At 61.7% G+C, this 56746-nt stretch carries 51 protein-coding genes, 1 tRNA gene and 2 pseudogenes (2 of these 54 cut by a window edge); 25 read left to right on the top strand and 29 right to left on the bottom strand.

Features of this window, described 5'->3' with window-relative positions; genetic code table 11:
- The 3 genes in view from nagZ to NPS58_RS01875 are tightly spaced (at most 46 nt apart) and all read right to left on the bottom strand, a layout consistent with a single transcriptional unit that may run on beyond the window.
- On the bottom strand, positions 1–207 hold the beginning of the coding sequence (nagZ, locus tag NPS58_RS01885) for a beta-N-acetylhexosaminidase (protein WP_274115336.1). The gene continues 792 nt to the left of window position 1, outside the view; the window shows 207 of its 999 coding nt (coding positions 1–207); it begins with the start codon at positions 205–207; its stop codon lies beyond the left edge, outside the window.
- Between the two features lie 22 nt (positions 208–229).
- Positions 230–754, bottom strand: a complete 525-nt coding sequence (locus NPS58_RS01880) for a L,D-transpeptidase (protein ID WP_274113102.1) — start codon at positions 752–754, stop codon at positions 230–232.
- Between the two features lie 46 nt (positions 755–800).
- Positions 801–1514: a TetR/AcrR family transcriptional regulator gene (locus NPS58_RS01875; protein WP_274113100.1), complete on the bottom strand. Its 714-nt coding sequence runs from the start codon at positions 1512–1514 to the stop codon at positions 801–803.
- A 231-nt stretch (positions 1515–1745) separates the two neighbouring features.
- Here NPS58_RS01875 and lexA point away from each other — a divergent pair, with 231 nt between their 5' ends.
- The gene (gene lexA / locus NPS58_RS01870; RefSeq protein ID WP_274113098.1) at positions 1746–2354 is read left to right on the top strand and encodes a transcriptional repressor LexA; all 609 of its coding nucleotides are present in this window, start codon (positions 1746–1748) and stop codon (positions 2352–2354) included.
- 11 nt (positions 2355–2365) lie between these two features.
- Positions 2366–2848, top strand: coding sequence for an SOS-induced cell division inhibitor SulA (gene sulA / locus NPS58_RS01865; RefSeq protein WP_274113096.1), 483 nt, complete (start codon positions 2366–2368; stop codon positions 2846–2848).
- 65 nt (positions 2849–2913) lie between these two features.
- Here sulA and NPS58_RS01860 read toward each other — a convergent pair whose 3' ends face one another.
- The 7 genes from NPS58_RS01860 to NPS58_RS01830 form a co-directional block, all read right to left on the bottom strand.
- Positions 2914–3147: a hypothetical protein gene (locus NPS58_RS01860; RefSeq protein ID WP_010226971.1), complete on the bottom strand. Its 234-nt coding sequence runs from the start codon at positions 3145–3147 to the stop codon at positions 2914–2916.
- Between the two features lie 50 nt (positions 3148–3197).
- Positions 3198–3719, bottom strand: a complete 522-nt coding sequence (locus tag NPS58_RS01855) for a DUF6586 family protein (RefSeq protein WP_274113093.1) — start codon at positions 3717–3719, stop codon at positions 3198–3200.
- A 123-nt stretch (positions 3720–3842) separates the two neighbouring features.
- Entirely contained in the window at positions 3843–6455 is a 2613-nt protein-coding gene (gene topA / locus NPS58_RS01850; protein WP_274113091.1) for a type I DNA topoisomerase, read from the bottom strand.
- 100 nt (positions 6456–6555) lie between these two features.
- On the bottom strand, positions 6556–6807 hold the full coding sequence (locus NPS58_RS01845) for a DUF1653 domain-containing protein (RefSeq protein ID WP_028945923.1): 252 nt from the start codon (positions 6805–6807) through the stop codon (positions 6556–6558).
- Between the two features lie 80 nt (positions 6808–6887).
- On the bottom strand, positions 6888–8063 hold the full coding sequence (gene fadA, locus NPS58_RS01840) for an acetyl-CoA C-acyltransferase FadA (protein ID WP_028945922.1): 1176 nt from the start codon (positions 8061–8063) through the stop codon (positions 6888–6890).
- A 29-nt stretch (positions 8064–8092) separates the two neighbouring features.
- On the bottom strand, positions 8093–10240 hold the full coding sequence (gene fadB / locus NPS58_RS01835; RefSeq protein ID WP_274113090.1) for a fatty acid oxidation complex subunit alpha FadB: 2148 nt from the start codon (positions 10238–10240) through the stop codon (positions 8093–8095).
- Between the two features lie 494 nt (positions 10241–10734).
- A complete protein-coding gene (locus NPS58_RS01830) occupies positions 10735–11172 on the bottom strand; it encodes a hypothetical protein (protein ID WP_274113089.1) in 438 nt (145 codons plus the stop codon).
- Between the two features lie 109 nt (positions 11173–11281).
- On the opposite strand from NPS58_RS01830, the gene NPS58_RS01825 reads away from it, so the two are divergent.
- A complete protein-coding gene (locus tag NPS58_RS01825; RefSeq protein WP_274113088.1) occupies positions 11282–11725 on the top strand; it encodes a universal stress protein in 444 nt (147 codons plus the stop codon).
- A 38-nt stretch (positions 11726–11763) separates the two neighbouring features.
- Here the strand turns inward: NPS58_RS01825 and NPS58_RS01820 are convergent, their stop codons facing one another.
- Positions 11764–13683, bottom strand: coding sequence for an ATP-binding cassette domain-containing protein (locus NPS58_RS01820; RefSeq protein WP_274113087.1), 1920 nt, complete (start codon positions 13681–13683; stop codon positions 11764–11766).
- Positions 13684–13904: 221 nt separating this feature from the next.
- Here NPS58_RS01820 and NPS58_RS01815 point away from each other — a divergent pair, with 221 nt between their 5' ends.
- A complete protein-coding gene (locus NPS58_RS01815; RefSeq protein ID WP_274113086.1) occupies positions 13905–15833 on the top strand; it encodes a transglycosylase SLT domain-containing protein in 1929 nt (642 codons plus the stop codon).
- A gap of 63 nt (positions 15834–15896) precedes the next feature.
- On the opposite strand, the gene NPS58_RS01810 is transcribed toward NPS58_RS01815, so the two are convergent.
- Positions 15897–16700, bottom strand: a complete 804-nt coding sequence (locus NPS58_RS01810) for an MOSC domain-containing protein (RefSeq protein WP_274113085.1) — start codon at positions 16698–16700, stop codon at positions 15897–15899.
- A 45-nt stretch (positions 16701–16745) separates the two neighbouring features.
- Positions 16746–17681, bottom strand: coding sequence for a chemotaxis protein CheV (locus NPS58_RS01805; protein WP_274113084.1), 936 nt, complete (start codon positions 17679–17681; stop codon positions 16746–16748).
- 345 nt (positions 17682–18026) lie between these two features.
- On the opposite strand from NPS58_RS01805, the gene NPS58_RS01800 reads away from it, so the two are divergent.
- The 3 genes from NPS58_RS01800 to NPS58_RS01790 all read left to right on the top strand — a co-directional run bounded on the left by NPS58_RS01800 (position 18027) and on the right by NPS58_RS01790 (position 20519).
- On the top strand, positions 18027–18527 hold the full coding sequence (locus NPS58_RS01800) for a histidine kinase (RefSeq protein ID WP_425313012.1): 501 nt from the start codon (positions 18027–18029) through the stop codon (positions 18525–18527).
- 445 nt (positions 18528–18972) lie between these two features.
- Positions 18973–19863 carry a sensor histidine kinase gene (locus NPS58_RS01795; protein ID WP_274113082.1) on the top strand — a complete coding sequence of 297 codons (891 nt, stop codon included), beginning with the start codon at positions 18973–18975 and terminating at the stop codon, positions 19861–19863.
- A complete protein-coding gene (locus NPS58_RS01790) occupies positions 19860–20519 on the top strand; it encodes a response regulator (RefSeq protein WP_274113081.1) in 660 nt (219 codons plus the stop codon). The genes NPS58_RS01795 and NPS58_RS01790 overlap by 4 nt, the downstream gene beginning before the upstream one ends.
- On the opposite strand, the gene yegS is transcribed toward NPS58_RS01790, so the two are convergent.
- Positions 20503–21402 (bottom strand): lipid kinase YegS, encoded by a 900-nt coding sequence (gene yegS, locus NPS58_RS01785; protein WP_274113080.1) that lies wholly within the window; start codon positions 21400–21402, stop codon positions 20503–20505. The two genes, NPS58_RS01790 and yegS, sit on opposite strands and share 17 nt — an antisense overlap.
- A gap of 267 nt (positions 21403–21669) precedes the next feature.
- On the opposite strand from yegS, the gene NPS58_RS01780 reads away from it, so the two are divergent.
- Together NPS58_RS01780 and NPS58_RS01775 are read left to right on the top strand one after the other, a co-directional pair.
- Entirely contained in the window at positions 21670–23124 is a 1455-nt protein-coding gene (locus NPS58_RS01780; protein WP_274113079.1) for a mannose-1-phosphate guanylyltransferase/mannose-6-phosphate isomerase, read from the top strand.
- Between the two features lie 62 nt (positions 23125–23186).
- Positions 23187–24434 (top strand): glycosyltransferase family 4 protein, encoded by a 1248-nt coding sequence (locus NPS58_RS01775; protein ID WP_274113078.1) that lies wholly within the window; start codon positions 23187–23189, stop codon positions 24432–24434.
- Here the strand turns inward: NPS58_RS01775 and glp are convergent.
- Together glp and moaB are read right to left on the bottom strand one after the other, a co-directional pair.
- Complete coding sequence (gene glp, locus NPS58_RS01770) at positions 24423–25610, bottom strand: gephyrin-like molybdotransferase Glp (RefSeq protein ID WP_274115335.1); 1188 nt, start codon at positions 25608–25610, stop codon at positions 24423–24425. The two genes, NPS58_RS01775 and glp, sit on opposite strands and share 12 nt — an antisense overlap.
- A gap of 22 nt (positions 25611–25632) precedes the next feature.
- On the bottom strand, positions 25633–26172 hold the full coding sequence (moaB, locus tag NPS58_RS01765) for a molybdenum cofactor biosynthesis protein B (RefSeq protein WP_274113077.1): 540 nt from the start codon (positions 26170–26172) through the stop codon (positions 25633–25635).
- A gap of 175 nt (positions 26173–26347) precedes the next feature.
- On the opposite strand from moaB, the gene NPS58_RS01760 reads away from it, so the two are divergent.
- The 3 genes from NPS58_RS01760 to NPS58_RS01750 all read left to right on the top strand — a co-directional run bounded on the left by NPS58_RS01760 (position 26348) and on the right by NPS58_RS01750 (position 27220).
- Complete coding sequence (locus NPS58_RS01760) at positions 26348–26569, top strand: YgdI/YgdR family lipoprotein (protein ID WP_028945906.1); 222 nt, start codon at positions 26348–26350, stop codon at positions 26567–26569.
- 65 nt (positions 26570–26634) lie between these two features.
- Positions 26635–26711, top strand: a tRNA-Pro gene (locus NPS58_RS01755).
- Positions 26712–26845: 134 nt separating this feature from the next.
- The gene (locus tag NPS58_RS01750) at positions 26846–27220 is read left to right on the top strand and encodes a glycine zipper domain-containing protein (protein ID WP_274113076.1); all 375 of its coding nucleotides are present in this window, start codon (positions 26846–26848) and stop codon (positions 27218–27220) included.
- Between the two features lie 126 nt (positions 27221–27346).
- On the opposite strand, the gene mqo is transcribed toward NPS58_RS01750, so the two are convergent.
- From mqo to NPS58_RS01735, 4 genes and pseudogenes are all read right to left on the bottom strand, one after another.
- Positions 27347–28945 carry a malate dehydrogenase (quinone) gene (gene mqo, locus NPS58_RS01745; protein ID WP_274113075.1) on the bottom strand — a complete coding sequence of 533 codons (1599 nt, stop codon included), beginning with the start codon at positions 28943–28945 and terminating at the stop codon, positions 27347–27349.
- A gap of 386 nt (positions 28946–29331) precedes the next feature.
- Positions 29332–30036 carry a methyl-accepting chemotaxis protein gene (locus tag NPS58_RS29500; RefSeq protein WP_425313044.1) on the bottom strand — a complete coding sequence of 235 codons (705 nt, stop codon included), beginning with the start codon at positions 30034–30036 and terminating at the stop codon, positions 29332–29334.
- A gap of 228 nt (positions 30037–30264) precedes the next feature.
- Positions 30265–30375, bottom strand: a pseudogene (locus NPS58_RS29495) (hypothetical protein); the annotation flags it as partial.
- Between the two features lie 785 nt (positions 30376–31160).
- Complete coding sequence (locus NPS58_RS01735; protein WP_274115334.1) at positions 31161–32933, bottom strand: ABC transporter transmembrane domain-containing protein; 1773 nt, start codon at positions 32931–32933, stop codon at positions 31161–31163.
- A gap of 283 nt (positions 32934–33216) precedes the next feature.
- Here NPS58_RS01735 and NPS58_RS01730 point away from each other — a divergent pair, with 283 nt between their 5' ends.
- On the top strand, positions 33217–33393 hold the full coding sequence (locus tag NPS58_RS01730) for a PA1571 family protein (RefSeq protein WP_274113072.1): 177 nt from the start codon (positions 33217–33219) through the stop codon (positions 33391–33393).
- 53 nt (positions 33394–33446) lie between these two features.
- Here the strand turns inward: NPS58_RS01730 and pdxB are convergent, their stop codons facing one another.
- Complete coding sequence (gene pdxB / locus NPS58_RS01725; protein ID WP_274113070.1) at positions 33447–34589, bottom strand: 4-phosphoerythronate dehydrogenase PdxB; 1143 nt, start codon at positions 34587–34589, stop codon at positions 33447–33449.
- A gap of 154 nt (positions 34590–34743) precedes the next feature.
- Here pdxB and NPS58_RS01720 point away from each other — a divergent pair, with 154 nt between their 5' ends.
- A complete protein-coding gene (locus tag NPS58_RS01720) occupies positions 34744–36141 on the top strand; it encodes an MATE family efflux transporter (RefSeq protein WP_425313011.1) in 1398 nt (465 codons plus the stop codon).
- Here the strand turns inward: NPS58_RS01720 and tusA are convergent.
- Positions 36138–36380 carry a sulfurtransferase TusA gene (gene tusA, locus NPS58_RS01715; protein ID WP_274113066.1) on the bottom strand — a complete coding sequence of 81 codons (243 nt, stop codon included), beginning with the start codon at positions 36378–36380 and terminating at the stop codon, positions 36138–36140. The genes NPS58_RS01720 and tusA overlap by 4 nt on opposite strands.
- A 104-nt stretch (positions 36381–36484) precedes the next feature.
- A complete protein-coding gene (gene rlmM, locus NPS58_RS01710; RefSeq protein WP_274113064.1) occupies positions 36485–37549 on the bottom strand; it encodes a 23S rRNA (cytidine(2498)-2'-O)-methyltransferase RlmM in 1065 nt (354 codons plus the stop codon).
- Between the two features lie 253 nt (positions 37550–37802).
- On the opposite strand from rlmM, the gene acnA reads away from it, so the two are divergent.
- The 3 genes from acnA (at position 37803) to NPS58_RS01695 (ending at position 43109) form a co-directional block, all read left to right on the top strand.
- Positions 37803–40544, top strand: a complete 2742-nt coding sequence (gene acnA / locus NPS58_RS01705) for an aconitate hydratase AcnA (protein WP_274113062.1) — start codon at positions 37803–37805, stop codon at positions 40542–40544.
- A 150-nt stretch (positions 40545–40694) separates the two neighbouring features.
- Entirely contained in the window at positions 40695–41468 is a 774-nt protein-coding gene (locus NPS58_RS01700; RefSeq protein ID WP_274113060.1) for a CPBP family intramembrane glutamic endopeptidase, read from the top strand.
- Positions 41469–41543: 75 nt separating this feature from the next.
- Positions 41544–43109, top strand: coding sequence for a methyl-accepting chemotaxis protein (locus NPS58_RS01695; RefSeq protein ID WP_274113058.1), 1566 nt, complete (start codon positions 41544–41546; stop codon positions 43107–43109).
- A gap of 40 nt (positions 43110–43149) precedes the next feature.
- On the opposite strand, the gene NPS58_RS01690 is transcribed toward NPS58_RS01695, so the two are convergent.
- The 4 genes from NPS58_RS01690 to NPS58_RS01675 form a co-directional block, all read right to left on the bottom strand.
- Positions 43150–44037 (bottom strand): pseudouridine synthase, encoded by an 888-nt coding sequence (locus NPS58_RS01690; RefSeq protein WP_274113056.1) that lies wholly within the window; start codon positions 44035–44037, stop codon positions 43150–43152.
- A gap of 50 nt (positions 44038–44087) precedes the next feature.
- The gene (locus NPS58_RS01685) at positions 44088–44399 is read right to left on the bottom strand and encodes a transcriptional regulator (protein ID WP_274113054.1); all 312 of its coding nucleotides are present in this window, start codon (positions 44397–44399) and stop codon (positions 44088–44090) included.
- 92 nt (positions 44400–44491) lie between these two features.
- Positions 44492–44923, bottom strand: coding sequence for a D-Ala-D-Ala carboxypeptidase family metallohydrolase (locus tag NPS58_RS01680; RefSeq protein WP_274113052.1), 432 nt, complete (start codon positions 44921–44923; stop codon positions 44492–44494).
- Between the two features lie 94 nt (positions 44924–45017).
- Positions 45018–45254, bottom strand: coding sequence for a glutaredoxin family protein (locus NPS58_RS01675; protein WP_274113050.1), 237 nt, complete (start codon positions 45252–45254; stop codon positions 45018–45020).
- Between the two features lie 177 nt (positions 45255–45431).
- Here NPS58_RS01675 and NPS58_RS01670 point away from each other — a divergent pair, with 177 nt between their 5' ends.
- Positions 45432–47390, top strand: coding sequence for a monovalent cation:proton antiporter family protein (locus NPS58_RS01670; protein ID WP_274113048.1), 1959 nt, complete (start codon positions 45432–45434; stop codon positions 47388–47390).
- 6 nt (positions 47391–47396) lie between these two features.
- Here the strand turns inward: NPS58_RS01670 and NPS58_RS01665 are convergent, their stop codons facing one another.
- Complete coding sequence (locus NPS58_RS01665) at positions 47397–48605, bottom strand: ammonium transporter (protein ID WP_274113046.1); 1209 nt, start codon at positions 48603–48605, stop codon at positions 47397–47399.
- A gap of 301 nt (positions 48606–48906) precedes the next feature.
- Between NPS58_RS01665 and NPS58_RS01660 the strand changes: the two genes are divergently transcribed.
- From NPS58_RS01660 to NPS58_RS01635, 6 genes and pseudogenes are all read left to right on the top strand, one after another.
- Complete coding sequence (locus NPS58_RS01660) at positions 48907–49221, top strand: DUF883 family protein (RefSeq protein ID WP_274113044.1); 315 nt, start codon at positions 48907–48909, stop codon at positions 49219–49221.
- Between the two features lie 10 nt (positions 49222–49231).
- Entirely contained in the window at positions 49232–49609 is a 378-nt protein-coding gene (locus tag NPS58_RS01655) for a phage holin family protein (RefSeq protein WP_274113042.1), read from the top strand.
- The gene (locus NPS58_RS01650) at positions 49606–49938 is read left to right on the top strand and encodes a hypothetical protein (protein ID WP_274113040.1); all 333 of its coding nucleotides are present in this window, start codon (positions 49606–49608) and stop codon (positions 49936–49938) included. The genes NPS58_RS01655 and NPS58_RS01650 overlap by 4 nt, the downstream gene beginning before the upstream one ends.
- A 78-nt stretch (positions 49939–50016) precedes the next feature.
- Positions 50017–51348, top strand: coding sequence for a deoxyguanosinetriphosphate triphosphohydrolase (locus NPS58_RS01645; protein WP_274113038.1), 1332 nt, complete (start codon positions 50017–50019; stop codon positions 51346–51348).
- 303 nt (positions 51349–51651) lie between these two features.
- Positions 51652–52275, top strand: a pseudogene (locus NPS58_RS01640) (response regulator).
- An 8-nt stretch (positions 52276–52283) separates the two neighbouring features.
- Positions 52284–55934, top strand: a complete 3651-nt coding sequence (locus NPS58_RS01635; protein ID WP_274113036.1) for a transporter substrate-binding domain-containing protein — start codon at positions 52284–52286, stop codon at positions 55932–55934.
- Positions 55935–55974: 40 nt separating this feature from the next.
- Here NPS58_RS01635 and NPS58_RS01630 read toward each other — a convergent pair whose 3' ends face one another.
- A complete protein-coding gene (locus tag NPS58_RS01630; protein ID WP_274113034.1) occupies positions 55975–56319 on the bottom strand; it encodes a YggL family protein in 345 nt (114 codons plus the stop codon).
- 203 nt (positions 56320–56522) lie between these two features.
- Between NPS58_RS01630 and dacB the strand changes: the two genes are divergently transcribed.
- Positions 56523–56746, top strand: partial view of a D-alanyl-D-alanine carboxypeptidase/D-alanyl-D-alanine endopeptidase gene (dacB, locus tag NPS58_RS01625; protein WP_274113033.1) — the 5' end (the start) only. It continues 1243 nt past the right edge of the window; the window shows 224 of its 1467 coding nt (coding positions 1–224); it begins with the start codon at positions 56523–56525; its stop codon lies beyond the right edge, outside the window.

Below are 56746 nucleotides of genomic sequence, written 5' to 3'. Positions count from 1 at the left end.
CTGGACCCGACCGCCCTCCTGGTCCACCGCCAGGATCAGGTCGGGACGCAGGGCGCGGATCGAAGCGCTGAGCTCACGCACCTGGCGAGGGCAGTCGATGTTGCGAGCAAAGATGATCAGGCCGGCCACTTCAGGCTGGCGCAGAAGCTGGCGATCTTCGGCGGTTAACCAGGTACCGGCGATGTCCACCATCAAGGAGCCTTGCAGGCTGGCACTCATAAATGATCCTTCAATTCAGGGGCGCATCGGCCCATTGGGGGCATGCGGCTTCGTCGATCCGCACCGGGCAATGCAGCGGTACGTGTTCGAACAGGTATAAAAGGTCGGCATTGCGCAAGCGCACACAGCCATGGGACAACGGCACGCCCATTGGTTCGCTGTCGGGTGTGCCGTGCAGGTAAATATAACGACGGAAGGTGTCGACCGGCCCCAAGCGATTGACCCCTGGCTCGCAGCCGCTGAGCCAGAGGATCCGGGAGAGGATCCAGTCGCGCCCCGGGTGTTGTGCGTGCAGGGCGGGCGTCCAGGTCTCGCCGGTCCAGCGTCGCCCACGCAACACCGCGCCTTGCGGTAGACCTGCGCCGATTTTCGCCCGCACCTGATGCAGGCCACGCGGCGTACAGCCTGAACCGTTGCGCTCCCCCGCACCGTTCAGCGCGGTGGAGACCGGCAGGCGCAGGCACAACTGCCCCCGGGAAAACCCGTAGAGGCATTGATCGGCGAGGGAAATGTGCAGGGAATCGAGACTGTGCATAGGGCGCTAGCTTAGCCGATGCGGCTCGCGGCGCCCAGCCGTTGAATCAGGCCTTGGCGGCGACCGGCACGCTGGAAGATTTGCTGCGCGGGCGCAGCTGTGCAGCGGCCATTGCCTCATCGGTCACACCCGTGTCGGCACGCATGCCGGCAGCGAGGAACGGCACCATCAGGCGCATGACTTGTTCGATCGAGGTATTGATGCCGAAGTCGGTTTCGGCAATGGCCCGCAGGGCCTTGATCCCGGACATGCTGAAAGCAGCGGCGCCCAGCATGAAGTGCACGCGCCAGAACAGCTCGATGGGAGGAATGCGCGGCGCTGCCTCGTTGACCAGCAGCATGTAGCGGCGGAACACCTTGCCGTACATGTCTTCGAGGTAGCGACGCAGGTGCCCCTGGCTCTGACTGAAGGCCAGCCCCAGCAGGCGCATGAAAATGGACAGGTCGTTGCCGCTGCGAGGCTGCACCACCAGCGCCTGCTCGACCAGCATCTCAAGCAACTCTTCAAGGCTTGGCTTGTGCTCAGGACGCGCCTGGCGACGCTCCAGCTCACGCTCGAGGCTGGTACAGAACGGGCCCAGGAAACGCGAGAAGACTGCCTGGATCAGCGCCTTCTTCGAACCGAAATGGTAGTTCACCGCCGCCAGGTTGACGCCGGCCTTGCTGGTGATCAGCCGCAATGAGGTTTCGGCAAAACCTTTTTCCGCGAACAACTGCTCGGCAGCATCGAGAATGCGTTCAACGGTTTCCGACTGGGCCATGACTACTCCGCCTGACAAACACTTGTTTGAAACATACGTTTCAAAGCGGTGATTTGTCAAGCCTGCACAGCCGTTTTGCGGCCACACGGTCACGTATTAAATCACACCCTCAATCGACAAGCTTCCCACTGCTGGAATGTGCACCCCAGCCTTTCTTGCAGCTTGGCGCTTGCAGCTTGCCATCTACTGTATATAATTCCAGTCACTGTATAAAAAGACAGAGCGATCAACATGCTAAAACTGACGCCACGCCAAGCTGAGATTCTGGCTTTTATCAAGCGCTGCCTGGAAGACAACGGCTTCCCGCCCACCCGCGCGGAAATCGCGCAGGAGCTGGGCTTCAAGTCGCCCAATGCCGCCGAGGAGCACCTCAAGGCCCTGGCCCGCAAGGGCGCGATCGAAATGACCCCGGGTGCCTCCCGCGGCATCCGCATCCCCGGCCTTGAATCCAAGCCCGAAGACAGCGGCCTGCCGATCATTGGTCGGGTCGCTGCCGGCGCGCCCATTCTCGCCCAGCAACATATCGAAGAGTCCTGCAACATCAACCCGGCCTTCTTCCATCCCCGGGCCGACTACCTGTTACGCGTTCACGGCATGAGCATGAAGGACGTCGGCATCGTCGATGGCGACCTGCTCGCTGTACACACATGCCGCGAAGCCCGTAATGGCCAGATCGTGGTCGCCCGTCTGGGCGATGAAGTCACGGTCAAGCGCTTCAAGCGCGAAGGCAACAAAGTCTGGCTGATTGCCGAAAACCCTGAGTTCGCCCCCATCGAAGTCAACCTGAAAGATCAGGAGCTGGTAATCGAGGGCTTGAGTGTCGGCGTCATTCGCCGATAAAAGGAGGCGTCATGCAGTTCCCCCATGCACCACAGCAAGCACAATTGCCCCTGTTCGAAGCGTTCCTGGCCCAGCCGGTTCTGCCCGGACTGAAAGCCACCAAGCCAGCCCCACATGCGGGCACGGCGCAGGTTTTCAGCGAACTGTCCTTTCGTGGCGCATTGGGTAGCTGCCAGAACCTGCTGGCCCCCATGCTGCGTGAACTGAGCGAGTTGAGCGAGGAGCAGGACGCCCGCTGGCTGACCCTGATCGCCCCGCCAGCCATCCTCACCCACGCCTGGCTACGCGACGCAGGCCTCAATCGCGAACGCATCCTGCTGCTGCAGCCGCGCGGCAACCAAAGCGCCCTGCAACTGGCCTGCGATGCCCTGCGACTGGGCCGCAGCCATACGGTTGTCAGCTGGTTGAGCACCGTCAGCAGCAGCGCTCGCCAACAACTGAGCAACGCCGCCCGTACCGGAGACGCACAAAGCCTGAACATCCGCCTTGGGTGATGTTCAGGCTTGTTTCAAATGGGATTCGCCAGGCTTCCTCAGGACGAGGAAGCCATGCAGGACGATCAATGCAGGACGCGCGGCCCTTCGTCTCGCTCGATTTCGCCTTCTACCAGTTTGCCAGCCATCTGCACGCCGACGCTGAGCATGGCCTTTGCCACTTCAACGTGTTGACCCTGCAGGAAAGCCTTGGCGTCCTCGGAGAAATCCAGGGTTACCAGGGAGCCTTCGTCCTCGGCGCGGCGCAGCTCGATCCGGCCATCAGGCAACTCGACAATTTCTAGAAAGGACGTTGGCATAAGGGGCTGTTCTCCACGAAAGGCCACTATTGTATCAGCGACTGCCCCGATCAGCACTCACTCAAGCCCTCGCGAAAACGAACGGTGAGGCCCTTGAGATTCTGCCTCCAACTCTCCAGCTCTTCCCTCGACAGCGGCACTACCTCGGGCTCATCCAGGCTCACAGCCTGGATCAGCGGTTGGGTTACATCGGTTTTTGGCGCTTTTTTCGCGACCGGCGGTCGGAACAAATCGGCATAAGCTGCTAGCAGTTGCGCCAGCCAGGTTTCCCGCTGCTCTGCCAGCTCTACCAGCTCGGCCATTTCCGGAATGGCCACTGCCTCAAGCACTTCACGCGTCAACAGCAGTTCAGCGCGTGGCGCCCCTGCCTGGGGCAAACGATAGAACCCGGCAATCTCATGGCAAAGCCCCAGCAGCGCGCCATACAGATGGAACAGCGCGGATTCGCGCTCGGCCTGAATCAGCGCCTGGGCGTTCATGGCCCGGCTTTCCTGCGCCTTGCCCAAGGCCTCAAGGGCGAGGCCCGCGAAATAGATCTTCTGATTGGTACGGGTATAGAGTTCCTGGGCCATCTGGGTGCCCTCCGATAGGCTGCAAGGCGGTCAGTCAATTTACACTACTGAAAAGCATCGCGGGGCAAGCCCGCTCCTCCTGTGGGAGCGGTCTTGCCCCGCGGTCAGATGAATGCAGCGTGATCAGCGCTTATCTTCGACCTTCCAGGCATTGCCGTCGTAGAAAGCACGCCAGCCCGTCGGTTTGCCTTCGACCTCGGTCTGCACGTACTGCTCCTTGGTCTTGCGGCTGTAGCGGATCACCGCCGGGCGACCGTCCGGATCCTTTTTCGGCGCTTCGCAGAGGAAGTGGTACTTCGGATCGATCTCATCCTTGTGTGGAATGATCTCGATCACCAGTGGCGCACGGGTCTCTCGGTTTTTCGGGAACTGGCTGGCCGCCAGGAACAGGCCCGAAGCACCGTCACGCAACACGTAGGTGTCGTTGACCTTCTCGCACTTGAGCTCCGGCATCTTCACCGCATCCATCTTGGGCGGCGCCGCCTCGCCGCTCTTGAGCAGCTTGCGGGTGTTCTTGCATTCGGCATTGGTGCAACCGAAGAACTTGCCGAAGCGGCCGGTCTTGAGCTGCATTTCGCTACCGCACTTGTCGCACTCCAGGCTCGGCCCTTCGTAACCCTTGATGCGGTAGTTCCCTTCTTCGATCTCGTAGCCGGTGCAATCAGGGTTGTTACCGCAGATATGCAGCTTGCGCTTCTCGTCGAGCAGGTAGGCATCCATGGCGGTGGAGCAGATCGGGCAACGGTGCTTGTTGAGCAACACGCGCGATTCCGACTCGCCCTCGTCATCGGCTGCAATTTCATCACCCGGAACCAGGTTGACCGTGGCCTTGCAGCGTTCCTTGGGTGGCAGGCTGTAGCCCGAGCAACCCAGGAACACGCCCGTGGACGCAGTACGGATCATCATCGGCCGACCGCAATCCTTGCACGGAATGTTGGTCAGCGTCGGCTGGTTGGCACGCATGCCCTTCTCGGCATCCTCGGCCAGCTTCAGCTTGTTGCTGAAATCGCCGTAGAACTCGTCCAATACGTTCTTCCAGTCACGTTCGCCCTGGGCCACATCGTCGAGGTTCTCTTCCATGCCGGCGGTGAAGCCGTAGTCCATGAGATTGGAGAAACTCTCCGACAGGCGCTCGGTGACGATGTCGCCCATCTTCTCGGAATAGAAACGACGGTTGTGCAAGGTCACATAGCCGCGGTCCTGAATGGTCGAGATGATTGCCGCGTAGGTGGAAGGACGGCCAATACCGCGCTTTTCCATTTCCTTGACCAGGCTGGCCTCGGAGTAGCGTGCCGGCGGCTTGGTGAAGTGCTGGCTCGGATCGATCTGGATCAGCTTGAGCACTTCGCCCTGGCTCATCTCGGGCAGCACGTCGTCATCGCCCGGCTTGCTCTGTTGCGGCAGCACGCGGGTGTAACCGTCGAACTTGAGGATACGGCCCTTGGCGCGCAGCTCGAAGTCGCCAGCGGTGACACTGACGGTGGTCGACAGGTACTGCGCCGGCGGCATCTGGCAGGCCAGGAACTGGCGCCAGATCAGCTCGTACAGACGCTCTGCATCACGCTCCATGCCGCTGAGCTTGGTCGGATGCGTGTTCACGTCCGAAGGGCGGATAGCTTCGTGAGCTTCCTGGGCGCCCTCTTTGCTGCCGTAGACAATCGGCGCCTCGGGCAGGTACTTCTTGCCGAATTCGCTCTCGATGTAGCTGCGGGCCATTTCTACCGCATCGACAGAAAGGTTGGTCGAGTCGGTACGCATATAGGTGATGTAGCCAGCTTCGTACAGACGCTGGGCCATCATCATGGTTTTCTTCACCCCGAAGCCCAGGCGATTGCTCGCCGCCTGCTGCAGAGTGGAGGTGATGAAAGGCGCCGAAGGCTTGCTGCTGGTCGGACGGTCTTCGCGCTTGGCAACGGTATAGCTGGAGGCCTTGAGCTTCTCCAGGGCCGCCATGGCCTGGGCTTCGTTCAACGGCTTGAAGGCCTCGCCCTTCTCGCGAGCCACTTCGAAGCGCACCTTGGCGTCCTTGGCGGTCCCGAGGTCGGCATGCACTTCCCAGTATTCTTCCGGGATGAAGGCGCGGATTTCGCGCTCACGCTCGACCACCAGCTTCACCGCAACCGACTGCACGCGGCCAGCAGACAGGCCACGGGCGATCTTCTGCCACAACAGCGGCGAGACCATGTAGCCGACCACGCGATCGAGGAAACGACGCGCCTGCTGGGCGTTGACCCGGTCGATATCCAGCTCGCCTGGCTGCGAGAAGGCTTCCTGGATGGCCTTCTTGGTGATTTCGTTGAACACCACACGCTTGTAGCGGCTGTCGTCACCCCCGATGGCTTCGCGCAGGTGCCAGGCAATGGCTTCCCCCTCGCGATCCAAGTCGGTTGCGAGATAGATGGTGTCGGCATCCTTGGCCAGGCGACGCAGTTCGTCAATGACCTTTTCCTTGCCTGGGAGGATCTCGTACTTGGCTTTCCAGCCGTGGTCCGGATCGACCCCCATGCGCGCAACCAGCTGCTTGCGCGCCTTCTCTTTCGGCGACAGGGCCGGCGCCTCGCCTGCGGCTGCCTTGCCGCGCTTGGCGGCAGGCTCCTTGCTGGCGCTGGCCGAACCGCTGGTGGGCAGGTCTCGGATATGGCCGATACTCGACTTCACCACGTACTGGCTGCCCAGGTACTTGTTGATGGTCTTGGCCTTAGCCGGGGATTCCACAATGACCAGCGATTTGCCCATGGATCGGAAAATTCCTGAATACTGAAAATAAAAACACGGCAGGTACCTGACGCGGCACCGCTATATATAGTGGCAACACAGTGAGGTCAAGCGCGGGGCTTTATCCGCCCTCGGCATCGGGCCGCGAAAACAGCTCGGGTTCAGCCTTGACCAAAGCAAAGCGCGGCACTTGCTCGCCGTCAACCTCGACCGACTCCAGAAACATCGAAAGTGGTCGTACCCACAGCCCGAACTCGCCATACAGGGCCTGGTAGAACACCACCCACTCCTCGGTCTCGGAATGGCGCGCAGTGCCGAACACACGATACTCAGGCCCCTTGTAATGCCGGTATACGCCTGGTTGTATCTGCATGTTGCTCACCCTCTTGAAAAAAATATCCCGCAAAAAACAAAAACCGGGGCACAAGGCCCCGGCTTCCTTCCGCGAAGCGCTTAGACGCGTTCGAAGACGGTGGTGATGCCCTGACCCAGGCCGACGCACATGGTCGAGACGCCGAAGGTCCCGCCATTCTGCTTCATGACGTTGAGCAGAGTGCCGGAAATCCGCGCACCAGAGCAACCGAAAGGATGACCCAGGGCGATGGCGCCGCCGTGCAGGTTAACCTTCTCATCCATCTTGTCGAGCACTTTCAGATCTTTCAGCACTGGCAGGGCCTGTGCCGCGAAGGCTTCGTTGAGCTCGAAGAAGTCGATGTCGGCGATGGTCAGGCCAGCGCGCTTGAGCGCCTTCTGGGTCGCCGGCACCGGGCCGTAGCCCATGATGGCCGGGTCGACACCGGCCACCGCCATGGAACGGATCACGGCCAGCGGCTGGATGCCCAGGTCCTGGGCGCGCTGGGCCGACATCACGATCATGCAAGAGGCGCCGTCGGTGATCTGCGAGGACGTACCGGCAGTCACGGTACCGCCTTTAGGGTTGAAGGCAGGCTTCAACGCCGCGAGGCTTTCCAGGGTGGTGTCCGGGCGAATGGTTTCGTCGTAGTCGAACGTCTTCAGGAAACCGTTCTCGTCGTAACCCTGCATCGGGATGATTTCATCCTTGAACTTGCCTTCGACCGTCGCCTTGTGGGCGAGCTGGTGCGAACGCAGGCCGAACAGGTCCTGTTGCTCACGGCTGATGCCGTGCATCTTGCCCAGCATCTCGGCGGTCAGGCCCATCATGCCCGACGCCTTGGCGGCGTACAGCGACATGTGCGGGTTCGGATCGACACCGTGCATCATGCTGACGTGGCCCATGTGCTCGACACCACCGACAACGAACACATCGCCGTTGCCAGTCATGATCGCCTGTGCCGCGGTGTGCAGGGCGCTCATGGACGAGCCGCACAGACGGCTGACGGTCTGGCCGGCAGCAGTGTGAGGGATCTGGGTCATCAGCGAGGCCATGCGGGCGATGTTCCAGCCCTGCTCCAGGGTCTGGTTCACACAGCCCCAGATCACGTCCTCGACTTCGTTGGGGTCGACCTTGGTGTTGCGCTCCAGCACCTTGCTGATCAGGTGCGCAGACATGTCTTCGGCGCGGGTGTTGCGGTGCATGCCACCCTTGGAGCGGCCCATCGGCGTGCGACCGAAATCGACAATCACCACGTCTCTTGGATTCAGGCTCATATATTCTCTCGCTCTCTATCGTTGGGCGCTTAACCGAAGAAGCTCTGGCCGTTCTTGGCCATTTCACGCAGCTTCGCGGTGGGGTGGTACAGCGGACCCAGATCGGCGTACTTGTCTGCCAGGGCAACGAATTCGGCCACACCGATCGAGTCGATGTAGCGCAGTGCGCCGCCACGGAAGGGAGGGAAACCGATGCCGTAGACCAGACCCATGTCGGCTTCAGCGGCGGTTTCGACGATACCGTCTTCCAGGCAACGAACGGTTTCAAGGCACAGCGGGACCATCATCCAGTTGATGATGTCTTCGTCACTGACTTCACGCTGTTCGTAGACGACCGGCTTGAGCACTTCGAGTACCGAAGCGTCGGCGACTTTCTTCGGCTTGCCGCGCTTGTCGGTCTCGTAGGCGTAGAAGCCCTTGCCGTTTTTCTGGCCCAGGCGGTTGGCTTCGTAGAGTGCATCGACGGCCGAGCGACGGTCGTCTTTCATGCGGTCCGGGAAGCCTTCGGCCATCACGTCACGGCCGTGGTGGCCGGTGTCGATACCGACAACGTCCATCAGGTAGGCCGGGCCCATCGGCCAGCCGAATTTTTCCATGACCTTGTCGATGCGCACGAAATCGACGCCAGCGCTGACCAGCTTGGCGAAACCGCCAAAGTACGGGAACAGCACACGGTTGACCAGGAAGCCCGGGCAGTCGTTGACCACGATCGGGTTCTTGCCCATTTTCTTGGCGTAGGCAACGGTGGTGGCAACGGCTACGTCGCTGGACTTCTCACCACGGATGACTTCCACCAGCGGCATCATGTGCACCGGGTTGAAGAAGTGCATGCCGACGAAGTTTTCCGGACGCTTGAGGGCCTTGGCCAGCAGGTTGATGGAGATGGTCGAGGTGTTGGAAGCCAGGATGGCGTCTTCCTTCACCTGGCCTTCCACTTCTGCCAGCACCGCTTGCTTGACCTTCGGGTTCTCGACCACGGCTTCGACGACGATGTCGACATTGGCGAAGTCGCCATACGACAGGGTCGGGCGAATCGCATTCAGCGCTTCAGCCATTTTGGCTGGAGTCAGGCGACCTTTTTCAACGCGCTTGCCGAGCAGCTTGGAGGCCTCGTTCAGACCCAGCTGGATGGCTTCCTCGCGGATATCCTTCATCAGGATCGGAGTGCCCTTGACCGCCGACTGGTAGGCGATACCGCCACCCATGATGCCGGCGCCGAGTACGGCGGCCTGCTTCACATCGTGAGCGATTTCGTCATGTGCCTTGGCCTTGCGCTTGAGCTCCTGGTCATTGAGGAACAGGCCGATCAGGCTCTCGGCAACCGAGGTCTTGGCCAGCTTCACGAAACCTGCGGCTTCGATTTCCAGCGCCTTGTCGCGACCGAAGTTGGCCGCTTTCTGGATGCTCTTGATCGCTTCGACCGGTGCCGGGTAGTTAGGACCGGCCTGGCCTGCCACGAAACCTTTGGCGGTTTCGAAGGACATCATCTGTTCGATGGCGTTGAGCTTGAGTTTTTCCAGCTTAGGCTGACGCTTGGCCTTGTAGTCGAACTCGCCGCTGATGGCGCGCTTGACCAGGTCCAGGGCCGCTGCCTGCAGCAGCTCAGGGGCAACCACTGCATCGACGGCACCTACCTTCAGGGCGTCTTCAGCACGGTTTTCCTTACCGGCGGCAATCCACTCGATGGCGTTGTCGGCACCGATGATGCGCGGCAGGCGTACGGTACCGCCGAAGCCTGGGTAGATACCCAGTTTGACTTCCGGCAGGCCGATCTTGGCGCTGGTGGACATTACGCGGTAGTCGGCAGCCAGGCACATTTCCAGGCCGCCGCCCAGGGCGATGCCGTTGATCGCGGCTACGGTCGGCACGGCCAGGTCTTCGAAATCGCTGAAAATCCGGTTGGCTTCCAGGTTGCCGGCGACCAGTTCGGCCTCGGGCAGCTTGAAGTTATCGACAAACTCGGTGATGTCCGCGCCGACGATGAACACGTCTTTGCCACTGCTGACAATCACGCCCTTGATAGAGGCGTCGGCCTTGATGGTGTCTACGGCCTGACGCAATTCGCTCAGGGTTAGACGGTTGAACTTGTTGACGGACTCACCCTTGAGGTCGAACTTCAATTCGACGATGCCGCTTTCAAGAGCCTTAACCGTGATGGCTTTACCTTCGTAAATCATCAACTGATCTCCACGATATGGAAGCTGAACTGTACACGCCGATCGCTGGTGAAAAACCCGGCCGGCCCAAGGCCGTTGTTTGCCGAATCCTTGCGCCAGGCACACCCGTCAGCGCGATAGTCGGGATTCTGTAAGAGCATTCTGACAATACAAACGCTCAATTCATACGCCCGTTTGATTTGGGTACGCACACATTCAACGAAAAAATCGCTGTTGTCAAATACCCAAAAGCAGCTTGAAAACGCGACTTTGCGGTCATTATTCACTGTTCGTAAGCAAACACCGGCTTCGGTGATCTGGCCGTATTCATCACGACGATAATGGTCAAAGGCTTACACCTGCGTGAGCAGGATAGACATGCGCCGACGCGCACAACGGAGAGATTCAAAAAAGCGGCAGGTAGCGCGAGGCCCGCTACACTGGGAGGAAGTCAACTACACCGGCCTGCCTGGCCCGTCTGCCCGATGCGTAATCGGGCTTTTTATTGAGCGCGGTCAGGCGAGGGCTTTCAATACATCGGCAATATCCTGCAATACAGCCGTTTCACCTCGTTCACCCCAGTACAGGGCAACCATTTGTGTACCGGCCTCGACCTTGTAGACGCTGTCGGGCAGGCGCGCGAACTGCGCCATCAAGGCAGGATCGCTGCAGGGTTCGCGCCATTGGTTCAGCCAGGTACCCGGCGTGGTCTGCCAATAGCTCCAGCTGTCCGCTCTGCCCTGGCGGCGAGGCCGCACGTACTGCGCGCAAGGGCTGGGAGGCTCCTTGGGCAGCCAGTGTGGCCACTGCTGAGGCGCCAGCTGCATGTTCAAGCCCATGCGTCGGGCCTCCATGCGCAGGGCCATTCGGCCACTCTGGTTGCGCGAAGGGCGCAACCAGGCCAGAGGACTCAAAATCAGCGCAAGGATTGACACCACTAGCCAGACCGTCATATCTGTTGTTCCCATAAAGCTTTGCAAATGAGCTGGTTAGCCGGGGTTTGAAGCGATCAGCCTGAAACCGACCATACTTGAACTAATGCAACTGTCAGGAGAGCTACTCATGCCCTACGAACATATTCTGGTTGCCGTCGACCTGACCGAAGAATGCGACCCGGTCATCAAGCGCGCCCGTGAGCTGGCTACACCCGCGGGCACCAAGGTATCCCTGGTGCACATTGTCGAACCGATGGCCATGGCCTTTGGTGGCGATGTCCCCATGGACCTCTCGCAGCTGCAACAGCAACAGTTCGACCAGGCCAAGGAGCGCATGGACCGCCTGTTCACCAAGTACCCTGAAATCAATCGCGGCGACTCGCACCTGACCTACGGCCAGCCTCGCCAGGAAATCCACCAGTTGGCCAAGGACCAGAGTTGCGACCTGATCGTGGTGGGCAGCCATGGCCGTCACGGCCTGGCCCTGCTGCTGGGCTCCACGGCCAACGACGTCCTGCACGGCGCACCATGCGATGTGCTGGCCGTACGCCTGCAGAAAAAAGCCGAGTAACGCAAAAGGCCCGACGCACGATCGTCGGGCCTCTCTCTTCAGCTGTCCAGTTCGGCCCAGCGCTCCACCAGGACATCCAGCTCAGCCTGCATCTGCTCCAGACGTGCCAGTACGGCACTGGTCTGGTCGATTGGGCGCTGGTAGAAGGCCGGATCGGAAATCTCTTCCTGCACCGCAGCCATCTTCTGCTCCAGGGCGTCGATCTGACCAGGCAAGGCTTCCAGCTCACGCTGCAGCTTGTAGCTGAGCTTCTTCTTTGGCGCCTCGGCGACCGGCGCAACGACCGGAGCCGGCGCTACGGCTTCGACCACCGCGGTGTTCAGTTCCGACTTGCCTGACTTGCTCTCGGTGACACCGAGCAACTTCGGCGAACCACCCTGGCGAATCCAGTCCTGATAGCCACCGACGTACTCGCGTACCTTGCCCTCGCCTTCAAAGACCAGGGTGCTGGTGACCACGTTGTCCAGGAACGCCCGGTCGTGGCTGACCATCAGCACGGTGCCCTTGAATGCCGACAACACCTCTTCGAGCAACTCGAGGGTTTCTACGTCCAGGTCGTTGGTCGGTTCGTCGAGCACCAGCAGGTTGGCAGGCTTGCTGAACAGTTTGGCCAGCAACAACCGTGCACGTTCACCGCCAGACAGCGCCTTGACCGGCGTACGCGCACGCTGCGGACTGAACAGGAAGTCGCCCAGGTAGCTCAACACGTGACGGTTCTGCCCGTCGATCTCGATGAAGTCGCGACCTTCGGAAAGGTTGTCGATCACGGTCTTTTCCAGGTCCAGCTGATGGCGCAACTGGTCGAAGTAAGCCACCTCCAGACGGGTACCGGCTTCAATCTTGCCGCTGGTGGGCTCAAGGCCGCCGAGCATCAGCTTGAGCAAGGTGGTCTTGCCGGTACCGTTGGCGCCGAGCAGGCCGATACGGTCCTCGCGCTGCAGGACCATGGAGAAATCCTTGACCAGTTGCGGGCCGCCCGGGTGGCTGAAGCTGACATTCTCCAGCACCATCACCTGCTTGCCGGACTTCTCGGCAACGTCGAGCTGGATGTTGGCCTTGCCGGTACGCTCGCGACGTTCGCTGCGTTCTACACGCAGTGCCTTGAGTGCGCGTACGCGGCCTTCATTGCGGGTACGCCGGGCCTTGATGCCCTGGCGAATCCACACTTCTTCCTGGGCCAGCTTCTTGTCGAACAGGGCGTTGGCGGTTTCTTCGGCCGCCAGCATGGCTTCCTTGTGCACCAGGAAGCTGGCGTAGTCACCGTTCCAGTCGATCAGGCCGCCGCGGTCCAGTTCGAGGATGCGCGTGGCCAGGTTCTGCAGGAAGGAACGGTCGTGGGTGATGAACAGCACGGCGCCGCCAAAACCACTGAGGGCTTCTTCAAGCCAGGCGATGGCACCGATGTCCAGGTGGTTGGTCGGTTCGTCGAGCAGCAGCAGGTCGGGCTCGGACACCAGTGCCTGGGCCAGCAACACGCGGCGACGCCAGCCACCGGACAGCTCGGCCAGGGTTTTGTCGGCCGGCAGTTGCAAGCGGCTCAGGGTGCTGTCGACCAACTGCTGCAGGCGCCAGCCGTCACGCGCTTCCAGGTCGTGCTGGACGTGCATGAGTTTTTCCAGGTCGGCATCGCTGTGGATGTTCTGGCTCAGGTGGTGGTATTCGGCCAGCAAGGCGCCGACACCGTCGAGGCCTTCAGCCACCACATCGAACACCGTACGGCCATCGGCCACCGGCAGCTCCTGCGGCAGCTCGCCGATCTTGAGCCCAGGGGCACGCCAGACATCACCGTCATCAGGCTTCTGGTCACCCTTGACCAGGCGCAGCATGCTCGATTTGCCAGTACCGTTACGGCCGATGATGCACACCCGCTCACCACGGGCGATCTGCCAGGACACCTTGTCCAACAACGGCATGGCGCCGAACGCAAGGGACACATCGCTTAATTTGAGCAGGGTCATGATCTTCTCCAAAAACAGGGCGCGCATTCTACCCGACTTGGGCCGGCTTCACATTAAGCAGGCGCTCCTACAGACTATTCCGACGACAGACTGCCCGATTACAACTCGATACAAGCACAATGCTTTCATCCGCCGTTGGCAAACGGCTAAGCTTAAGCAACGTAATCCCAACAGTGCTGGCTTCGCCGTCACTTTTCATGGTCAAACTGCCCGGAAGTCTCATGCGCAGCCGCCTGTTCAGCCTAGTTTCCTGCCTGCTTCTCTCGGCCTCCGCGGCCAGCGTCGCCCAGGCCACCGACATCACCGTACAACGCCAATACTATGACGAGGCCAAGCGTGCCCTGGCCAAGGGCGACAAGGGCCCGTACCTGCGCTATGCCCAGGCGCTGCGCGACTACCCATTGACGCCCTACCTCGCCTACGACGAGCTGACCGCACGCCTTAAAAGCGCCAGCAATGAAGAGATCGAGAAATTCCTCGCCGCCCACGGCGACCTGCCCCAGTCCAACTGGATGAAATTGCGCTGGCTGCGCTGGCTGGCCGAACGTGGCGACTGGGCGACCTTCAACCGCTACTACGATCCCAAGTTGAATTTCACCGAGCTCGACTGCCTCAATGGCCAATACCAACTGAGCCACGGCCAGCGGGCCGAAGGTTTTGCCACCGCCGAAAAACTCTGGCTGGTGGGCAAGTCGCAACCCGCTGCCTGCGATGCCCTGTTCAATCGCTGGGCGGCCGAAGGCCAGCTCACCGAGCAGAAGCGCTGGGAGCGCATCAAGCTGGCCGCCCAGGCCCGCAACTATGCGCTGGCCAACACCCTGAACAAGGACCTCACCACCCTTGCCCCTCAAGGCCGCCTGCTGGTAGACGTGGCGCAAAAGCCACAACTGCTCAATCAGCCTGGGCGCTTCGTGCCGGTCAACGAGGCGATGTCCGACGTGGTCAGCCTGGGCCTGCGACGCCTGGCCCGCCAGGATCCGGAGCGGGCCATGAGCCTGCTGGACGACTACGCCAACCGCATGCATTTTTCCCGCGATGAAAAAGTCGCCATCGCCCGGGAAATCGGCCTGACTCTGGCCCGCCGCTATGACCCGCGCGCCCTCGACCTGATGACCCGCTACGACCCAGAGCTGCGCGACAACACCGTCACCGAATGGCGACTGCGCCTGTTGCTGCGCCTGGGCCGCTGGGAAGAAGCCTACGAGCTGACCAAGCGCCTGCCCCAGGACCTGGCCAGCAGTAACCGCTGGCGCTACTGGCAGGCTCGCAGCCTGGAGCTGGCCCAGCCGAAGAACCCGCAGGTTCCGATGTTGTACAAGACGGTCGCTCGCGAGCGCGACTTCTACGGTTTCCTCGCCGCCGACCGCGCGCAAACCCCATACCAGCTGAACAACAAGCCACTGGTGCTGAGCCAGGCCTTGATGAACAAGGTGCGTAATACCCCGGGAATCCGTCGCGCCCTGGAGTTCCACGCCCGCGGCCAGATCGTCGATGGCCGACGCGAGTGGTACTACGTCAGCCGTCACTTCAACCGCGATGAAATGGTCGCCCAGGCCAAGCTTGCCTACGACATGCGCTGGTACTTCCCGGCCATCCGCACGATCAGCCAGGCGCAGTACTGGGACGACCTGGATATCCGCTTCCCGATGGCCCATCGGGACACGCTGGTCCGCGAAGCCAAGGTACGTGGCCTGCATTCGAGCTGGGTGTTCGCCATTACTCGCCAGGAAAGCGCCTTCATGGAAGATGCTCGCTCCAGCGTCGGGGCCAGCGGCCTCATGCAACTGATGCCGGCCACCGCCAAGGAGACCGCGCGCAAGTTCAGCATCCCGCTGGCGTCACCGGCGCAGGTGTTCAACCCGGACAAGAACATCCAGCTGGGGGCGGCCTACCTGAGCCAGGTGCACAGCCAGTTCAACGGCAACCGGGTACTGGCATCGGCGGCCTACAATGCCGGCCCAGGGCGCGTGCGCCAATGGTTGCGCGGCGCCGACCACCTGAGCTTCGATGTGTGGGTCGAGTCGATTCCGTTCGATGAAACCCGCCAATACGTGCAAAACGTGTTGTCGTACTCGGTGATCTACGGGCAGAAGCTCAATTCGCCACAGCCGCTGGTGGACTGGCATGAGCGCTATTTCGATGATCAGTGAGTGAATGAAGCCTCGTGGGGCAAGCCCGCTCCTAACAGCAGGAGCGGGCTTGCCCCACGATCGTTATTCCAGCACCGTTACTGTCATCCCTACTTCCAGTACCCCGCTACCATCAGCCACCAGGTTCTGCCCGAACAGTACATCCCCTTCCTTCTGCCGGTACGTCTTGAGCGTGGCCAAGGGTTCGCGGTCGGCACTGCGCTCGCCAGTCTGCGGGTCGATGGTGGTCAGGATGCAGCGCTCACACGGTTTGAGCACACGAAACTCCATTTCGCCGATACGAATGCGCTTCCAGCCGTCTTCGGCAAAGGCTTCGCCCCCCTCCACCACCAGGTTGGGACGAAAGCGCAGCATCTCCACCGGTCGACCGACCCGCTGCGCCAGGTCATCGAGCGATGCCTGGCCGATCAGCAACAGGGGAAAACCGTCGGCAAAGGCCACCCGATCACTGTTGAGGCCATAGCCATTGGGCAAATAGCGGGCACGCTGCTCAGGCACATGGACCAGGCGCACCTCCTTGCCAATGAATTCACTGAGCCACTGCGCCGCTTCGTCACCGGCATCCGGCACGCGCAACGTATCGCGCCAGATCAGGACACCACGCAGATTGCTATCGCTTTCGGGCACCGGCACATGCAACGACGTACGCCCTGCAGCGTCCAGGATCAGCCCGCCGTCTTCGGCACAGGTCGCCGACAGCTGGCTCATCTGCGGATAGGCGCGCTGGGTCAGGAAGCGTCCGTTGTCGCGCTCCACCAACATCCAGCGACGGTCTGCGTTCAACCCCAGCATGTCCAGCGAGGAAGAGTGCAGCGCCTGGGCGCGTGCGGACTTGAGCGGGTAGCGGTACAGAGCACTCAGACGCATTTCTAGCTGCCTTGCTTGAGGGTCGGAGGCCTAGCTTATACCGACTCAGACCGTCACTTCATCCAGCATCAGGCGCTGGCGTACGACGTCGACCAACTTGTCGGGCTGGAACTTGGACAGGAAGTTGTCGCAGCCGACCTTTTTCACCATCGACTCGTTGAAGCTGCCGGACAGCGACGTGTGCAGCACCACGTACAACGAACGCAGGCGTGCATCGTTGCGGATCTCGGTGGTCAGGCGATAGCCGTCCATTTCCGGCATCTCGGCATCGGTGAAGACCATCAGCAGCTTTTCGCAAACATTCTCGCCAGCATCTGCCCAGCCCTTGAGCATGCGCAGCGCCTTGAGGCCATCGCTGGCCACATGCATCTTCACGCCCAGCTGGGACAAGGTATCGCGCAACTGCGCCAAGGCCACAGAAGAGTCATCCACCAGCAGCACCTCACGACCACGGGCACGAGCCATCAGCGGATCCTCGAGCTTTTCACGCGAGACCCTGGCGTTGTACGGCACGATCTCAGCCAGTACTTTTTCGACGTCGATGATCTCCACCAACTGGTCGTCGACCTTGCTGATTGCCGTCAGATAATGCTGGCGACCGGCACTGGAAGGGGGTGGCATGATGGCCTCCCAGTTCATGTTGACGATACGATCGACCCCACCTACCAGGAACGCCTGCACGGAGCGGTTGTACTCGGTGACGATGATGGTGCTGCCTGGGCCGGGCGTGATCGGGCGCATGCCGATGGCCTGCGAAAGATCGATCACCGGCAGGGTCTGCCCGCGCAGGTTGACCACGCCGCAGACGAATGGGTGGCGTTGCGGCATCAAGGTCAGCTTGGGCATTTGCAGCACTTCCTGGACCTTGAACACGTTGATCGCGAACAACTGCCGGCCGGCCAGGCGAAACATCAGGATTTCCAGGCGGTTCTCACCTACCAGCTGCGTTCTTTGGTCTACCGTGTCGAGAATGCCAGCCATTGAAGAACCCCCAGTCGTGTTCGAAGAAATGAATTCAATGGCCCTGTATCGGCCAGATCGCACGCAGCTTGACCCCTGAAGAAAATGCGCGGCCAATCATTGATGTCATTTTAACATCATGCTTTACTGCGCTCACTCCCTTCCTGTCGCGATTGCCTCCAAAGGGTCGCGATCAAAACACCCCATCAGGGAAACCCCTAGTGACAATCGGGTGAGACCTGATGTTCGCGATATCCATTAGCCATTAATGTGACGCCATTCTCATTGCATGAACGGAGTCAGGCTTTTGTCAGCGATCGCCTCATTGTTGCCAATCCTTGCTCCAGCCCTGTGTGCTGGAGCCAAATGATGACTATCGACTCACTGATCAGCAGCGCCCTGCAGGATTTCCTGGTGGATGCCCAGGTCCTGCTGACCAAGGCCGAAGAGTGCCTGCAGCACCTGGAGCTGATCGACAACGACCCGGATGCCTGCCACTGCCTGAACGACACCCTCGCGATCCTGGTCTCCCGCGCCCAGGCGCTGGGACTGGTGGAGGTGGCTGGCTACTGCCAGCAACTGCAGCAGTTGCTTGAGTCGGCACAGGCACCGATCCACCTGCCCGAAGGTGCACTCACGGCCATACAGGACTGTTTGACGTTGCTGGCCTGGCAATTGGAGTTGGTCGATCCGCGCACCGGTCGCCTCAACCTGGACACCGAGGAGCAAGTGGTGCTGCTCGACAACCTGGCGACTGCCCTGCACCCGTCTCAAGCCTGCGCGCCCTGCACCTTGAGCATGAGCCCCTGCGAGCACCCTGCCCAGGTACCCAAAATGGCAATGGGGCGCTCAACTACGGGCAACTAAGCAACCTTAGTAAACTATTTGCCCAACTCAGTTCATGGTATTGAGCGCCATATACTAAGGTGGAACTTTGCCTACACACCGATCACTTGTTCGCGCTCGCGAAACTGCTGATCTAATTCATCTTGTAATAGTTTTTTTGCGCTTCCAGCTGATGGCAAAGTGCTAGGCCAGTGCGCGCGCCGGAACCTCTCTACCCGCCCGTAAAACCTGATGATTCAGACAGTTATAGGAGTCCGCGACCATTTGTATTTGAAGTGATACCATGCACACCGCAGGATGACTTTTACACTTGGGTTGACCGATATTTCGATTCCTTCATTTGTCACACGCCTTTCATCAACGCGCCCGACAACGACCGTCAACTATTATTGAAGGCAATACGGCAACGCCTCTAGCTTGACCATTGCAAGACTTCGATAGCGAAATTTCAGTGGCTTCATTTTCTATGCTCACAAGCCTCAAGACACTCACGCACTGGCGTCCCGGGGCCGCCCTGTTGCGCTGGTCGACCGCGCTTCTGTGCCTGGCCTCGATCATTGCCAACCTGGCGCTGTACCTGAGCGGCCAACCGATGCCTGCCAGCGTGATGGCCCTGCACCTGGTGGCGATGTTGAGCATCGGCTGCCACCTGCGCCACTGGGCACGCACGATTGCCATGCGCCCAGCCGAACTTGCCGATCGCCTGCTCAAAGTCCAGGAAAACGAGCGCCAGCGCCTGAGCCGCGAGCTTCACGACGAAATCGGTCAACTGCTGACTGCAGCAAAACTCCAGGTCAGCTGGCTGCAACGTCGCGCGCCGAACGAGTTGCAGGCGCAATGCAGCACCCTGCTCAGCACACTGGATGACACCCTGGCCAACGTGCGCGACGTTGCAGCCATACTCAACCCGCGCCAGCTTGCCAGCCTGGGGCTGGAGGCCAGTCTGCGCGCGCATTTGCTGCGAACCCTGGAGAACACCGACGTCAACTGGAGCCTGGAGTGCCGCCAGCGCCTGGGTGGCGTACCCGAGGAGATGGCCATCGCGGCCTTCCGCATCACCCAGGAAGCGGTAACCAACATGCTGCGCCATGCCCGCGCCGGCAACCTGCTAGTACGCATCCAACGCCTGCCTGAAGGATTGTCATTGACGATCGACGATGACGGCCAGGGGTTCTTGCCCGCCAGCAACCCAGCCGACGAAGGGCAACGGGGCATGGCCGGCATGGCCGAACGCGCCACCTTGCTCGGTGGCAACCTGTCGGTCAGCAGCCAACCTGGCCAAGGCACCCGGATCCATGCCTTGTTTCCCTGGCCGCCGCGCACCCTCGAACGCGCCAAGACAAGTACCGCCCCATGACCTGTAAATTGCTGCTGGTGGACGACCACTCACTGATTCGCGCCGGAGTCCGCGCCCTGGTGTCGGACATCCCCGGGTACACCGTGATTGGCGAAGGCGACGATGGCAGCCAGGTCGTCGAGCTGGTCGAGCAACTGGACCCGGATATCGTCCTGCTGGACATTTCCATGCGCTCGACCAGCGGCTTGCAAGCCCTCGGCTGCCTGCGCGCCAGCGGCTGTCGCAGCAAGGTGCTGATCCTGTCGATGCACACCGACCCCGAACTGATCATGCAGGCCCTGGAAAGCGGCGCCCATGGCTACCTGCTCAAGGACACCACGGCCACCGAACTGGAACAGGCATTGGCGGCGCTGCGCAGCAACGAGCGTTACCTGAGCCCTGCGATTGCCCACACCGTAATCAACCAGGCCCTGCTGCGAGCCCAGACCGGCAAGCCGCCCGCCACCGAAAACCACAACCTGACGGCCCGCCAGCTGGAAATCCTGCGCCTGATCGTGCGCGGCAAGTCCACCCGAGAAATCGCCCAAGGGCTGGGCTTGAGCATCAAGACCGTCGAAACCCACCGCTCACAGATCATGAAACGCCTGCAGATCTATGACGTGGCAGGTCTTGTGCTGTTCGCCGTACGCGAGCAGATCATCAGCCTCGACGACTGAGCAGCGGCGATCCGACCGGCAGGTGCACCCGCAACGCCGCTGCCAGCACCTCGAAGCGCAGGCTGTCCCCTTGCAACGGCTCTCCGTCCAGGTTGATGTCCAGGCCTTGCGAGCATTTGATCTCGACCCACGGCAGACGCGCCCGCACCAACATGTTTTCAAGGCCCAGTCCATCGCTGAGCAAGCTACGCAAGGCGCCCACCACTTCCTGTGGCGCCGGCAGAATACTGATGTCCAGTAACCCGTCATCCACCAGTGCCTCGGGGCACAGCACATGCCCACCCCCTGCCTGGCGGCCGTTGCCGATTCCCAGCGCCAACAGGTCTCCGCGCCATTTGAAATCCGGGCCGTGCAGCTCCACCGAGGCCGCACTGAGCTCGCTGAAGCGGGACAAGCCCGTGAACAGGTAGGCTGCCGCGCCTAATACCTTCTTCAGGTCTTCAGAGGTATTGGCCGTTACCTGGCTGCCAAAGCCGCCAGTGGCCATATTGAGAAATACCTGCTCGCCGACCTGCCCCAGGTCGATGGCCGTGGCGGGCACCTCCAGCAGTGCCAACGCCTGATCGGGTTCCAGCGGTATGCCGGCGGCGCGCGCAAAATCATTGGCCGTGCCTAGCGGCAGAAGCACCAGGCTGGCCTGGGTACGGGCCCGGGCCATGGCCTCGGCGACGTCACGCAAGGTGCCATCGCCGCCGCCAGCCACCAGATGACCGTACCCGGCTGCCAGGGCCTCCTCGACCAAACGCGCGGCATCACCGCCCTCCCAGGTCACTCGCACATCCAACTGCCAACCGCGTTCACGCATGGCGACAACGGCCGCCCGCACCTGCTCGTTCATGGCTTGCTTGCCATGCAGGATCATCAAAGCCTTGCGCTGCGCCATAGTGTCTCCCACTTAATCAAGTCCCTCGAGCGCATTTGGACCTGCGCAAATGAGCGAATGCTGCACACCTTGCGGTCGATGTAACGGATAATTCCCAGGCACCTCTTCATACAAAATTGTAAGTATGGCCATTTGGACCCAGCACTCGACAAATAATTGGCCATACTTAATACAAACAACAAGAGTGACATTTTATTGACACTCCTTTCCGTTTCCTAATACCCATCCTGCACTGTAGCTCCAGTGCACTGACTTCAAGGCCGTAGAATGAGCGCTCTGATTCCCTGCATCATCGCTGGTGGCGCCGGCACCCGGCTTTGGCCCGTTTCCCGCGAAGCCATGCCCAAGCCCTTCATGCGCCTGCCCGATGGCCAGAGCCTGCTGCAAAAAACCTTTTCGCGCGCTGGCAAACTGTCCGGCATTGAGCGCGTGCTGACCGTGACCCACCGTGACGTGTACTTCCGTACGCTGGATGAATACCGCCAGGTGAACCAGACCGGCCTGGACCTGGACTTTATCCTCGAGCCGTTCGGGCGCAATACGGCGCCCGCCATTGCCGCCGCAGCCCTGCACTGCGCGCACCTGCATGGCGAAGACGCCCAATTGCTGGTACTGCCAGCCGACCACCTGATTACCGACACCGCTGCCTTCGAGCGCGCCGTCAGCGAGGCTCGCACACTGGCGGCGCAAGGTTGGCTGACAACGTTCGGCCTGGTTCCCGACCGTGCAGAAACCGGTTTTGGCTACATCGAAAAAGGCCAGCCGCTGACCGGGAATGGCTACAGGGTCGCGCACTTTGTCGAAAAGCCCGATGCCACCCGCGCCCAAGCGTATCTGCAGGGGGGCCAGCATCTGTGGAATGCCGGCATGTTCTGCATGCGCGTGGACGCGATCCTCGCCGAGCTTGAGCAGCACGCCCCCGAACTGCTGGCTGCCGTCAATCGGTGCATACAACACAGCCCATGCAAGCAGGGCCTGGGCGAGCAGCAACTGGAGCTCGACGCGACAATGTTCGACAAGGTCCCCGACATTTCCATCGACTACGCCGTGATGGAAACCTCTCAGCGGGTCGCCGTATTGCCAGCGCAGCTTGGCTGGAGCGATATCGGCTGCTGGCAGGCCGTACGCGAGCTTCAGGCAGCCGACCCCCAGGGCAACCGCTGCAACGGCGAAACCGTGCTGCACGACGTGTCCAACTGCTACATCGACTCGCCGCGCCGCCTGGTAGGCGGCGTCGGCCTGGACAACCTGATCATCATCGATACACCTGACGCCCTGCTGGTTGCCGATGCCTCGCGCAGCCAGGAGGTCAAGGTGATTGCCCAGCAGTTGAAGCGCCAGGGCCACACGGCCTATCGCCTGCACCGTACGGTCGATCGCCCGTGGGGCACCTACACGGTGCTCGAGGAAGGCCCGCGCTTCAAGATCAAGCGCATCGTGGTCCGCCCGCAAGCGTCACTCTCACTGCAAAAGCACCATCACCGCAGCGAACACTGGATTGTGGTCAGCGGCACTGCCCGGGTGACCAACGGTGAACAGGAGTTCCAGCTCGACACCAACGAATCGACCTTCATCAAGCCGGGGCGGGTACATCGCCTGACCAACCCCGGCGTGATCGACCTGGTCATGATCGAAGTACAAAGTGGCGAATACCTGGGTGAGGACGACATCGTGCGCTTTACTGATAGCTACGGACGCGCCCGGGAGCCAGCCATCAGCTGAGACCCTGGGCGCGTCCTTGTTGTCTGCATGTCGTCACCGCCCGGCACTAGAGGAAAGGGGTCATGCGCGTACTCTGGACACTGCCCTACCTGCCCTGGCCGACCACCAGCGGCGGCAAATCCCGGCAATATCACTTGCTGCGCAGCCTGGCGCAGCGCGGCCACCAGATCACCTTGCTGGTGCAGTCGAAAATCCCTCCCAGCGAAGCTGCGCGCCAGGCGCTCGAGCCACTGCTCGAACGCCTGATCGTGTTGCCCAGGCGGCCCTTGCACAGCCCGCTGAATGTCCTCGCGGCGCTGTATGTCGGTTATCCCATGCGGGCCAGTGTCAACGGCCTTGCGCCGCACCTGCGTCACTGCTTCGAACACCTGCTGGACGAACACTGGGATGTGATCCAGATCGAACACAGCTACAGCTTCCAACCCTTCGAAAAAGCCCTGCAAGCCCGCGGCCTGCCCTTCGTACTCAGCGAACACACCATCGAATCAACGGCAGGCGATGCCTGTCACGACCGCCTGCCGCTGTGGCTGCGCCCCTTCAATGCCTTCGACCGCTGGCGCTATCGGCACTGGGAACGCCGAGTGCTGAGCCAGGCCGATGAAGTGGTCGCGGTAAGCCCTATCGATGCCGAACACATCAGCCACCTGACCAGCAACCCGGCATCGCTGGTGATCAACGGCGTCGACTGCACGCACTTTCGCGACATTCACCCCTCACCGCACAGTCAGCGGCTGCTATTTGTCGGTAACTTCGAGCACGGTGCCAGCCTTGAAGCCATCGAATGGGCGCTGGAAGACATCCTGCCGCAGGTCTGGCAGAGCAACCCGGCGGTGCGCCTGGCCGTGGTGGGGTATGGGCTGCCAGAGAGCTGGAAGTCGCGCTGGACCGATCCGCGAATCGAATGGGTGGGTTATCTGCCCGACCTGCGCGAGCTGCAACGGCACTCGGCGATTTTCTTCGCCCCGCTTCGCTATGGCGGCGGTTCGAAAATCAAGGTACTGGAAGCCATGGCCGCAGGCTTGCCGGTCGTCACCACACTCAAGGGAGTGTCCGGGTTGCAAGTAGCGCTGGGCGAGCACTACCTGGGCAGCGATGACCCCGATCAACTGGCCCTGCTGATCACCCAATTGCTCAACCAGCCCTGGCGCATGCGCCAACTGTCGGAGGCGGCGCGCCAGTTCGTCAACGACCGCCATGACTGGAGCATTGCCGCTGCCCAGCTCGAGAACGTCCATGCGCGCCTGAGCCAGCGCGCGCCGGCATGTGAGCAGCCGAGCAGCGATGGACTGCTCAGCCGTTCAGCCGAGTAGTTCGCTCAAGGGGATGAACTGCACAGTGTCGCCCTTGGTCGGCGTGGTGCCCTCACGGACTTCCACCAGGCCCTCGGCCCACGCGGCACTGCGCAGCACGCCCGAGTTCTGGTTCTTGTAGATAAGGGCCTGGCCCTGCTCCAGACGTGCTCGCAGGTACTCCCGGCGATGGCCAGCTACCGGCCAGTCGAAACCCGAAGGCACTGCAAACTGCAGCGGCGTCACATCGACGACACCCTGGCGGCGCAGCAGGTACGGCCGCGTGAGCAGCCCGAAGGTCACCAGCGTCGAGGCCGGATTGCCCGGTAACCCGATGACCGGCACGCCTTGATAATGACCGAAGGTCAACGGCTTGCCGGGCTTGATCGCCAGCTTCCACAGCGCCAGCTCCCCGGCTTCGCGCAAGGCAAGCCCCAGATAATCCGCCTCGCCTACCGACACGCCCCCGGTCGAGAGAATCAGGTCGACGTGCTGCAAGCCAGCCAGGCAATCGCGGGTTTTCTGCAGGTCATCGGCAAGAATCCCGGCATCGATCACCTCGCACCCCAGGCGTTGCAACCAACTCACCAACAATCGCCGGTTACTGTTGTAGATCTGCCCCGGCCCCAGCGGCAAGCCCGGCTCCACCAGCTCATCGCCGGTGGACAGCACGGCTACCTTGACCCTGCGCACCACCGCGAGCTCGGCAAAACCGAGCGTCGCGGCCAGGCCCAATTCGATTGGCCCCAGGCGGGTACCGGCGGCCAGCACCGAGTCCCCTTTGCGAGCCTCCTGCCCCTGCGGGCGAACATTCTGGCCGATGCGCAGCGGCTCGGTGAAGCGCACGCGCTGATCGTCCTCTACCTCGGCGTTTTCCTGCATTTCGACGCAATCGGCACCTGGCGGCAGTGGCGCACCGGTGAAGATACGCGCACAGGTTCCCGGCTGCAGCGGCTGCGGCGCGTGTCCGGCGAAGATCCGCTGGCTGACCGGCAACGACTCGCCCTGCCAGTCGTCCAACCGCAGTGCATAGCCGTCCATGGCGCTGTTGGGCCAGGGCGGCAGGTCGAGGTTTGCAACCAGCTCCTCGGCCAGCACGCGACCTTCGGCATCGGCCAGGGCGACGGTCTCGGTGCCTGCAATCGGGGCGGCCTCGGCCAGCGCCAGCAAACGCGCGAGGGCCTCTTCGACCGGCATCAATGGCTTGCTCACAGGCGCCTCAGCCACGGCTGGCGCAGGGTTCGGCCTGCTTCAGGTGAGTGACGAAATTGCAGGGGCGATGACGGGCATCCAGCTGTTCGGCGAGAATGCCGTCCCAGCCGGTGCGCACGGCATTGGTGGAGCCTGGCAGGCAGCACACCAGGGTGCCATTGGCCAGCCCTGCCAAGGCGCGGGACTGCACGGTGGAGGTGCCGATGTCTGCCACAGAGATGTGCCGGAACAGCTCACCGAAGCCCTCGACCTGCTTGTCCAGCAGGCAAGCGACCGCTTCAGGGGTGCTGTCGCGGCCAGTGAAGCCGGTACCGCCGGTGATCAGCACCACCTGCACCTGATCGTCGGCAATCCAGGTCGCTACCTGGGCGCGGATCTTGTACAGATCGTCCTTGAGCAACACCCGTGCGGCAAGGCCATGGCCGGCTTCGGTAAGACGATCGACGAACATCTGGCCAGAGGTATCGGTTTCCAGGGTACGGGTATCGCTGACCGTCAACACCGCGATGTTCAGCGGCACGAAAGGTACATCTGCCTTGGCTTTCATCAGATCTTGAATCCATATTGAGGGGGAATATGCAGCGGATTTATATCACAGCCCTACATGGGATTTTTGCCCATCCACAACACCGCGCAGGGGCTATGCTGCAATCTACAAGGAACTTGCGCAGCCACACTGCGTCTCAAGGACAATACGCACCATCCTTTACTGGAGACACACCATGATTAAACGGACCCTTCCCGCCTTCCTGCTCGCCCTGGGTCTGGGCACCCTGGCTGGCTGTGCATCGCCAACCGTCATCACCCTGAATGACGGGAGAGAAATCCAGGCAGTCGACACGCCGCAGTACGACGAAGAGTCGGGTTTCTACGAATTCGAACAACTTGATGGCAAGCAAACCCGTATCAACAAGGATCAGGTGCGTACCGTCAAGGACCTCTGACACCTGCGCCAAGCCTCCCGAAGGGGGCTTGCCGGGGAGCAAATTTTGAGTAATATTTTCTCCATCGGAGTGTAGCGCAGCCAGGTAGCGCGTCTCGTTCGGGACGAGAAGGCCGCAGGTTCGAATCCTGTCTCTCCGACCAGATTACTCAACGAAAAGCCCGCCCTGATGCGGGCTTTTTCATGCCCGTCATTCTACAAACTGCACTGGCCAGCATTGCGCCGCAGCAACAGGGCCAGCAGAATGCGCGCCTTTCGAACTTTGAGGTTGATTCACATGCGTAAGACTCTTGCCGCCCTGACCCTGGGCCTGCTGTGCGCGCAAGGCGCCGTGGCCGGCGATGGCCAGACCGCTCTTGGCGGTGGCCTGGGTGGTGCTTTGGGTAACGTGGTCGGGCAGAAGCTTGGCGGCAGTACCGGTGCCGCAATCGGTGCCGGTGTCGGTGGTGCCACCGGCAGCGCCATGGCCGCGAAAAAAGGCAACAAGACCAAGGCAGCCATTGGCGGCGGCCTGGGTTCGGCTGGTGGCTCGCTGGTCGGCAACAAGCTGGGCGGCAAGACCGGTGCCACCATTGGTGCAGGCCTGGGTGGTGCTGCCGGCGGCGCCCTGGGCAACAACCTGGCGGATGACCATCGCAAGAAGCGTCACTGATAGCGCCATTCGCGGGGCAAGCCCGCGCCTATCGATAGGCGCGGGCTTGCCCCGCGATGCATTCAGGGCCCGGAAACAAAACAACCCCCTATGCAGGGGGTTGTTCGTTTTTGCCGCGACTCAAGCTTACAGCGCAGGCTCAGCCTGTACCGCAGGGGCTGCTTCCGGCAGCACCGGAACATACAGCAGGCCCAGGCGCGAGCTGCTCCACTCGCGGGTCTTGTTGGTCAGCTCAAGGTTGTTGTTGAGCTTCTGACCATAGGTCGGAATGATCTCCTTGAGCTTGGACTGCCACTCAGGGGTCTTGATGCGATCCTTGTAGGTCTTCTCGAGCACGGTCAGCATGATCGGCGCGGCGGTCGAAGCACCTGGCGATGCACCCAGCAGTGCGGCGATGGTGCCGTCCTGGGAGGCTACGACTTCAGTACCGAACTGCAGCACACCACCGTGTACCGGATCCTTCTTGATAACCTGGACACGCTGGCCGGCCTGCAGCAGCTTCCAGTCCTGATCCTTGGCGTTCGGGTAGTACTCGCGCAGGGCGTCCATGCGATCTTCGAAGCTGAGCATCAGCTGACCCATCAAGTAGGTGCTCAGGTCGATGTTGTCGATACCCGCATGCGTCATCGGCAGGATGTTGTGCGTGGTCAGCGCCGCGAACATGTCCAGCAGCGAACCGTTCTTGAGGAACTTGGTGGAGAAGGTGGCGAACGGGCCGAACAGCAGTACTTCCTTGCCGTCGATCACACGGGTGTCCAGGTGCGGAACGGACATCGGCGGCGCACCAACCGAAGCCTTGCCGTACAGCTTGGCCTTGTGGCGAGCAACGATGTCCTGGTTGTCGGTCATCAGGAACTGGCCGCCAACCGGGAAGCCTGCGTAGCCATCAGCCTCGGGAATGCCCGACTTCTGCAGCAGCTTCAAAGCGCCACCACCAGCACCGATGAAGACGAACTTGGCCTTCACGCTGCGCTCGACACCCTTGTTGGCCAGGTCGGCAACGACCACGGTCCAGGTGTTGTCGGCGTTGCGCACGATGTCGCGCACTTCATGCTGCACATGCAGCTTGACGTTGTCGTGCTTGGTCAGCGAGGCAATCATCTGGCGGGTGATTTCGCCGAAGTTGACGTCGGTACCGATCGACATGCGGGTCGCGGCGATCTTCTGGTCGGCTGCGCGGCCTTCCATCACGACCGGCACCCACTTCTGGATCTGTGCGTGGTCTTCGGAGTATTCCATGCCGCGGAACAGCGAGCTGTGCTGCAGGGCTTCGTGGCGCTTCTTGAGGAATTCGACATTCTTCTCGCCCCAGACGAAGCTCATGTGCGGAACGTTGTTGATGAACGACTTCGGGTTGCTCAGCACGTTCTGCTCGACCTGGTAGGCCCAGAACTGCTTGGAGATCTCGAACTGCTCGTTGACGCCGACCGCCTTGCTGATATCGATCTTGCCGTCGGCACCTTCGCTGGTGTAGTTCAGCTCGCAGAATGCGGAGTGACCGGTACCGGCGTTGTTCCAGGCGTTGGAGCTTTCTTCGGCGACCTTGTCCAGGCGCTCGTAGATGTCGATCGACCAGCCCGGCTCGAGCTCATTGAGGTAGGTACCGAGACTTGCGCTCATGATGCCGCCGCCGATCAGCAGCACGTCTACGGTTTTCTCTGGCTCGCTGGGCTTGGAGCAGCCGATGACACTCAGGCACAGGAGCGTCAGCAGGATTTTTTTCATAATTCAATCCAATTGAGGTGAAGTAATTGGCAATGACCGCTGGCCCCGTTGTGCACGCCCTGATTCTTGTTGTTGCTCGCGCAAACCAAAGCTTAGCTGGACCCGGCGGTCGGGCAATCGGCCTGAGTGCACGCGCGATGGTTGGCGGCTGGGGTTGTTCGATGGATCGGGAACGGTCGTCACCCTGGCGGCTGGCCGTGAAGACAGTCGCCGGGCATTTGCGAGGCATAGGCCTGCCCGCCTTTAAGCACAAAACAGGCCAACTCTTGCAATACCAAGGGCTAATAGCTAGGACGAGTCGTCGCACCCCATATTTGACGGTTTGACTGGCGACAATCCGCCACACCGACTGCCTCAAGACGCTCAATGTGGCGGGTTTCCCCCGCTTATGCGCTCAGCCGCGCGGTCACTTCTCCCAATTGGCCCGACAAGCCATGCAATCGGTGGCCCGCCTGCTCGGTATGCTGTACGGCTTGCTGGTTGGCCGTGGCGATACGGGTGATTTCCACCAGGTTGCGGGAGATGTCTTCCGCCACGCTGGTTTGCTCTTCGGCGGCAGTGGCGATCTGCCGGTTCATGTCGCGGATGGCCTCCACCGCCACGGTGATGCGCTGCAGCATCTGCCCGGCGTGCTGAACCTGCTCGGCACCTTCCTCGCTGCGTTGCTGGCCGCTTTCGATGGCCTTGACCGCCTCCAGGGCGCCGGACTGTACCGCGCTGATGATCTGGTTGATTTCGGCAATCGAGGCCGCCGTGCGCTGGGCCAGGCTGCGCACCTCGTCGGCGACCACCGCGAAGCCGCGCCCCGCCTCCCCTGCCCGCGCCGCCTCGATGGCGGCGTTGAGCGCCAGCAGATTGGTTTGCTCGGCAATCCCGCGGATCACCTCCAGTACCTTGCCAATGCGCGCACTGTCGCCCTCCAGGTTGCGAATCACTGACGCGGTGCCGGCGATTTCCTGATTCACCATCGCGATGGTGGCGATGGTGGCCTGCATCACCTGTTCGCCTGCCTGGGCATTATGGTCGGCGTCATCGGCCGCTTTTGCCGCTTCGGCGGCATGGCGGGCAACCTCCTGGGCCGTGGCAGACATCTCATGCATGGCCGTGGCCACCTGGTCGGTACGCTGGAACTGGTCATCAGTGCCACGGGCCATGCTGCCGGCCAGGGTACGCAGTTCACCGCTGGCGGTTTCCAGCTCACCGGCATTGTTCTGCAGGCGGGCGATGGTATCGGCAAGAAAGTCGCGCAAGGTATTGGCCGCGACCGCCAGGCGGCCCAGCTCATCCTGACGGTCTGTGGCGACACGCGCCTCGAATCGCCCCTGGCTCAACTGCGCGACATACTCGATCAAGCCCCGAATCGGCTCGATCAAGCTGCGGTTGACCAGCCACAGGCTGAACACACCGACCAGCAATGCCGAACCGAACATCACCAGCAGCCCCAGCCACACGGTACGCTCCGCCGACTGGCTGATGGCCTGGGCGCGGGCCTGGGCATCGCTGCGCAACTGGTTGACCAGCGCGCTCATCTGCTCACTCGCAGCGCGGTCCACGCCCTTGACGGCCTGATCGCCGACCACCGGATCGGCGCCCGCAGCAAGAAACGCCTGGCGCCCTCGCTCATACGCCTGTCCCAACTGGCGGTGGCTTTCCTTCAACTGCTCGGCGCGGGCCTTGAGCGTTGCATCGCTGCCCTGGATCAATTGTTCGAGAATGCCCTGTACTTGCTGCTCACGGGCCTGGAACTGCTGCCAGTATTTATCTCGCTCGGCCGGCTGCTTGCCGCGCAACAGCACGTTTTTCCATTCCTGAACCTGAACCTTGAATTGCAAATTGGCCTCATCAATCAATTGCGAAGCCTGAAGCGGACCGTTAATCAGCTGCCCATACCCGCGCACACTGGACGACAGCAATTGAAAGCAGACCAGCGCAATCAGCAGTATCGCCAACAGGCTGCCACCGAGTAACGCAAGGATTTGCACTCTGAGGGATTGACGCAACATCGGAAGGAATCTCGGGACAAGGAAAAAAAGGGAGCGACGCCACGCGGCATCGACCAGGCGAAGACTTCCTGGTCTTCGTTTGCAGGCCACGGCTGCAGGCGAAAAAAAAGCTGCCATCGGTCGATAGCAGCCAAGTTCGAGCGTTACGCAACAGCTGGAATAGATACTCTCAAGGGATTACTACAGAAATGTGACAAGGCCATGGAACCCCGTCACAAATCCGTAACGATGTTGAACTGCAAGGCGGCCAACCGGGCGTACAACGGACTCTCGGCGATCAGTTGGCGGTGAGTGCCCACCGCCACCAGCCGCCCCTGGTCGATGACGGCGATACGATCGGCATGCTGGACCGTGGCCAGGCGGTGGGCAATCACCAGGGTGGTGCGCCCGCTCATCAAGGTCGGCAAGGCCTGCTGGATCAGGTGCTCGCTCTGGGCATCGAGGGCGCTGGTGGCCTCGTCGAGCAGCAAGATCGGCGCATCCACCAGCAAGGCCCGGGCAATCGCCAGGCGCTGGCGCTGCCCGCCGGACAACCCCAGGCCGGCATCGCCCAGGTGCGTCTGATAGCCCTGAGGCAACTGCAGAATGAATTCATGGGCATGGGCACTGCGCGCAGCCGCTTGTACCTGCTCAGGCGTGGCATCGGCGCGTCCGTAGCGAATGTTCTCTTCAACGGTGCCAAAGAACAGCGCCGGGTTCTGCGCCACCAGGGCGAAGTGTCGGCGCAGGTCCTGGGGATCGAGACGGCTCAGGTCCTGGCCGTCCAGCAGGATGCGGCCCTGCTGAGGATCGTAAAAACGCAGCAACAGGTCGAACAAGGTCGACTTGCCAGCCCCCGAAGGCCCGACCAGGGCCAGGGTTTCCCCAGGCGCCACGGCAAGGCTCAAGCCAGCGATGGCCGCGGGCTCTGGCCGCGAGGGATAGGCAAAGTGCAGGTCCTGCAGTTCAAGTCGGCCGCTGACCCAAGGCGGCGTGTGCTCCAGCCCTTGCGCCGGGGCCGAGATTTCGCTGCGCGCAGCCAGCAGCTCGGCAATGCGCTCTGCCGCCCCGGCCGCGCGCTGCAGCTCGCCTATCACCTCACTGAGAGTGCCAAAAGCACTGCCGACGATCAGGCTGTAGAAAACGAAGGCGGCCAGCTCGCCTGCCGAAATCCGCCCGGCGATCACATCCATGCCACCCACCCAGAGCATCACGCCCACGGCGCCGAGCACCAGCACGATCACCAGGGTAATCAGCCAGGCTCGTTGCAGGATGCGCTTGCGTGCGACGCTGAAGGCCGCCTCTACGGTGCTGCCGAAGCGCAACTGGTCGCGCGCCTGATGGTTGTAGGCCTGCACGGTCTTGATCTGCCCCAGGGTCTCGGCCACATAGCTACCCACATCGGCCACGCGGTCCTGGCTCTGGCGCGACAAGGTGCGCACCCGTCGCCCGAATATCAGGATCGGCGCCAGCACCAGGGGCAAGGCCAGCACCACGATGCTGGTGAGCTTGGGGTTGGTGACGAACAGTAAAACGATCCCCCCCAGCACCATCAGGGCGTTGCGCAGAAACAGCGACAGCGACGAGCCGATCACCGATTGCAGCAAGGTGGTATCGGCGGTCAGGCGCGACTGGATTTCCGAGCTGCGGTTGCTCTCGAAAAACCCTGGGTGCAGGTAGATCAAGTGATCGAACACCTGCTGGCGGATATCGGCCACGCAGCGTTCGCCGATCCACGACACCAGGTAAAAACGGCTGAAGGTGCCGACCGCTAGGGCCACCACCAACACCAGGAAAAAGCCGATGGATTGGTTGAGCAGGTGCGGTGAACGGGTCATGAAACCTTGATCGACCATCAGGCGTATGCCCTGTCCCAGCGACAAGGTGATCCCCGCGGTGATCACCAACGCCAGCAAAGCCAGCAGCACCTGCTTGCGATAGGGACGAATGAAGCGCCAGCCCAGGCGCAGTGCCTGACGCTGGCGGGATGAAAAGCGATTGAGCATGGAAGGACCGTTGGTCAGCAGTTTCGCCCAGCCTACACCTGACCGCTCGTCTTGCGCCAAGGAACTCATGGCAATATGGGATCGTCGGATCTGCACCGGGGCGTGCGAACCGTTAAGGTCCGCCCCGAAAGTGGCTAGATCGTTTCGTTCTAAAGTACTGCTGGAGGTTTACTCGGCTTTCTGGTGGACTGGAAGGGTCGTACAGTGATCATCGAAGAGGCTGTCACAGCCCGGTCACGAAGCGCATCTAGTCTGAGCTTGCAACCTGATGAGGAGACAGGAAATGGGCTTGCAACAGGGTAGTAACACGCAGCAAAAAACCGCGCCCAACCCACAGGCGCCGGTAGGTGGATCGATCATTGACCAACATGGCAAAGAGATCACGATCACCGAAGAGATGATCCAGCAAGCCTGCGAGAAGCTGGAGCAAAGCCGCAAAGAACTCGCCAAGAAAGACTGACCCACCCGGATTCTTCAACCCGGCGCCTGCGCCGGGTTTTTATTGCCTGCAATTCAGACCAGCACGCCACCCAGGGCACGGACCATCTGCGCCAGTCGTGGCGCGTCGCCGTGCAACCGCACGCTCAGGCCTTCGATTTCGCGACGAGGTGGATAGTGCTTGCGCAGCGTGTCGAACGCCGCTTTTTGCTCGACCGGGTCACTGCTCAGGCTACGACGAAAATCCGCATCGTCGCGGCGCGGGTCGTACACGGCGCGGCACAGGGTAGCCAGGGCCCAGGCCGGGTCGGTCTCGGCCTGCAGGCCGATCTCTGCCAGCCAGGGTTGTGGCAGCAAATCCGCCAGCTGCACCGTGGCCGGCTCACCGCGCCAGGCACAGAAGGCCTGGTAGATCTGCGCCGTGCCACGTTGCTTGCCGTCCAGGCTGTAGCCGGCGATATGCGGCGTAGCCAATACACAGAGGTCGGCCAGTTCCAGGTCGACCTGCGGTTCGCCCTCCCAGACATCCAACACGGCCAGTACGTCTTCGCGTTCAAGCAGCAGCTCGCGCAGTGCCCCATTGTCGATGACCGGGCCACGGCTGGCGTTGATCAGCCAGGTGCCTGGGCGCACACCTGCCAGTTGCCGATCATCGAGCAGATGCCAGGTGGCGTGCTCGCCCTCTCGGGTCAATGGGGTGTGCAGGCTGATCACATCGCAGTCCGCGAGAATGCGTTCGAGGCTGACATAGTCGCCGCCTTCACGAGCATGGCGTGGAGGATCGCAGACCAGCACGTTCCAGCCCAGGCCACGCAGCACCTCGACCAGGCGCCCGCCTACTTCACCGGCGCCGACGACGCCATAGGTGCGGCCAGGCAGCTCGGCACCATCGAGTTCGGCCAGGGTCAGCAGGCTGCCCAATACATAATCCACTACCCCGCGCGCGTTGCAGCCGGGGGCACTGGACCACTGGATGCCGGCCTGGGCGAAGTAATCCAGGGCCAGGTGATCGGTGCCAATGGTGCAAGTCCCCACAAAACGCACCTTGCTGCCCTCGAGCAACGCCTGGTCGACCCGAGTCACCGAGCGCACCAGCAGAACATCGGCGTCTTTCACGCAGGCCGCGTCGATCGCGCGTCCAGGGTAACGGCGGATTTCGCCGAAACCTGCAAAGAAGGCATCGAGCAAGGGGATATTCTCGTCGGCAACTATCAGCATGGCGCTCTCCTATCGGGGAGCGCAGTGTAGGCGCTTGCCAGGGGCTAATCCAGCTAGGCGGCAAACCCGCCGATGAGTTTCCTGACCGATGCGTCAACGCGTACACTACGCTGTTCCGCGCAACTTTCCTGTGGACGCTCGCCTTGTGACATCAATGACCACCGACACCCCCTCTGCTGCCCTGTCTCGCCTGTCCCACATTCGCACCGAACTGCGCAACCTGTTGCTGCTGGCAACGCCCATCATCATTGCGCAACTGGCCACCACCGCCATGGGCTTCGTCGATGCCGTGATGGCCGGCCGGGTCAGCCCGCGCGACCTGGCTGCGGTGGCGCTGGGCAACTCGATCTGGATTCCGGTGTTCCTGCTGATGACCGGCATTCTGCTGGCCACCACGCCCAAGGTCGCCCAGCGCTTTGGCGCCGGCCAGCACGCCGAGATCGGTCCACTGGTGCGCCAGGCCCTGTGGCTGGCGCTGATTGTCGGGTTGATTGCCAGTGGCCTGCTGGTCAGCGCGCAACCGGTCTTGCAGTTGATGAAGGTCGATCCGCAGTTGATCGAACCCAGCATGGGTTATCTGCAAGGCATCGCCTTCGGTTTCCCCGGCATTGCCCTCTACTACGTGCTGCGCTGCTACAGCGATGGCCTGGGCCGCACCCGGCCGAGCATGGTCATTGGTTTACTGGGCCTGCTGCTGAACATCCCGCTCAACTACGTGCTGATCTATGGGCACTTGGGCCTGCCGGCCCTGGGTGGCGTCGGGTGCGGCTGGGCCAGTGGCATTGTCATGTGGTTCATGGCGCTGAGCATGGCCGGCTGGAGCCGCTGGGCGCCGGTCTACCGGAACAGCCGCGTACTTGTGCGCTTCGAGCGCCCTCAATGGGCGGTGATCAAGCGCTTGATGGGGGTCGGCCTGCCCATCGGCATCGCGGTGTTCGCCGAATCGAGCATTTTCGCAGTGATTGCCCTGTTGATCGGCAGCCTCGGCCCGACCGTGGTGGCCGGGCACCAGATTGCCCTGAACATCAGCTCGCTGCTGTTCATGATTCCGTATTCACTGGGGATGGCGGTAACGGTACGGGTCGGCCAGGCGATTGGCGCGGGCGAACCTCGCCAGGCCCGCTTTGCCGCCCTGGTCGGCCTGGGTGCGGCGCTGGTGTTTGCCTGCTTCTCGGCGGGGTTGATCCTGCTGATGCGCGAGCCGATCGCCTCGATCTACACCCCGGATACCGCAGTGATCCAGATTGCCGCGATGCTGATCGTGTACGCCGCGCTGTATCAGTTCTCGGATGCGATCCAGGTGATCGCAGCAGGCGCCCTGCGTGGTTACCAGGACACCCGGGTAACCATGATCCTGACCCTGTTCGCCTACTGGGGCATCGGCCTGCCGGTCGGCTACCTGCTGGGCCTTACCGACTACTTCGGGCCGGCCAGCGGCCCCAACGGCTTGTGGGAAGGTCTCATCGCCGGGCTGACCTGCGCCGCCCTGATGCTGTCGATTCGGCTGGCGCGCAGCAGCGGCAAGCACATCCGCCGCGCTGAACGGGCTTAATCGGCTTTCTTGCGGATCCAGTACAGGTAGGTGCCCGCGTCTTCCTGTTGCTGGACCAGCTCGTGGCCCAGAAACACACAGAACTTGGGGATATCGCGACGGGTCGACGGATCGGTGGCGATCACCTTGAGCAAGCCGCCAGCGGCCAGGTCGCGCACGTGCTGGTGCAGCATCATCACAGGCTCTGGGCAGTTGAGGCCCGTGGCGTCGAGGATGGCGTCGGGGGTGAAGTCGGTCATGGAGAACTCCGGAAACAATCCGCTATTGTCGCTCAGGCAAGCAGCGAGGTCACCCCCGCGACTTGCATGGGCTGCATCGGCCTAATCGCGGGGCAAGCCCGCTCCTACCGTGGCTTGATGTCCAGGCGGCGCAGGTGGCAGGTGACTTCTTCACGGTCGTGATACAGCTGCTTGCAGCCAATCGACACCTTGACCTTGCGCACCTTGAAACCTTCCTCGATACGCTCCAGCAAGCGTTTCACCTCGGCGTAGCGCTGCTTCATCGGCAGCTTGAGGTTGACCACCGCTTCCCGGCACAACCCCTCGCCCAACCAGGTCTCCAGCAATGCGGCACTGCGCGCCGGCTTTTCGACGATATCGCAGACCATCCAGTCGACGGTCTGCCTGGGCTTGTAGGTAAAGCCGTCCGCCATCAGGTGCTGGACCAGGCCGGTATCCATCAGGCTCTCGGCCATCGGGCCATTATCAATGGCCGTCACCAGCATGCCTCGCTTGACCAGCTGGTAGGTCCAGCCACCCGGCGCCGCACCGAGGTCGACGCCGGTCATGTCGTCCGACAGCCGCGCCTCCCACTGGTCACGGGGGATGAAGTGATGCCAGGCCTCTTCGAGCTTCAGGGTCGAGCGGCTCGGCGCTTCGCGGGGGAATTTCAGGCGCGGGATGCCCATCGGCCACATCGCCGAGTTGTCTGCCGCTGCCAGGCCGACAAACACTCGCCGGCCACTGACAAAGGTCAGCAGCAGGCGTGGCTTGTTCGGGTCGTCGACCAGGCGCCCGGCCTTGTTAAGGGCCTTTCGCAGCGGCACCTCGAACTTGCGGCAGAAGGTCGAAAGCTCCTTGCCGTCGTTGGTGTCCATGACTTCCAGCCACAGGCTGCCACACACCGGGTAATCGCCCAGCGACTCCAGCAGCACACTGATCCGGTCGGTTTCCGGCAGCTCGATGAAGGCGCCACGGGCCCACTGCCGGGGGAAGATCAATTGGCTGAAGCGCAGTTCGCGCATCAAGCGCTCGGCGCTGTCGGCATCGTTGCAGATGAATTCGGCGCAAGCACTCTGCGGCTTGGCCTTGGCGTAGCCGGCGACGTTCAATCGCGCGGCGTGATCGGCGATTTCGGAACACACTTCACCCTCGAAACCGGGCCGGCAATGCATAAACAGGGTATTCATCTTCACTCCAGAGCGGTTGGTGGCCAATCGCCCCAACCCTGACCGGGCGCAATGAACAGCGCCGGTAAATCGGCGAATGATAAAGGAAGTTCGGAACCTGCGACACGCCCCGCCGGTCCAGTACTTGGTCAGGCACGCCAAACAGGGCTAACCTGACCGCTCAGCCAGGTCCGTGCCGTGCGGACCGTCACAGAGGCGGTGAATCGGCGACTGCAGGGAAGATTGCCGTTCACCGGCGCAGAAGGAGTTGGAAATGCCCTCGCTCGATAGCCTGAAAACCCTCAAGACCTTGACGGTCGCCGACCGTACCTATCACTACTTCAGCCTGACCGAAGCCGCCAAGAGCCTCGGCGATCTGCAACGCCTGCCCATGTCGCTGAAAGTGCTGCTGGAAAACCTGCTGCGCTGGGAAGACGCCAAGACCGTCACCCGCGACGACCTTGGCGCCCTGGCCGACTGGCTCAAGGAGCGTCGCTCCGACCGCGAGATCCAGTATCGCCCGGCACGGGTGTTGATGCAGGACTTCACCGGCGTACCGGCGGTGGTCGACCTGGCCGCCATGCGCGCCGCCATGGCCAAGGCCGGCGGCGACCCGCAACGAATCAATCCGCTGTCCCCGGTGGACCTGGTCATCGACCATTCGGTGATGGTCGACCGGTATGCCAGCCAGGACGCCTTCGCCCAGAACGTCGACATCGAGATGCAGCGCAACGGCGAACGCTATGCCTTCCTGCGTTGGGGCCAGAACGCCTTCGATAACTTCAGCGTGGTGCCGCCCGGAACCGGAATCTGCCACCAGGTCAACCTGGAATACCTCGGCCGCACAGTCTGGACCCGCGAGGAAGACGGCCGTACCTACGCTTTCCCCGACACCCTGGTCGGCACCGACTCGCACACCACCATGATCAACGGCCTGGGCGTACTCGGCTGGGGCGTTGGCGGTATCGAGGCCGAGGCGGCCATGCTCGGCCAGCCGGTATCGATGCTGATTCCGGAAGTCATCGGCTTCAAACTGACCGGCAAATTGCGTGAAGGCATCACCGCCACCGACCTGGTGCTGACGGTCACCCAGATGCTGCGCAAGAAAGGCGTGGTCGGCAAATTCGTCGAGTTCTACGGTGACGGGTTGGCCGACTTGCCGCTGGCCGACCGCGCCACCATTGCCAACATGGCCCCGGAATACGGGGCCACTTGCGGATTCTTCCCGGTCGACCAGGTCACCCTCGACTATTTGCGCCTGTCGGGCCGCCCCGAAGCGACCGTCAAGCTGGTCGAAGCCTACTGCAAGGAGCAGGGCCTGTGGCGCCTGCCCGGCCAGGAACCGGTGTTCACCGACACCCTGGCGCTGGACATGCACGAAGTCGAAGCCAGCCTGGCCGGGCCCAAGCGTCCCCAGGACCGGGTCGCCCTGTCGCAGGTCAGCCAGGCGTTCGACAATTTCCTCGGCCTGCAACTGCGCGCCTCCAACAAGGAGGTAGGCCGCCTCGAAAGTGAAGGTGGCGGCGGTGTGGCCGTGGGCAATGCCGACCAGGCCGGTGAAGTCAGCTACGAGCATGAAGGCCAGAGCCACCTGCTGCGCGATGGCGCGGTGGTGATCGCGGCCATCACCTCCTGCACCAACACCTCCAACCCGAGCGTCATGATGGCCGCGGGCCTGGTGGCGAAAAAAGCCGTCGAAAAAGGCCTCAAACGCAAACCCTGGGTCAAGAGCTCGCTCGCCCCCGGCTCCAAGGTGGTCACCGACTACTACCGCGCGGCCGGCCTTACGCCTTACCTGGATGAGCTTGGCTTCGACCTGGTCGGCTACGGCTGCACCACCTGTATCGGCAACTCCGGGCCGCTGGACGAGGCCATCGAAAAAGCCATCACCGGCGCCGACCTCACCGTCGCCTCGGTGCTCTCGGGCAACCGCAACTTCGAAGGCCGGGTGCATCCGCTGGTGAAAACCAACTGGCTGGCCTCGCCTCCGCTGGTCGTGGCCTATGCCCTGGCCGGCAGCGTGCGCCTGGACCTGTCAACCGAGCCGCTGGGTACCGGCAAGGACGGGCAGCCTGTATACCTGCGCGACATCTGGCCAAGCCAGCAGGAGATCGCCGCGGCGGTCGCCAGCGTCAACACCGCGATGTTCCACAAGGAATACGCCGAAGTCTTCGCCGGCGATGCCCAATGGCAAGCGATCGAAGTGCCCCAGGCCGCCACCTATGTCTGGCAGGACGACTCCACCTACATTCAGCATCCACCATTCTTCGATGACATCACCGGCCCCTTGCCACACATCGAAGACATTCATGGCGCCCGGGTACTGGCCCTGCTCGGTGACTCGGTGACCACCGACCACATCTCCCCGGCCGGCAACATCAAGGCTGACAGCCCCGCCGGCCGCTACCTGCGCGACAAGGGCGTGGAGCCGCGGGATTTCAACTCCTATGGTTCACGCCGGGGCAACCATGAAGTGATGATGCGCGGCACGTTCGCCAACATCCGCATCCGCAACGAAATGCTCGGCGGCGAAGAAGGCGGCAACACGCTGTATGCGCCCACGGGCGAGAAGATGGCGATCTATGACGCGGCCATGCGCTACCAGGCAGACCACACCCCTCTGGTGGTGATCGCAGGCCAGGAGTACGGCACCGGCTCCAGCCGCGACTGGGCGGCCAAGGGTACCAACCTGCTGGGGATCAAGGCGGTGCTGGCCGAGAGCTTCGAACGTATCCATCGCTCCAACCTGGTCGGCATGGGGGTGTTGCCCCTGCAGTTCAGCGCTGGCCAGACCCGCAAGACCCTCGCCCTGGACGGGAGCGAGCGCATCGACATCCTCGGCCTGAGCAACGCGCACATCCGGCCTCACATGCCGCTGAACCTGAAGATCACTCGCACCGATGGTCGCCAGGAACAGATCGAGGTGTTGTGCCGCATCGATACCCTCAACGAGGTGGAGTACTTCAAGGCAGGCGGCATCCTGCACTATGTGTTGCGGCAATTGATCGCAGCCTGAAGCAATGGCCCGGCCCATGTGGCCGGGCCTTTTTCCTCGGGGCACCGGCCAGAACGGCTGCGCGCCCCGTCCTTGGCATGGCCGCTGAACGTGTCCCGGCTGCCGCACGGGAAGTCGTAAGCATCAGGTCTTACTGCCAAAGGAATCCATATGCTCGTCTCGCAAGGAATCGGACTGGCCCTGCTCGGCCTGGGCTACGCCTTTGCACTGGTTCACGGCAGCCTTGGCCTGCTTGCCCTGCCTGGCCTGATCGCGCTGGTGTGCGCCGGCATGCTGGTGAACCGCTCCGCCCGCTGGCAGCAGTCGCTCGGCCATGTCCTGTTCTTGTTGCTCGCACTGTGCCTGGCGTTGCACTGGCTCCCCGGCTTCCAAAGCGCAAAGGTCATCGACGCGGCGATTTTCAGCGAAGGCGCCCTGCCGTTTTCGATGTACCTGAACCTGGACAAACCCCTGATCGGCTTCTGGCTGCTGTTGGCCTGTCCCGGGGTGCTGGGTATCGGCGCCAAACGCCCACTGGCCGGTCTGGCCCTGACACTGCCGACGGTCATCGCGGTGTGCCTGGGCGCTGCCTGGCTGTTGGGCGTCGTGGCCTGGGCACCGAAATGGCCCGGGCAGGCCTGGATCTGGGCATTGAACAACCTGCTACTGGTCAGCCTGACCGAAGAGTTGCTGTTTCGGGGGTACATCCAGGGTGGCCTCGAGCGGCTGCTGAACAGCCGCACACTGGCGCTGATGCTGGCCAGCGGCCTGTTCGGCCTGGCTCACCTGGGAGCAGGCTGGCAGTGGATGCTGCTGGCAACCGTGGCAGGGCTCGGCTACGGCCTGGCCTATCGCCAGGGTGGGTTGTTCGCCGCCGTGCTCTGCCATTTCGCGCTCAACCTGAGCCACTTCGCCGGCTTCACCTACCCCATGCTGAAACTGTGACGAACTGCAAATTTTCATTCAATAAAACCTCCACGCTGCCGATACCCCTCGAAAGCCTTGCGGATTGAACAGCTTATGCGTAACAACCAGCCGATTACCCAGCGCGAACGGACTTTCCCTGCTCAACAACGCTTGATCTCCACCACCGATGCCAAGGGTGTGATCACCTATTGCAACGATGCCTTCGTCGAGATCAGCGGGTTTTCCCGCGAGGAGTTGATGCGTGCCCCGCACAACCTGGTGCGTCACCCGGATGTGCCACCTGCCGTGTTCGCGCACATGTGGGCCACGCTCAAGCAAGGCTTGCCGTGGATGGGCATCGTCAAGAACCGCTGCAAGAACGGCGACCACTATTGGGTCAACGCCTATGTCACGCCGGTGTTCGAGAACAATCAGGTCGTAGGCTTCGAATCGGTGCGGGTCAAGCCCACGGCCGAACAGATCCGCCGGGGGGAAGCCCTGTACCAGCGCATCAACCAGGGCAAGCCGGCGATTCCGCGTCGCGATAAATGGCTGCCGGTGGTGCAGGACTGGTTGCCGTTCATTCTGATCAGCCAGATCGGTTTTCTGATCGGCAGCTGGCTGGGGCACTCCTGGGGGTTCGCCCTGGCCGCAGCCCTGTCGGTACCGCTGGGCCTGCTGGGCCTCAGCTGGCAGCAGCGCGGCCTCAAGCGCCTGCTGCGCCTGGCCGAACAGACCACCTCCGACCCGTTGATCGCGCAGATGTACACCGACAGCCGTGGCGTCCAGGCACGCCTGGAAATGGCCATGCTCAGTCAGGATGCCCGCATGAAGACCTGCCTGACGCGCCTGCAGGATACCGCCGAGCACCTCAACGAACAGGCGCGGCAGTCCGACACCCTGGCCCATAACAGTTCCTCGGGCCTGGAGCGCCAGCGGGTCGAGACCGAACAGGTCGCTGCCGCCGTCAACCAGATGGCCGCCACCACCCAGGAAGTGGCCAATCACGTGCAGCGCACGGCCGATGCCACCCAGGAAGCCAATCGCCTGACCGGGCGTGGCCGCGACATCGCCGGCGAAACCCGCGATGCCATCCAGCGGCTGTCGGCCGCCGTGGGCGAGACTGGCCTGACCGTGACTCAACTGGCCCGCGACAGCGACGAAATCGGTGGCGTAGTCGATGTGATCAAGGGGATTGCCGATCAGACCAACCTGCTGGCGCTCAATGCGGCCATCGAAGCGGCCCGTGCCGGCGAGATGGGCCGAGGCTTTGCCGTGGTGGCCGATGAGGTTCGCCAACTGGCCCAGCGAACTGCCGAGTCGACCGGGCAGATCCACAACCTGATCGCCAAGCTGCAGCAGACCGCCACCAATGCCGTGCAAACCATGGAAGCCGGTCATCGCCAGGCCGAGGAAGGCGTGGCACGGGTGATGGAAGCGGACCAGGCTTTGGTGGGTATCAGTGAAGCGGTGGCCAACATCACCGACATGACCACCCAGATCGCCGCCGCGACCGAAGAGCAGACCGCTGTGGCCGACGAGATCAGCCGCAATATCAGCACCATCGCCGAGTTGGCGGACCAGACCTCCGAGCAAGCCCAGCATTCGGCCCTGCTCAGCGAGGAGCTGACCCGCACGGCCACCAGCCAGTACTCGTTGGTCGAGCGTTTCAACCGCTAAAAAAAACGGCGCACCCGTGTCGGTGCGCCGTTTTCCCGCCTTACCAGTCGAGCGTCAGCCGGCTTTCGAAATAGCGTTCTTCGCCACTGAGCGGATCCTTGAAGCGCAGGCTATGGGCCAGCAACTTGAGCGGCTTGCTGTAGTCATCCGGCGCGTGCACCACCTGTGGGTAGAACGGATCGTTGCAGATACTCGCCCCCAGCGCAGTCATGTGCACGCGCAACTGGTGCGTCTTGCCGGTGACCGGCGACAACCCGTACCGCCAGAGGTCGCCGTGCTTCTCGAGCACCTGGGCCAGGGTCTCACTGTTGGCCTGCCCTTCGACTTCCTGCATGCGAAAGAACGGCTCGCCGCTGACCATGCGGCTCTTGTGCACCAAGGGAAACTCGAGCTCGGGCAGCGCCCGGGCAATCGCCTGGTAACGCTTGTCGATCTGGCGGGTGGGGAACAGCGACTGATAGGCCGAGCGACTCTGCGCATTGGCAGAGAACAGCACGAGCCCGGCGGTGTGCCGGTCGATGCGATGCAGGGGCACCAGGTTGGGGTTGTCCAGACGGCGAATCAGCCGGCGCAACAAGGTGTGCTCGACATACTCGCCCGTCGGGGTGACCGGCAGAAAATGAGGTTTGTCCGCGACCACCAGGTGCTCATCGACGTGGAGGATCTGTTCGACAACCGGAATCGGTTTCTCGTTGGGCACTTCGCGGAAATAGTGGATGCGCAACCCGGGCTTGTAGGCCAGTGTCACCGCTATCGGCTGCCCTTGGGCGTCCAGCACCCGCCCGCGGGCAATGCGGTCAAGCCACTGCTCGCGCCCGATGGCGCTGAAATGGTCGCTCAGGCAGTCGAGCACGGTCGCCCAGTTGCCAGGTGGCAGGCAGACCGTGCTGGCTTGGTGCTGGGCCGGATCGAAAGGGGCAGTGGCCATGGAAACGCTCGTGACGGATGGACCGGGCATTATCCCTCATGCCTGGCGCCTCAGCCAACCTGGGTGGCGGCCGCCTCGACGAACTCCTTGAGCCAGCGCAGTACATCGACAGCCTCCCAGCGGCTTGGGTCGTACAACGCATAGATGAGCCCCTGGTAACCCACCACGTCCAGCGGACGATGATAACCGGCACGCTGGAACAAGGCTTCGATCTCGGCGAAGCAGGTGTTGAAATGCAATTTATTGAATGGCGTCTTGCCCTCCAGCACCAGGCCATCGAGGCGCAACTCCAGCACCGCCTCGCTCACCACCTCGGTGGACATACGATTGACGGTGTATTTCAGTTGTTCGACATTGACCATGATCCGGACCCTCGGGGTAAACGCCACCCCACATACTGTATTTATATACAGCATATTCAGAGATGTCTTTGGCGTCAATCAGGCACTGGCTGTCAGACCAGGCCCGGAAGGTAGCCGGTGCCCCGGCGAATCGTCAGTAACTGACGGCGCTGTTGTCCATCGGCGAGGCCGATGTGTACCCACTGGTCAAATTCGAGAATCACCTGGTCGAACATCAGCGGGCTGTCGGCCATGCATTGCGCCAATGCTGCCGGCGTGACGCCAGGCACATTGATATCCGCTGCCAGGCCACGGGTGTGAGCGCTGCTGGTCGAGCCACCCAGGGCAGTGTTCAACTCGACATTGCGATAGGCACTGCTGACCAACACCGGCTTACCGTGCAGCAGGCGAACCTGCTCGAGAAAAGCGCACAAGCGACGAAGGTTGGCCATGATCGACGGGGTGGGCGTGTTGTCGATTCCTCGACGCGCCGCCGTCTCCGATACGACCATTTCAGCCAGTGTGAAGTGTTCACTCAAGTACATGGCCCGCTCCTTGGCATGCCGTTGCAAAGCCAGGATTGTCCATGCCGACGCCCTGTCGCGCACAACAGGAAATCGCTCCACGCAAACGACTACTTCACTGCAGGAAGGACACCACCTGCTCGGCATCGAACGGCCAGTTCAACTCGGCCCCGGTGTCGCAGCGACGCAGCACCGGAATCCGCAGGCCGTAGCGTTCGACCTGGGTCTCGTCATCGGCGATGTCGACCAGCTCGACCAGCAGGCCGTGTTCGACAAAGGGCATCAACACGGCTTCGGCCACTTCACACAGGTGGCAACCGAGGGTGCCGAACAATTGGCATTCAGGAGGCATCTACAGGTACCGGCAATAGTTACAAAGAGTCATTATTCTAGGTCTGCTGCCACGGACCGTCGAGCAGAAGGCCCAGACCCGGCCTGACTTCCGGTCCCCTGATCCAGGTCAGCCCTCGAACAGCGACTATTGTTCAGACTTACTGGTTTTTTGCCGCTTTCCTACATGGAGTGTTTTGTGTTCGCCAACCTGTTGATCATCCTGGCCTCGTCACTGGTCGTCATTGCCTTCTTCAGACGACTGAAATTGCCCCCGGTGCTGGGCTACCTGTGCGTCGGCCTGTTTGTCGGCCCCACCGCCCTGAACTGGGTCAACGAAAGCGAAGAACTGCCAGACCTTGCAGAAATGGGAGTGGTGTTCCTGCTGTTTTCCCTGGGCCTAGAGTTCTCCCTGTCGAAAATGCTCGCCCTGCGCAACGTCGTGTTTGGTCTGGGCAGCCTGCAAGTGATCTGTACGGCAGTGCTGCTGGCCGGGTTGCTGGCACTGTTGGGGATGCCTGCGAATGCTGCGTTGCTGCTGGGTGCCGGGCTTGCCTTGTCGTCCACGGCCATCGTCAGCAAGGAGCTGACCAGCCTTGGGGAAATTTTCAGCAGCCATGGCCAGAACGCCATCGGTGTGCTGCTGTTCCAGGATGTGGTCGCTGTCTTGCTGCTGACACTGGTGCCGGTGTTCGCCGGCGAAGGCGGCCAAGCCTGGTACTGGGCGCTGCCGCTGACCCTGGCAAAGACCGTGGTGTTGTTCATCGGCCTGCTGCTGGCCAGTCGCTGGTTGCTGCCGCGCCTGTTCCATGAAGTGGCCAGTTCCCATTCGGCGGAGCTGTTCGTGTTGCTGGCGCTGGTCATCGTGCTGTTGACCGCCTGGTTGACCCACCTGCTGGGCCTGTCCCCTGCCCTGGGCGCGTTCCTGGCCGGCATGTTGTTGGGCGAAAGCAACTATCGCCACCAGATCGAAGCGGACATCCGTCCGTTTCGCGACATCTTGCTGGGCTTGTTCTTCGTCAGTATCGGCATGCTGATCGACCTGCAGCTGTTCGCCACCCATGGCCTGGAAATCCTCGGGCTGACCCTGGGCCTGCTGCTGGTCAAAGGGATCGTGGTGGCGGTACTGGTCCGGCTACGCGGCAGCGATGCGGAAACCGCCTGGCGCAGCGGCCTGGCCCTCGCCCAGGGTGGTGAGTTCTGTTTCGCCCTGATGGCGCAGATGCAGCAGACCCACCTGTTGCCCGAATCCATCGGCAACCTGTTGCTGGCAGCCACCTTCTGCTCGATGGTGGTGACGCCGCTGCTGCTGCGCGCCGCGCCTGGTATTGCTGCCCGCCTGCACCGCAAGCCGAACCAGGAAGTCCACCTGGAAGAAATCGAGGCCCAGAGCGCCTCGATGACTGGCCACGTGCTGATCTGCGGCTACGGTCGTGTCGGCCAGTCGATCGGTCGCTTCCTGCGCCGGGAAAACATTCCGTTCATCGCCCTGGATGACGACCCGGTACGCGTCCAGGAAGCCGCGGCCGGCGAAAGTTGCGTGCATTACGGCGACTCTCGTCGTGGCGAGTTGCTCAGCGCCATCGGCCTCGAACGCGCGCGCTTGCTGGTAATCGCCGTCGACAAGACCGACATCGCCATGAGCGTGCTCAAGGCGGCGCGAGAGCGTCATGCCCAGGTGCAGGTGCTGGTACGCACGCGCGACGACAGTCAGCGCGAGGAGTTGCGTGCCGCCGGGGCAACCGCCGTTGTGCCGGAGTTGCTTGAGTCGAGCCTGATGCTGGCCTCGCACGCCCTGGTGATGCTCGGCCTGCCGATGGAACATGTCCAGCAGCGCATCGACGAAGTGCGCCAGACCCGCTATCGCATGCTCCAGGCCTTCTACCACGGCGCCCAGACCAGCCCGGTGGACAGCGAGGGGCAGCCCAAGACCATGATGCATGCGGTCAACCTCGGCGCCGACGCTTACGCCTGCGGACGCCCGCTGACCGAGCTTGACCTGGAACAGCTGGGCGTCGAACTGCAGGCCGTGCAACGCAACGGCGAGGAGCTGGCGGTGAATGCCGGCACCTGCCTGCATGCCGGCGATGCGGTGTTGCTCAGCGGCCCGCTGTCGGCCCTCGAGGCGTGCGAGGCACGACTGGTGGCGGGACGCTGAGGCGGATCACTCCTGGTTGGTGGCGCCGATCTTGTGGATCGACAGGTCGGCGCCGTAGTACTCCTGCTCCTGGCTCAGGCGCAGGCCATGCATCGCCTTGATCGCGCCATAGACGGCAAAGCCACCGACCAACGCCACCAGCACCCCGGCAAGGCTGCCGATCAGCTGACTGATCAGGCTGACGCCGCCCAGCCCCCCCAGGGCGGTCTGGCCAAAGATCCCACAGGCGATCCCGCCCCACACCCCGCACAAGCCGTGCAGCGGCCAGACACCCAGCACATCGTCGATCTTCCAGGTGTTCTGTGCGGCAATGAAGCACCACACGAACAGCCCGCCGGCAATCGCGCCGGTGGCCAGGGCACCGACCGGGTGCATAAGGTCGGAGCCTGCACACACCGCCACCAAACCGGCCAATGGCCCGTTGTGCAGAAAACCTGGGTCATTGCGCCCCACCAGCAAGGCCGTCACGGTGCCACCGACCATGGCCATCAAGGAGTTGACCGCGACCAGGCCACTGACGCCTTGCAGCGTCTGGGCACTCATGACGTTGAAGCCGAACCAGCCGACAATCAGAATCCACGAGCCCAGGGCCAGGAACGGAATGTTCGACGGCGCAAACGCCACCAACTTGCCGTCCCGATAGCGACCGTTGCGCGGACCGAGCAACAGCACCGCCGCCAGCGCCAGCCATCCCCCCATGGCGTGCACCACCACGGAGCCTGCAAAGTCGTGGAAGCCGGCGCCGAACCTCGCCTGTAGCCAGGCTTGCACACCAAAGTTGCCGTTCCAGACGATGCCTTCGAAAAACGGATAGACGAATGCAACGATCAACACCGTGGCGCACAGTTGCGGCGCAAAGCGTGCCCGCTCGGCGATCCCGCCGGAGATGATTGCCGGGATTGCCGCGGCAAAGGTCAGCAGGAAGAAAAACTTCACCAGGTTGTAGCCGTGCTCACTGCCCAGCACGGCCGCCGGCTGCAGGAAACTGACACCGTAGGAAATCCAGTAGCCCACGAAAAAGTACGCCAGGGTCGAAACGGCGAAATCGCTGAGGATCTTGCACAGGGCATTGACCTGGTTCTTGTGCCGCACGGTGCCCACCTCAAGAAAGGCGAACCCGGCATGCATGGCCAGGACCATGACAGCACCCAGCAGAATGAACAGTGTGTTGGAGCCGTGAACGAGCGTGTCCACTGCACTTTGCAGGTTATCCATAAGGTCGGCAGGCCTCTCAAAAGAGCACCAAGACAGCGCGGGAAAACTCCTTTTTGCACCAGCCTGGATCACATGCACGGCACCTCCCTGGCCGATCCTGCTGATATGTGGAGTTTTTCCTTGGGTTTGTCGTGGATTGGTTTAAGGTTTAAAGGCCCGGTTGCCTGCATTCGCCCGAATTCGGCGCAGGCACCGGACCTGGCGCACCAACCCACAGCAAAAGCTGTACCAGCGATTTGAACTGAACCTTCGCAAGCGCTCATTACTCGAAATAGCCACACACACCGTTAGGGAGAGCCCCATGGCCAGCAAATCGGCAAAGACTGCTCAAGACATATTGATGGCTGACTTCCAGGCCCTGGTTCGCGACACCGAAAAGCTGCTGGAACACACCGCCACATTGGCAGGTGACCAGGCTGACGAACTGCGCGGACAGATCCATGAAAGCCTGCTGCGCGCCCGGGAAACCCTGCAACAGACCCAGGACTCGATGCGTGAACGCGGCGAAGCGGCCCTGAGCGCGACCGAGGACTATGTCCAGAGCAACCCGTGGCAATCGATCGGCATTGCGGCCGGAGTCGGTTTTCTGATCGGCCTGCTCGCCAGTCGTCGCTGAGGTCCGGGCTATGGAAAGCGAATCGACCGCCACCACCGGGGCATCGAGCAAGCGCTTGGGCGCAGCGGTTCTTGGCTTGTTGCATGGCCATGTCGAGCTGTTTGGCATCGAGCTGCAGGAGCAAAAGGCCCGCACCCTGAGCCTGTTGCTGTTCGCCGGGCTGGCCCTGGTGTTCGCCCTGCTGCTGTTGGTCGCCCTGTCGGGCCTGGTGCTGGTGCTGCTGTGGGACAGTTATCGCCTGGCCGGTGTCATCGGCCTGTGCGTGTTCTATGGGGTGGCGGCACTGTATTGCGGGTTGCGCCTGAAGGCTGCGGTGTACGATGAGTCATCACCCTTCAGCTCGACCCTCGAAGAACTTGCCAAGGACCGGGAGCGCCTGTTGCCATGAGCCTGCCAGAACTGCCCAACACCACCAACCGCCGTGAACTGCGCAAGGCGCTGGTGCGCCTGCGCCTGGAGATGCACCGCCAGGAAATTCGCCATGAGTCCGGGCAACTGCTCAACCCGTTGACTCGCCTGCGTGCCATGGGCGACGGCTTGCAGGGCGGGCTGGGCATCAAGCACGCCCCCCTGTGGGGCATCGGCGCGGTGGTGCTGCTGGGATTCCTGACCGGCAAAGGAGCCAGGAGCGGCGGTGTGAGCCGCTTGATCCGCCTGGGCACCAGCCTGATCCCTCTGCTCAAGCTGGCCATGCAGGGCACTGCCAGCAAGCGTTGAAGGCAGTGCCCCGCAGGGCTTGCAGATACAGGCCCCACACGGGAAGCTAGGGGCCTGCATCTATCTGGAGTACAGGCCTTGGATTGGCAAACCCTGCTCACCCGCGAACGTCTCGGCAAGCCGCTGCACAGCTCTGAAGAGCTCGGCCGCAGCCCTTTTCACAAGGACCATGACCGGATCATCTTCTCCGGCGCTTTCCGCCGCCTGGGACGCAAGACCCAGGTACACCCGGTGTCGAGCAACGATCACATCCACACCCGCCTGACCCACTCACTGGAAGTCAGTTGCGTCGGCCGCTCCCTGGGCATGCGCGTGGGTGAAACCCTGCGTGACAGGCTGCCGCAATGGTGCGAGCCCAGTGACCTGGGCATGGTGGTGCAATCAGCCTGCCTGGCCCACGACATTGGTAATCCTCCCTTCGGCCACTCTGGCGAAGACGCCATCCGCCATTGGTTCCAGCAGGCCGCAGGACGTGGCTGGCTGGACGCCATGAGCGAGGCCGAGCGCGCCGACTTCCTCAACTTCGAAGGCAATGCCCAGGGTTTTCGCGTACTCACCCAACTGGAATACCACCAGTTCGATGGCGGTACACGCCTGACCTACGCCACCCTCGGCACTTACCTTAAATACCCCTGGACCGCTCGCCACGCAGACGCGCTGGGCTACAAGAAGCATAAATTCGGCTGCTACCAGAGCGAACTGCCGCTGCTCGAACAGATCGCCCGCAAACTCGGCTTGCCACAACTGGAGGATCAACGCTGGGCCAGGCACCCGCTGGTCTACCTGATGGAGGCCGCCGACGATATCTGCTACGCCCTGATCGACCTGGAAGACGGTCTGGAGATGGACCTGCTCGATTATCCGGAAGTCGAGTCGCTGCTGCTGAGCCTGGTCGGTGACGACCTGCCTGAAACCTATCGTCAGCTGGGCCCGCAGGATTCGCGTCGACGCAAACTGGCGATTCTGCGCGGCAAAGCCATCGAGCACCTGACCAACGCCGCCGCCCGCGCCTTTGTCGAACAACAAGACGCCCTGCTGTCGGGACAGTTGCAGGGCGACCTGGTGGAGCATATGCATGGTCCGGCCAAGCGTTGCGTACTACAGGCGAAGGACATGGCACGCAAAAAGATATTTCAGGATAAACGCAAGACGCTCCACGAAATCGGTGCCTATACCACCCTGGAGATATTGCTCAATGCCTTCTGCGGGGCAGCGCTTGAACAACACGGCGGGCGTACCCCCTCTTTCAAGAGCCGGCGCATCCTCGATCTGCTGGGCAACAACGCACCAGACCCTACAGCGTCGCTTCACACTTCGTTCCTGCGCATGATCGATTTTATTGCCGGGATGACCGACAGCTACGCCAGCGAAATGGCGCGAGAAATGACGGGGCGCTCAAGCCCTACCTGAAAGAGTGGGAGAACGGCCAGGCGGTGCGATTGCGACAGTGATCGAACACCTGGCCACCGACTCGACAGAAGTAATTAAACGCAAATGGACTCATCCGTTTAAACACAGAGTGTATTTAGCAATACCCCGTTACTAATATCTGGATTGACATTAGTGCAATCCGAGAAGACTTGTAATCCAAGCCTGCTATTTAAGTAAGACTTTTCCCATACAGGCTCTACCCACCCTTCCCTTCATGTGCGCTCTCCTATATCTGCGTTAAGGTGCGAACCTACCTATGGCACATTAACTGGAAAGTTCAGCATGCACTCAGTTTTCATTGTCGACGATCACCCGGTCATTCGCCTGGCGGTACGAATGCTCCTGGAGAATGAAGGCTACCGCGTCGTCGGGGAGTCGGATAACGGCGTGGATGCCATGCAGATGGCCCGCGAATGCCTGCCAGACTTGATCATCCTCGATATCAGCATCCCGAGGCTGGACGGCCTTGAGGTGCTGTCGCGCTTCCACTCCATGGCCGTACCGCTGAAAATACTGGTGCTCACCGCACAATCTCCAGCACTCTTCGCTATTCGTTGCATGCATTCCGGCGCCGCCGGTTATGTGTGCAAACAAGAAGACCTCAGCGAATTACTCAGTGCAATTAAAGCGGTACTGTCTGGCTACAATTATTTCCCGAGCCAGGCCATCAACCAGCACCCGACCGACAACCACCCGCATGAGCTGGAACTGTTCAAGCACATCAATGATCGAGAACTGATGGTACTGCAACTTTTTGCCCAGGGTAGAAACAATAAAGAAATAGCCCAGGGCATGTTTCTCAGCAACAAGACCGTCAGTACTTAGAAAAAACGCCTGATGCAAAAACTCAAGGCCAATTCATTGGTGGAACTCATTGAAATGGCCAAACGCAACGCACTGGTTTGAGGCGGGCCATGCGTAGGTGCAGACTCTCACGTTGTCTGTGGAGCGTACTGGCCGGCCTGTGCATGGGAATGGCGGTACAGGCGGATGAGACCCAACCCACTTGGTACAACTTGCTCAGCCGGACACCTCCGGTTCCCTTTTCCCTTGCCCTGGACACTGCACAACGGCAATGGATCAACCAGAAGGAAGTCCTGATACTGGGCACTTCTGCGCCGGACTACCCGCCCTTCGACATGACCGCCAGCGGCCGTGACTACGAGGGCTTGACCGCCGATTATGCCGGGATCCTGAGCAGCACGCTGGGCCTGCCGATCCGCGTGCAGCGCTTTGCCACGCGCCAGGAGGCGGTGCGGGCCCTGGTTCAGGGAAAGATCGACCTGCTCGGCAGTGCCAATGGCTTCGAAGCTGCTACCCCGGGCGTTGTGCTTTCCAGGCCCTATGCGGTGGACCAACCGGTACTGGTCACCCGAGAAGACGAAAGTCGTCCCCTCGATACCGGCCTATCGAACCTGCGCTTGAGCATGGTCTACCACTACCTGCCCCTGAACGAAATACGGGCCAACTACCCCGAAGCCAGGATCCAGGCCTACCCCTCCTACCAGAATGCCCTCAATGCCGTCGCCTTCGACCAGGCAGACGTGTTTCTCGGTGACACCATTTCCACCCACTACATGATCAACCAGGGCCATCTTCAAAACGTCAAAATGGCCAATTTCGGTAAACACGAGCCCGAAGGATTCAGTTTCGCCGTACAACAGAACAACCACAAGCTGCTGGAATTGATCAACGCGACCCTCGAAAACGTCTCCGGCCATACCCGCGAAACCATATTCAAGCGTTGGAGCGTGGGCAGCGATGTCCTGCTGACCGATCGCAAACTGCAGCTCTCACCATGCGAAGAACGTTGGTTGAGCAAGCACCCGGTGGTGCGCGTGGTGGTCAACGAAAGCGCAGCCCCGCTGACTTTCTTCGACAGCAATGGCAACTTTCGTGGTATCGCTGCCGACTTGCTCGAACTGATTCGCCTGCGTACCGGCTTGCGCTTCGAAGTCCAACGCGCCACAGGCGTCAGCGACATGATCGAACGTCTGAACAGCAACCAGGCCGATGTCATCGCCGCCATTGCCCCCAATACCTACGCAAGCAGCTTGACCATCAGCCGCCCATACCTGGAAAACTCCTATGTCCTGGTGACCCGCCAAGGCACGGACCAGCCGAGTTCGCTAGCGCAATTGAAAGACCGGCGCGTCGCCCTGGTCCGTGGCAGCCCGCTGGCCGAAACCCTGCAAAAACGAGCACCCGGTGTCCAGTTGGTAGAAACCGAAAGCACCTACAATGCAGCCACCCTGCTCACCAACGGACACGTCGATGCCCTTGTCACCGCCTTGATCACCGCGAATTTCAGCCTCACGACCCACCGGGGGCTGACGATTCGCGCAACCGTTGGCGCCGAGCCTGCGACCTTTTCCATGGCCACGGCAGGCACCGCGCCCGAGCTGGCATCGATTCTGGACAAGGCGCTGCTGAGCATCGCGCCGGAAGAGCTGGGGGTGATCAACTCACGCTGGCGGGGCTATCGCACCGAGACCGACGCCTATTGGGACAAGTACCAGAACCTGATATTCCAGATCATCCTGTGCACCAGCCTGCTGCTACTGATTTCGCTGGCCTGGAACGCTCGCATGCGTCGACAGATCAAGCAACGCGAAGCGGTCGAGCGGGCCTTGAGCGATCAGCTTGAATTCATGCGCGCATTGCTCAACGGCACGCCACACCCCATGTATGTGCGTGATCGCGAAGGCCTGTTGCAAAGTTGCAACGACAGTTACCTGGAAGCGGTCGAGCTGCAGCTGGATGAAGTGCTGGGCAAAGGCATCGAAGATGGGGTATTGAGCGACCGCAACTTCGCCGGGCAGATGCAGGCCGACTACCAGAAGGTGATCAACGAGGGCGTCCCGCTGATCGTTGATCGTCCCTTGCTGCTCAAAGGCAAGGAACTGACCATCTACCACTGGATCCTGCCGTATCGGGACTCCCTCGGCGAAGTGCAGGGCCTCATCGGTGGCTGGATCGACATCAGCGAACGGCGCCAACTGGTGCAGGACCTGCGCCTGGCCAAACAGCAGGCCGATGATGCCAACCGTGCCAAGAGCACCTTCCTGGCCACCATCAGCCATGAAATCCGTACACCCATGAACGCCATCCTCGGCATGCTCGAGCTGACCCTCGAAAAAGCCGGCCAGGGTCACCTGGATCGTTCAGCCGTCGAAGTGGCCTACAACTCGGCCAAGGACCTGCTCGCGCTGATCGGCGATATTCTCGACATCGCCCGTATCGAGGCTGGACACCTGACCCTGGCGCCCGAGCAAGTCAATCTGGTCGATCTGGTGGAGTCGGTCGGTCGAGTGTTCGATGGCGTGGCGCGACAGAAGAACGTGCGCCTGCTGCTCAAGATCGCCCCCGCCGCCCGGTGCAACGTGCTGCTCGACCCCATGCGTTTCAAGCAGGTCCTGTCGAACCTGGTCAGTAACGCCATCAAGTTCACCGAACAAGGCCAGGTGATCATTGACCTCGCGCTTGAAACCGACACCGCGTCTGCATCCCAGCGTCTCGAGTTGACCGTGCAGGACAGCGGAATCGGTATTCGCGAGCAGGATCAGCGTCGCCTCTTCCTGCCCTTCGCCCAAGCCAATCCTGACAGCGAGCTGGCGCGCAGCGGTACGGGCCTGGGCCTGACCATCAGTCGCGACCTGTGCCACATCATGGGAGGCAGCCTGACCTTGCACAGTGTCTACGGTGAAGGCACCCGTGCGCACATCAGCATGCCATTGAGCGGCATGAGCAGCGACACGAATACCCCGGCGCCCCATACCGAACCGTGCGTCGCGGTCTCCGGGCTTAAGGTATTGGTGGTCGACGATCATCCCGCCAATCTCTTGCTCATGACCCAGCAGTTGAACTACCTGGAGCTACAGCACTGCAGCGTCGACAACGGCCTGGAGGGGCTGGAGCTGTGGCGGCGCGAGCTTTTCGATGTGTTGATCGTCGATTGCAACATGCCCCGCATGAATGGCTATCAGTTTGCCCAGGCCGTCCGTGCGCACGAGCGGGAAACGGGATTGCCCCGCTGCACGATCCTTGGCTATACCGCCAATGCCCAGCTTGAGGTGCGCGAGCGCTGCCAGCAGGCGGGCATGGATGATTGCCTGCTCAAACCCATCAGCCTCAAGACGCTGGGCCGGCGCCTGACCAAGGCCAAGCCCTTGCCGCCCCGCCCGACGCCTGCCTCCCTGTTCGATCTACAAGCCCTGGAGCCGGTGGTGGGCAACTGTGCAGCCGACCTGCAGAGACTGCTCGAAAAACTGCACTGCAACCTTGCCAAGGATCGGACCACCCTTGAGGAGCTCGATCCGATGCATCACGCCGAGCAGTTGATGAACGAGGCACACCGTATGCTTGGTGCGGCGCGAATCATCCAGGCCGACACGCTGATCACTGCCTGCGAACAACTGGAGTCCGCGTGCGAGGCCCAGATGCCCACTGCCACGCTGGAACAGCTCCAGCAACAACTCCTGCTGGCCACGACAGCGGTAGAAGCAGCGTTGGAACGGCACTTGCTCGAAAACACCTTGAGCAGCGCGGTGACAAAAACGGGGTAAAAAAAACGGCGGCCACTGGGGCCGCCGTTTTTATCAGGCATCAGGCAACCGGATTGATCGGGTTTTCCGGATACCAGGCGTCCAGCAACGGGCTGACTTCGATTTTGGTCAGTTCATTGCGGCCTTTGAGCCAGCTTTCAACAGCGGCGCGCTGTTCTTCGCTGACCGAGCCACGCTCAGCCTTGCAGACCAGACCGAAGTCATCGCCGCCAACATAGTCCAGACCATTGGCGTCCATGGCTTCTACGAGGAATGCATCGAGGAAGGCATCAACGGCTTCGTCGGACAGATCTTCCTTGAATTCCAGGTTCAGCTCAAAACCCAGCTCCTGGAATTCATCCACGCAGAGTTTTTTGCGCAGACGGCGGGAACGGTTAGTGGCCATGAAACAATCCTCTTGAGTATTAACGCGCGGCACTTTACCAGTTTCGCCGCAAGGTTGCCGGAATAAAAGCCGATAAGCCGCCCCTTTGCACTGCCCCATCACCCCGCGCCTTGGGGCATAATGCGCGCTATATTTTTTCTAACCGGGGCCTTCACCTTTTCTCGCCCCGACATTCTCCCCTCGCTCGCAGGGTTTTATTGCACATGATCAAATCTCTTCGCCCTCTTCTGCTCGCCGGCCTGCTGCTGCCACTGGCACTCCCAACTCACGCGGCCGCGATCAACACCAGCCTTTCACCGAAAGTCCAGCAAGCGCTGAAAACCAACAAACTGCAGGATTCAGCGTTGTCGCTGGTCATGCTGCCGTTGAACGGCCCGGGCACGCCCACCGTGTTCAACGCCGATGTGTCGGTCAATCCGGCCTCGAC

The organism is Pseudomonas putida (genome assembly GCF_028682455.1).
Lineage (GTDB): Bacteria > Pseudomonadota > Gammaproteobacteria > Pseudomonadales > Pseudomonadaceae > Aquipseudomonas > Aquipseudomonas putida_AA.
This window is presented reverse-complemented; position numbering and strand designations above follow the sequence as displayed.

Excerpts from the sequence above, each read along its gene's own strand:
- rlmM (WP_274113064.1), bottom strand. The coding sequence starts at position 37,549 with ATGAATACCCTGTTTATGCATTGCCGGCCCGGTTTCGAGGGTGAAGTG.
- NPS58_RS01650 (WP_274113040.1), top strand. The coding sequence starts at position 49,606 with ATGAGCCTGCCAGAACTGCCCAACACCACCAACCGCCGTGAACTGCGC.
- NPS58_RS01720 (WP_425313011.1), top strand. The coding sequence starts at position 34,744 with ATGACCACCGACACCCCCTCTGCTGCCCTGTCTCGCCTGTCCCACATT.
- fadB (WP_274113090.1), bottom strand. The coding sequence starts at position 10,240 with ATGATTTACGAAGGTAAAGCCATCACGGTTAAGGCTCTTGAAAGCGGC.
- NPS58_RS01805 (WP_274113084.1), bottom strand. The coding sequence starts at position 17,681 with ATGGCTGGCATTCTCGACACGGTAGACCAAAGAACGCAGCTGGTAGGT.
- NPS58_RS01880 (WP_274113102.1), bottom strand. The coding sequence starts at position 754 with ATGCACAGTCTCGATTCCCTGCACATTTCCCTCGCCGATCAATGCCTC.
- lexA (WP_274113098.1), top strand. The coding sequence starts at position 1,746 with ATGCTAAAACTGACGCCACGCCAAGCTGAGATTCTGGCTTTTATCAAG.
- NPS58_RS01820 (WP_274113087.1), bottom strand. The coding sequence starts at position 13,683 with ATGACCCTGCTCAAATTAAGCGATGTGTCCCTTGCGTTCGGCGCCATG.
- NPS58_RS01800 (WP_425313012.1), top strand. The coding sequence starts at position 18,027 with ATGATGACTATCGACTCACTGATCAGCAGCGCCCTGCAGGATTTCCTG.
- NPS58_RS01860 (WP_010226971.1), bottom strand. The coding sequence starts at position 3,147 with ATGCCAACGTCCTTTCTAGAAATTGTCGAGTTGCCTGATGGCCGGATC.
- NPS58_RS01695 (WP_274113058.1), top strand. The coding sequence starts at position 41,544 with ATGCGTAACAACCAGCCGATTACCCAGCGCGAACGGACTTTCCCTGCT.
- NPS58_RS01780 (WP_274113079.1), top strand. The coding sequence starts at position 21,670 with ATGAGCGCTCTGATTCCCTGCATCATCGCTGGTGGCGCCGGCACCCGG.
- NPS58_RS01795 (WP_274113082.1), top strand. The coding sequence starts at position 18,973 with ATGCTCACAAGCCTCAAGACACTCACGCACTGGCGTCCCGGGGCCGCC.
- NPS58_RS01790 (WP_274113081.1), top strand. The coding sequence starts at position 19,860 with ATGACCTGTAAATTGCTGCTGGTGGACGACCACTCACTGATTCGCGCC.
- fadA (WP_028945922.1), bottom strand. The coding sequence starts at position 8,063 with ATGAGCCTGAATCCAAGAGACGTGGTGATTGTCGATTTCGGTCGCACG.
- NPS58_RS01630 (WP_274113034.1), bottom strand. The coding sequence starts at position 56,319 with ATGGCCACTAACCGTTCCCGCCGTCTGCGCAAAAAACTCTGCGTGGAT.
- NPS58_RS01845 (WP_028945923.1), bottom strand. The coding sequence starts at position 6,807 with ATGCAGATACAACCAGGCGTATACCGGCATTACAAGGGGCCTGAGTAT.
- NPS58_RS01775 (WP_274113078.1), top strand. The coding sequence starts at position 23,187 with ATGCGCGTACTCTGGACACTGCCCTACCTGCCCTGGCCGACCACCAGC.
- moaB (WP_274113077.1), bottom strand. The coding sequence starts at position 26,172 with ATGAAAGCCAAGGCAGATGTACCTTTCGTGCCGCTGAACATCGCGGTG.
- sulA (WP_274113096.1), top strand. The coding sequence starts at position 2,366 with ATGCAGTTCCCCCATGCACCACAGCAAGCACAATTGCCCCTGTTCGAA.
- NPS58_RS01635 (WP_274113036.1), top strand. The coding sequence starts at position 52,284 with ATGCGTAGGTGCAGACTCTCACGTTGTCTGTGGAGCGTACTGGCCGGC.
- NPS58_RS01825 (WP_274113088.1), top strand. The coding sequence starts at position 11,282 with ATGCCCTACGAACATATTCTGGTTGCCGTCGACCTGACCGAAGAATGC.
- NPS58_RS01655 (WP_274113042.1), top strand. The coding sequence starts at position 49,232 with ATGGAAAGCGAATCGACCGCCACCACCGGGGCATCGAGCAAGCGCTTG.
- glp (WP_274115335.1), bottom strand. The coding sequence starts at position 25,610 with ATGCCGGTCGAAGAGGCCCTCGCGCGTTTGCTGGCGCTGGCCGAGGCC.
- NPS58_RS01830 (WP_274113089.1), bottom strand. The coding sequence starts at position 11,172 with ATGACGGTCTGGCTAGTGGTGTCAATCCTTGCGCTGATTTTGAGTCCT.
- NPS58_RS29500 (WP_425313044.1), bottom strand. The coding sequence starts at position 30,036 with ATGTCTGCCACGGCCCAGGAGGTTGCCCGCCATGCCGCCGAAGCGGCA.
- NPS58_RS01665 (WP_274113046.1), bottom strand. The coding sequence starts at position 48,605 with ATGGATAACCTGCAAAGTGCAGTGGACACGCTCGTTCACGGCTCCAAC.
- NPS58_RS01750 (WP_274113076.1), top strand. The coding sequence starts at position 26,846 with ATGCGTAAGACTCTTGCCGCCCTGACCCTGGGCCTGCTGTGCGCGCAA.
- NPS58_RS01735 (WP_274115334.1), bottom strand. The coding sequence starts at position 32,933 with ATGCTCAATCGCTTTTCATCCCGCCAGCGTCAGGCACTGCGCCTGGGC.
- NPS58_RS01815 (WP_274113086.1), top strand. The coding sequence starts at position 13,905 with ATGCGCAGCCGCCTGTTCAGCCTAGTTTCCTGCCTGCTTCTCTCGGCC.
- acnA (WP_274113062.1), top strand. The coding sequence starts at position 37,803 with ATGCCCTCGCTCGATAGCCTGAAAACCCTCAAGACCTTGACGGTCGCC.
- NPS58_RS01685 (WP_274113054.1), bottom strand. The coding sequence starts at position 44,399 with ATGGTCAATGTCGAACAACTGAAATACACCGTCAATCGTATGTCCACC.
- NPS58_RS01730 (WP_274113072.1), top strand. The coding sequence starts at position 33,217 with ATGGGCTTGCAACAGGGTAGTAACACGCAGCAAAAAACCGCGCCCAAC.
- NPS58_RS01700 (WP_274113060.1), top strand. The coding sequence starts at position 40,695 with ATGCTCGTCTCGCAAGGAATCGGACTGGCCCTGCTCGGCCTGGGCTAC.
- NPS58_RS01760 (WP_028945906.1), top strand. The coding sequence starts at position 26,348 with ATGATTAAACGGACCCTTCCCGCCTTCCTGCTCGCCCTGGGTCTGGGC.
- NPS58_RS01675 (WP_274113050.1), bottom strand. The coding sequence starts at position 45,254 with ATGCCTCCTGAATGCCAATTGTTCGGCACCCTCGGTTGCCACCTGTGT.
- NPS58_RS01810 (WP_274113085.1), bottom strand. The coding sequence starts at position 16,700 with ATGCGTCTGAGTGCTCTGTACCGCTACCCGCTCAAGTCCGCACGCGCC.
- NPS58_RS01660 (WP_274113044.1), top strand. The coding sequence starts at position 48,907 with ATGGCCAGCAAATCGGCAAAGACTGCTCAAGACATATTGATGGCTGAC.
- pdxB (WP_274113070.1), bottom strand. The coding sequence starts at position 34,589 with ATGCTGATAGTTGCCGACGAGAATATCCCCTTGCTCGATGCCTTCTTT.
- tusA (WP_274113066.1), bottom strand. The coding sequence starts at position 36,380 with ATGACCGACTTCACCCCCGACGCCATCCTCGACGCCACGGGCCTCAAC.
- NPS58_RS01690 (WP_274113056.1), bottom strand. The coding sequence starts at position 44,037 with ATGGCCACTGCCCCTTTCGATCCGGCCCAGCACCAAGCCAGCACGGTC.
- yegS (WP_274113080.1), bottom strand. The coding sequence starts at position 21,402 with ATGGCGCAGCGCAAGGCTTTGATGATCCTGCATGGCAAGCAAGCCATG.
- mqo (WP_274113075.1), bottom strand. The coding sequence starts at position 28,945 with ATGAAAAAAATCCTGCTGACGCTCCTGTGCCTGAGTGTCATCGGCTGC.
- topA (WP_274113091.1), bottom strand. The coding sequence starts at position 6,455 with ATGGGCAAATCGCTGGTCATTGTGGAATCCCCGGCTAAGGCCAAGACC.
- NPS58_RS01875 (WP_274113100.1), bottom strand. The coding sequence starts at position 1,514 with ATGGCCCAGTCGGAAACCGTTGAACGCATTCTCGATGCTGCCGAGCAG.
- NPS58_RS01680 (WP_274113052.1), bottom strand. The coding sequence starts at position 44,923 with ATGTACTTGAGTGAACACTTCACACTGGCTGAAATGGTCGTATCGGAG.
- NPS58_RS01855 (WP_274113093.1), bottom strand. The coding sequence starts at position 3,719 with ATGGCCCAGGAACTCTATACCCGTACCAATCAGAAGATCTATTTCGCG.